Annotated in this window: 46 protein-coding genes (2 of these 46 only partly in view); 32 read left to right on the forward strand and 14 right to left on the reverse strand. The window is 71.8% G+C overall.

What is annotated here, in order from left to right; genetic code table 11:
• Both ACZ56V_RS31100 and hflX read left to right on the forward strand, forming a co-directional pair.
• Positions 1-324 carry the 3' portion of a M1 family metallopeptidase gene (locus ACZ56V_RS31100; RefSeq protein WP_468946918.1) on the forward strand. 1,203 nt of this gene lie to the left of the window's left edge, so only the last 324 of its 1,527 coding nucleotides appear in the window; the start codon falls outside the window, past its left edge; its stop codon occupies positions 322-324.
• Between the two features lie 146 nt (positions 325-470).
• Complete coding sequence (gene hflX / locus ACZ56V_RS31105) at positions 471-1,964, forward strand: GTPase HflX (RefSeq protein ID WP_356362689.1); 1,494 nt, start codon at positions 471-473, stop codon at positions 1,962-1,964.
• Positions 1,965-2,054: 90 nt separating this feature from the next.
• Here hflX and ACZ56V_RS31110 read toward each other — a convergent pair whose 3' ends face one another.
• Both ACZ56V_RS31110 and ACZ56V_RS31115 read right to left on the reverse strand, forming a co-directional pair.
• Complete coding sequence (locus ACZ56V_RS31110; RefSeq protein ID WP_468946921.1) at positions 2,055-3,266, reverse strand: trypsin-like serine peptidase; 1,212 nt, start codon at positions 3,264-3,266, stop codon at positions 2,055-2,057.
• A 112-nt stretch (positions 3,267-3,378) separates the two neighbouring features.
• Positions 3,379-4,608, reverse strand: coding sequence for a trypsin-like serine peptidase (locus ACZ56V_RS31115; RefSeq protein ID WP_398915209.1), 1,230 nt, complete (start codon positions 4,606-4,608; stop codon positions 3,379-3,381).
• A gap of 413 nt (positions 4,609-5,021) precedes the next feature.
• On the opposite strand from ACZ56V_RS31115, the gene ACZ56V_RS31120 reads away from it, so the two are divergent.
• The 4 genes from ACZ56V_RS31120 (at position 5,022) to ACZ56V_RS31135 (ending at position 11,353) form a co-directional block, all read left to right on the forward strand.
• Positions 5,022-6,335: an aminotransferase class III-fold pyridoxal phosphate-dependent enzyme gene (locus ACZ56V_RS31120; RefSeq protein ID WP_398915207.1), complete on the forward strand. Its 1,314-nt coding sequence runs from the start codon at positions 5,022-5,024 to the stop codon at positions 6,333-6,335.
• Positions 6,332-8,377 (forward strand): IucA/IucC family protein, encoded by a 2,046-nt coding sequence (locus tag ACZ56V_RS31125; protein WP_468946925.1) that lies wholly within the window; start codon positions 6,332-6,334, stop codon positions 8,375-8,377. The genes ACZ56V_RS31120 and ACZ56V_RS31125 overlap by 4 nt, the downstream gene beginning before the upstream one ends.
• A gap of 29 nt (positions 8,378-8,406) precedes the next feature.
• Entirely contained in the window at positions 8,407-9,111 is a 705-nt protein-coding gene (locus tag ACZ56V_RS31130; protein WP_468946927.1) for a GNAT family N-acetyltransferase, read from the forward strand.
• A gap of 229 nt (positions 9,112-9,340) precedes the next feature.
• Complete coding sequence (locus ACZ56V_RS31135; protein ID WP_467383426.1) at positions 9,341-11,353, forward strand: ATP-dependent DNA helicase; 2,013 nt, start codon at positions 9,341-9,343, stop codon at positions 11,351-11,353.
• A 139-nt stretch (positions 11,354-11,492) separates the two neighbouring features.
• Here ACZ56V_RS31135 and lexA read toward each other — a convergent pair whose 3' ends face one another.
• Positions 11,493-12,272, reverse strand: coding sequence for a transcriptional repressor LexA (gene lexA, locus ACZ56V_RS31140; protein ID WP_127895100.1), 780 nt, complete (start codon positions 12,270-12,272; stop codon positions 11,493-11,495).
• A 561-nt stretch (positions 12,273-12,833) separates the two neighbouring features.
• Here lexA and nrdR point away from each other — a divergent pair.
• From nrdR to ACZ56V_RS31155, 3 genes are all read left to right on the forward strand, one after another.
• Positions 12,834-13,382: a transcriptional regulator NrdR gene (gene nrdR / locus ACZ56V_RS31145; RefSeq protein ID WP_125628514.1), complete on the forward strand. Its 549-nt coding sequence runs from the start codon at positions 12,834-12,836 to the stop codon at positions 13,380-13,382.
• 168 nt (positions 13,383-13,550) lie between these two features.
• A complete protein-coding gene (locus tag ACZ56V_RS31150; protein ID WP_398915199.1) occupies positions 13,551-16,454 on the forward strand; it encodes a vitamin B12-dependent ribonucleotide reductase in 2,904 nt (967 codons plus the stop codon).
• Positions 16,455-16,671: 217 nt separating this feature from the next.
• A complete protein-coding gene (locus ACZ56V_RS31155; RefSeq protein ID WP_467383422.1) occupies positions 16,672-17,568 on the forward strand; it encodes an alpha/beta fold hydrolase in 897 nt (298 codons plus the stop codon).
• A gap of 60 nt (positions 17,569-17,628) precedes the next feature.
• Here the strand turns inward: ACZ56V_RS31155 and ACZ56V_RS31160 are convergent, their stop codons facing one another.
• Entirely contained in the window at positions 17,629-18,162 is a 534-nt protein-coding gene (locus tag ACZ56V_RS31160) for a TerD family protein (RefSeq protein ID WP_468946933.1), read from the reverse strand.
• Positions 18,163-18,320: 158 nt separating this feature from the next.
• Between ACZ56V_RS31160 and ACZ56V_RS31165 the strand changes: the two genes are divergently transcribed.
• From ACZ56V_RS31165 to ACZ56V_RS31175, 3 genes are all read left to right on the forward strand, one after another.
• Positions 18,321-18,935 carry a YdbC family protein gene (locus tag ACZ56V_RS31165; protein ID WP_104631078.1) on the forward strand — a complete coding sequence of 205 codons (615 nt, stop codon included), beginning with the start codon at positions 18,321-18,323 and terminating at the stop codon, positions 18,933-18,935.
• 106 nt (positions 18,936-19,041) lie between these two features.
• Positions 19,042-19,701, forward strand: coding sequence for a histidine phosphatase family protein (locus ACZ56V_RS31170; RefSeq protein WP_398915192.1), 660 nt, complete (start codon positions 19,042-19,044; stop codon positions 19,699-19,701).
• Between the two features lie 12 nt (positions 19,702-19,713).
• Positions 19,714-20,619, forward strand: coding sequence for an ADP-ribosylglycohydrolase family protein (locus ACZ56V_RS31175; protein WP_398915190.1), 906 nt, complete (start codon positions 19,714-19,716; stop codon positions 20,617-20,619).
• A 289-nt stretch (positions 20,620-20,908) separates the two neighbouring features.
• Here the strand turns inward: ACZ56V_RS31175 and ACZ56V_RS31180 are convergent, their stop codons facing one another.
• The gene (locus tag ACZ56V_RS31180) at positions 20,909-22,456 is read right to left on the reverse strand and encodes an MFS transporter (RefSeq protein WP_398915188.1); all 1,548 of its coding nucleotides are present in this window, start codon (positions 22,454-22,456) and stop codon (positions 20,909-20,911) included.
• Positions 22,457-22,642: 186 nt separating this feature from the next.
• Here ACZ56V_RS31180 and ACZ56V_RS31185 point away from each other — a divergent pair, with 186 nt between their 5' ends.
• The 3 genes from ACZ56V_RS31185 to ACZ56V_RS31195 all read left to right on the forward strand — a co-directional run bounded on the left by ACZ56V_RS31185 (position 22,643) and on the right by ACZ56V_RS31195 (position 24,735).
• A complete protein-coding gene (locus ACZ56V_RS31185) occupies positions 22,643-23,263 on the forward strand; it encodes a TetR/AcrR family transcriptional regulator (protein WP_356362720.1) in 621 nt (206 codons plus the stop codon).
• Positions 23,264-23,344: 81 nt separating this feature from the next.
• Positions 23,345-24,046, forward strand: a complete 702-nt coding sequence (locus ACZ56V_RS31190; protein ID WP_356362722.1) for a ribonuclease HII — start codon at positions 23,345-23,347, stop codon at positions 24,044-24,046.
• A 68-nt stretch (positions 24,047-24,114) separates the two neighbouring features.
• A complete protein-coding gene (locus ACZ56V_RS31195; RefSeq protein ID WP_398915186.1) occupies positions 24,115-24,735 on the forward strand; it encodes a hypothetical protein in 621 nt (206 codons plus the stop codon).
• A gap of 326 nt (positions 24,736-25,061) precedes the next feature.
• On the opposite strand, the gene ACZ56V_RS31200 is transcribed toward ACZ56V_RS31195, so the two are convergent.
• Positions 25,062-25,676 (reverse strand): hypothetical protein, encoded by a 615-nt coding sequence (locus tag ACZ56V_RS31200; protein ID WP_398915184.1) that lies wholly within the window; start codon positions 25,674-25,676, stop codon positions 25,062-25,064.
• 288 nt (positions 25,677-25,964) lie between these two features.
• On the opposite strand from ACZ56V_RS31200, the gene ACZ56V_RS31205 reads away from it, so the two are divergent.
• From ACZ56V_RS31205 to ACZ56V_RS31235, 7 genes are all read left to right on the forward strand, one after another.
• The gene (locus ACZ56V_RS31205; protein WP_468946941.1) at positions 25,965-28,124 is read left to right on the forward strand and encodes a DEAD/DEAH box helicase; all 2,160 of its coding nucleotides are present in this window, start codon (positions 25,965-25,967) and stop codon (positions 28,122-28,124) included.
• 117 nt (positions 28,125-28,241) lie between these two features.
• Complete coding sequence (locus tag ACZ56V_RS31210; RefSeq protein WP_468946944.1) at positions 28,242-29,795, forward strand: DUF4192 domain-containing protein; 1,554 nt, start codon at positions 28,242-28,244, stop codon at positions 29,793-29,795.
• A gap of 204 nt (positions 29,796-29,999) precedes the next feature.
• Entirely contained in the window at positions 30,000-30,758 is a 759-nt protein-coding gene (locus ACZ56V_RS31215; RefSeq protein WP_104631088.1) for an NUDIX hydrolase, read from the forward strand.
• Between the two features lie 55 nt (positions 30,759-30,813).
• Positions 30,814-32,796, forward strand: a complete 1,983-nt coding sequence (locus ACZ56V_RS31220; protein WP_398915178.1) for an ABC transporter ATP-binding protein — start codon at positions 30,814-30,816, stop codon at positions 32,794-32,796.
• A gap of 163 nt (positions 32,797-32,959) precedes the next feature.
• Complete coding sequence (gene whiH, locus ACZ56V_RS31225; protein WP_356362736.1) at positions 32,960-33,847, forward strand: sporulation transcriptional regulator WhiH; 888 nt, start codon at positions 32,960-32,962, stop codon at positions 33,845-33,847.
• A gap of 424 nt (positions 33,848-34,271) precedes the next feature.
• Positions 34,272-35,804, forward strand: coding sequence for an RNA polymerase sigma factor (locus tag ACZ56V_RS31230; protein WP_398915176.1), 1,533 nt, complete (start codon positions 34,272-34,274; stop codon positions 35,802-35,804).
• Positions 35,805-35,970: 166 nt separating this feature from the next.
• Positions 35,971-36,828: a S1 family peptidase gene (locus tag ACZ56V_RS31235; RefSeq protein WP_398915174.1), complete on the forward strand. Its 858-nt coding sequence runs from the start codon at positions 35,971-35,973 to the stop codon at positions 36,826-36,828.
• 111 nt (positions 36,829-36,939) lie between these two features.
• On the opposite strand, the gene ACZ56V_RS31240 is transcribed toward ACZ56V_RS31235, so the two are convergent.
• Entirely contained in the window at positions 36,940-37,170 is a 231-nt protein-coding gene (locus ACZ56V_RS31240; RefSeq protein WP_007445070.1) for a DUF7455 domain-containing protein, read from the reverse strand.
• 440 nt (positions 37,171-37,610) lie between these two features.
• On the opposite strand from ACZ56V_RS31240, the gene ACZ56V_RS31245 reads away from it, so the two are divergent.
• From ACZ56V_RS31245 to ACZ56V_RS31270, 6 genes are all read left to right on the forward strand, one after another.
• Entirely contained in the window at positions 37,611-39,734 is a 2,124-nt protein-coding gene (locus tag ACZ56V_RS31245) for a DNA gyrase/topoisomerase IV subunit B (protein WP_104631092.1), read from the forward strand.
• Positions 39,735-39,990: 256 nt separating this feature from the next.
• Positions 39,991-40,515 carry a DUF1453 domain-containing protein gene (locus ACZ56V_RS31250; protein ID WP_467383476.1) on the forward strand — a complete coding sequence of 175 codons (525 nt, stop codon included), beginning with the start codon at positions 39,991-39,993 and terminating at the stop codon, positions 40,513-40,515.
• Positions 40,512-41,666, forward strand: a complete 1,155-nt coding sequence (locus ACZ56V_RS31255) for a sensor histidine kinase (RefSeq protein ID WP_468946950.1) — start codon at positions 40,512-40,514, stop codon at positions 41,664-41,666. Before ACZ56V_RS31250 ends, ACZ56V_RS31255 begins: the two co-directional genes overlap by 4 nt.
• A complete protein-coding gene (locus tag ACZ56V_RS31260; RefSeq protein WP_468946953.1) occupies positions 41,663-42,346 on the forward strand; it encodes a response regulator transcription factor in 684 nt (227 codons plus the stop codon). Before ACZ56V_RS31255 ends, ACZ56V_RS31260 begins: the two co-directional genes overlap by 4 nt.
• 69 nt (positions 42,347-42,415) lie before the next feature.
• Positions 42,416-42,994, forward strand: coding sequence for a DUF485 domain-containing protein (locus ACZ56V_RS31265; protein WP_468946955.1), 579 nt, complete (start codon positions 42,416-42,418; stop codon positions 42,992-42,994).
• Positions 42,991-44,583: a solute symporter family protein gene (locus ACZ56V_RS31270; RefSeq protein WP_356362750.1), complete on the forward strand. Its 1,593-nt coding sequence runs from the start codon at positions 42,991-42,993 to the stop codon at positions 44,581-44,583. The genes ACZ56V_RS31265 and ACZ56V_RS31270 overlap by 4 nt, the downstream gene beginning before the upstream one ends.
• A gap of 53 nt (positions 44,584-44,636) precedes the next feature.
• Here ACZ56V_RS31270 and ACZ56V_RS31275 read toward each other — a convergent pair whose 3' ends face one another.
• From ACZ56V_RS31275 to ACZ56V_RS31290, 4 genes are all read right to left on the reverse strand, one after another.
• A complete protein-coding gene (locus ACZ56V_RS31275; RefSeq protein WP_467383404.1) occupies positions 44,637-45,317 on the reverse strand; it encodes a response regulator in 681 nt (226 codons plus the stop codon).
• A complete protein-coding gene (locus ACZ56V_RS31280) occupies positions 45,314-46,984 on the reverse strand; it encodes an ATP-binding protein (RefSeq protein WP_467383402.1) in 1,671 nt (556 codons plus the stop codon). The genes ACZ56V_RS31275 and ACZ56V_RS31280 overlap by 4 nt, the downstream gene beginning before the upstream one ends.
• Before the next feature lie 105 nt (positions 46,985-47,089).
• Positions 47,090-48,034 (reverse strand): sucrase ferredoxin, encoded by a 945-nt coding sequence (locus ACZ56V_RS31285; protein ID WP_468946963.1) that lies wholly within the window; start codon positions 48,032-48,034, stop codon positions 47,090-47,092.
• A 54-nt stretch (positions 48,035-48,088) separates the two neighbouring features.
• A complete protein-coding gene (locus tag ACZ56V_RS31290) occupies positions 48,089-49,354 on the reverse strand; it encodes a citrate synthase (RefSeq protein ID WP_468946965.1) in 1,266 nt (421 codons plus the stop codon).
• A 124-nt stretch (positions 49,355-49,478) separates the two neighbouring features.
• Here ACZ56V_RS31290 and ACZ56V_RS31295 point away from each other — a divergent pair, with 124 nt between their 5' ends.
• Positions 49,479-50,651, forward strand: a complete 1,173-nt coding sequence (locus ACZ56V_RS31295; RefSeq protein WP_468946968.1) for a citrate synthase/methylcitrate synthase — start codon at positions 49,479-49,481, stop codon at positions 50,649-50,651.
• Between the two features lie 140 nt (positions 50,652-50,791).
• Here ACZ56V_RS31295 and ACZ56V_RS31300 read toward each other — a convergent pair whose 3' ends face one another.
• Both ACZ56V_RS31300 and ACZ56V_RS31305 read right to left on the reverse strand, forming a co-directional pair.
• Positions 50,792-51,028 carry a hypothetical protein gene (locus ACZ56V_RS31300; RefSeq protein ID WP_076976678.1) on the reverse strand — a complete coding sequence of 79 codons (237 nt, stop codon included), beginning with the start codon at positions 51,026-51,028 and terminating at the stop codon, positions 50,792-50,794.
• A 117-nt stretch (positions 51,029-51,145) separates the two neighbouring features.
• Positions 51,146-51,676, reverse strand: coding sequence for a DUF6082 family protein (locus ACZ56V_RS31305; protein ID WP_398915156.1), 531 nt, complete (start codon positions 51,674-51,676; stop codon positions 51,146-51,148).
• Positions 51,677-51,963: 287 nt separating this feature from the next.
• On the opposite strand from ACZ56V_RS31305, the gene ACZ56V_RS31310 reads away from it, so the two are divergent.
• On the forward strand, positions 51,964-53,070 hold the full coding sequence (locus ACZ56V_RS31310; RefSeq protein WP_468946972.1) for a CobW family GTP-binding protein: 1,107 nt from the start codon (positions 51,964-51,966) through the stop codon (positions 53,068-53,070).
• Positions 53,071-53,076: 6 nt separating this feature from the next.
• Here the strand turns inward: ACZ56V_RS31310 and ACZ56V_RS31315 are convergent, their stop codons facing one another.
• Positions 53,077-55,533, reverse strand: a complete 2,457-nt coding sequence (locus ACZ56V_RS31315) for a DNA topoisomerase (ATP-hydrolyzing) subunit A (protein ID WP_398915153.1) — start codon at positions 55,531-55,533, stop codon at positions 53,077-53,079.
• Between the two features lie 335 nt (positions 55,534-55,868).
• Here ACZ56V_RS31315 and ACZ56V_RS31320 point away from each other — a divergent pair, with 335 nt between their 5' ends.
• Together ACZ56V_RS31320 and ACZ56V_RS31325 are read left to right on the forward strand one after the other, a co-directional pair.
• Positions 55,869-57,236 carry a M16 family metallopeptidase gene (locus ACZ56V_RS31320; RefSeq protein ID WP_398915151.1) on the forward strand — a complete coding sequence of 456 codons (1,368 nt, stop codon included), beginning with the start codon at positions 55,869-55,871 and terminating at the stop codon, positions 57,234-57,236.
• Positions 57,233-57,671, forward strand: the 5' end (the start) of a protein-coding gene (locus ACZ56V_RS31325; RefSeq protein WP_467383398.1) for a M16 family metallopeptidase. Its footprint extends 950 nt past the window's final position; the window shows 439 of its 1,389 coding nt (coding positions 1-439); the start codon lies at positions 57,233-57,235; the stop codon falls past the right edge of the window. The genes ACZ56V_RS31320 and ACZ56V_RS31325 overlap by 4 nt, the downstream gene beginning before the upstream one ends.

Below are 57,671 nucleotides of genomic sequence, written 5' to 3' on the forward strand. Positions count from 1 at the left end.
AAGAACGGCAGCAAGACCGGGATCTTCCGCTCCAACGTGTACGACGGCGCCGCGCTCGTGCTCTACGCCCTGCGCCAGGAGATCGGCCGCACCGCCTTCGAAGGGCTCGAGCGCGCCTGGGTCGCCCGCAACCAGGACGGCACGGCGACGACCGCCGACTTCGTCCGGCTCGCCTCCGAGAGCTCCGGACGCGACCTGGGCGGCTTCTTCCAGGCCTGGCTGTACGGCGAGAAGACCCCGCCGATGCCCGGCCACCCGGACTGGAAGCAGACTCCGGCCGGGAAGGCGCCCGCCAAGGCTTCCGGGAAGGCACACGGGGAATAAGCCGGTGACGAGACGGCCCGTGCCGTGCGACCATCTTCGGGACGGCGCGGTACGGGCCCCGGGAATCTCCCCGGCGGCTCGCACGTTGTACACAGTGTCGCGGCGCATGTGCCGCGCCCACCGTTTCCCAGCTACGTAAGGATCCAATGACCTCCTCTTCTTCCCCCTCCCAGGACACCAAGCGTCTCGAGCAGACCTATCCCGAGGGCCTCCGGGCCGATGCCCTGATGGAAGAGGACGTCGCCTGGAACCACGGAAGCGACTCGCAGTGGGACGGTGAGCAGTTCGACCGCTCCGACCGCGCGGCCCTGCGCCGCGTGGCGGGCCTCTCCACCGAGCTCGAGGACGTCACCGAGGTCGAGTACCGCCAGCTCCGGCTGGAGCGGGTCGTCCTCGTCGGCGTCTGGACGTCGGGCACCGTGCAGGACGCGGAGAACTCGCTGGCCGAACTGGCCGCCCTCGCGGAGACGGCGGGCGCCCTCGTGCTCGACGGCGTCGTCCAGCGCCGCGACAAGCCCGACGCCGCCACCTACATCGGCTCCGGCAAGGCCGAGGAGCTGCGGGACGTCGTCCTCGACACCGGCGCGGACACCGTCATCTGCGACGGTGAGCTGAGCCCGGGGCAGCTGATCCACCTCGAGGACGTCGTCAAGGTCAAGGTCATCGACCGCACGGCGCTGATCCTGGACATCTTCGCCCAGCACGCCAAGTCCCGAGAGGGCAAGGCACAGGTCGCGCTCGCGCAGATGCAGTACATGCTGCCGAGGCTGCGCGGCTGGGGCCAGTCGCTGTCCCGGCAGATGGGCGGCGGCAAGGGCGGCGGCCTCGCCACCCGTGGTCCCGGTGAGACCAAGATCGAGACGGACCGGCGCCGGATCCGCGAGAAGATGGCGAAGATGCGCCGGGAGATCGCGGAGATGAAGACCGGCCGCGAGATCAAGCGCCAGGAGCGCAAGCGCCACAAGGTGCCCTCCGTCGCCATCGCGGGCTACACCAACGCGGGCAAGTCCTCGCTGCTCAACCGCCTCACCGGTGCGGGCGTGCTGGTGGAGAACGCGCTGTTCGCCACCCTCGATCCGACGGTGCGCCGCGCGGAGACGCCCAGCGGCCGTCTGTACACGCTGGCCGACACCGTCGGCTTCGTCCGGCACCTGCCGCACCACCTGGTCGAGGCGTTCCGCTCCACGATGGAGGAGGTCGGCGACTCCGACCTGATCCTGCACGTGGTCGACGGTTCGCACCCCGTCCCGGAGGAGCAGCTGGCCGCCGTGCGCGAGGTGATCAGGGACGTCGGCGCCACCGGCGTGCCCGAGATCGTCGTGATCAACAAGGCGGACATGGCCGACCCGCTGGTGCTCCAGCGGCTGCTGCGGGTCGAGAAGCGGTCCATCGCGGTCTCGGCGCGCACCGGCCGGAACATCGACCAGCTGCTCGCGCTGATCGACAACGAGCTGCCGCGTCCCTCGGTCGAGATCGAGGCGCTCGTGCCGTACACCCACGGCAAGCTGGTGGCCCGCGCGCACGACGAGGGCGAGGTGATCTCCGAGGAGCACACCCCGGAGGGCACCCTGCTCAAGGTGCGGGTCCACGAGGAACTGGCGGCGGAGTTCGCGCCGTACGTTCCGGCGCCGCTCGCCTGAGAACCGCGCGGCCGTACGAAAGGCCGACGACCGAGGGCCCGTCCCCTGCCGAGGCAGGAGGCGGGCCCTCGTCACGTGGTCACCTGCGGTTCACTGACCGCCGTACGTCTCGCTCATGTCCTGGTACATCGCCTCGGCCGACCGGCCCAGCTGCGGACCCGCCAGCCAGGTGTTCTCCAGCGGGCCGATCGAGGTGTTCGAGACCAGCTTGGTCTCCCCGTCCACCACCCGGAACCAGCCGCCGCCCGACGAACCGCCGGTCATGGTGCAGCCGATGCGGTACATGGTCGGCAGCGACGGGCTCAGCGAAAGACGGCCGGGCCGGTCGACGCACTTGAACATCTCCAGGCCGTTGTACGGCGGCGCCGCCGGGTAGCCCCAGGCACCCATGCTGGGCACCTCCGTCGCCGACGGGGCCGAGAAGTCCACCTCCAGCGCGGCGCCGACGGTCTCCTCCAGGGACTTGCCGCCCTGCTCCGGCTTCACGTGCAGCACCGAGTAGTCGTACGCGGCCCCGTCGCCGCCGCTCTCCGAGCCGCCCTTGATCCACTGGTCCGAGGTCGACGCCCAGTCGGCCCACCAGGTGCCGTACGGCGCCATCTCGGTGGTCGTCGCGTTCGCCAGCTCCGCCTCGGACTTGCCGTAGTCGTTGTACGACGGGACGAAGGCGATGTTGCGGTACCAGCCGCCGTTGCCGCCGGCGTGCACGCAGTGGCCCGCCGTCCACACCAGGTTGGACTTGCCCGGGTGGTTCACGTCCTTGACGACCGTGCCGGAGCAGACCATCGAGCCTTCGGGGGAGTCGAAGAAGACCTTGCCGACCGGGGCCGCGTTCTCGTGGTACGGCTTCTTCTCGGCCACGGCCTCGACGGGCGCCGGCTCCGGGTCGGTGGCGCCCTGGTCGGCGGCCGCGTCCTTGGTGACGGTCTTGTCGGCCTCCTTCGCGGACTTCATCCGGTCCGGCTTCCACAGGCCCTCGATCACCGGGTTGACGAAGTCCTTGGCCTCACTGAGCCACTTGTCCCTGTCCCAGTTCTTCCAGCCGCCGTCCTTCCACTGGTCGACGTCGATGCCGTGCTTCTTGAGCCGGTCCGCGAGGCCGGCGGGCAGACCGCCCTCGCCACCACCGGGGTCACCCGCGTCGGCGGCCTGGGAGGTGCCGCCGCCGGGCTTGGCGTCGGCCTCGTCCTCCTCCGAACCGCAGGCGGTAGCGGTGAGCGCGAGCGCGGCGACCAGACCGGCTGCGGCGAGTGCGGTGCGCCGTCCGCGCCGTGGCGCGGCGGACACAGGTGTGGAACGCATGGTGGGACAACCCCCGTTGAAACGTATGAATGTCAGATGAAGCGCAGGAACGGTTGAATGCCTGGATGCCTGGATGTCCGCCGCCGGGATCGGCGTGGTGCTCGACGCCCGATCACTGGCCGGTGAACTTCCCGCTCACCGCGTCGAACACGCCCTTGGCCTCCTTGCCCAGGCGCGGACCGGCCAGCCAGCCGGCCGTCACCGGACCGATCGAGGTGTTGGAGACCAGCGCGGGCTTGCCGTCGGAACCGGTCGCGACCCAGCCGCCGCCGGACGAGCCGCCGGTCATGGTGCAGCCGATGCGGTACATCGTCGGGTCGGAGGCGTTGATCGACAGCCGTCCGGGCTTGTCCTGGCACTGGTACAGCTTCTGGCCGTCGTACGGCGGCGCGGCCGGGTAGCCGATCGCCTTCATGCTCTCGACCTCCGGCACGGCGGGCGCGTCGAAGTCCACCGGCAGCGCGGAGCCGACCGTCTCCTCCAGCGACTTGCCGCCGCTGCCCTTCTCCGGCGTCACATGGATCACGGCGAAGTCGTACGAGGCGCCGTCACCGCCGGTCGCACCGCCCTGCTCGATCCACTGGTCCGAGGTCTGCGCCCAGTCGCCCCACCAGACACCGTAGGGAGCGATCTCCTCCTTGGTGGCGGTCTGCAGTTCCTCGACCGACATGTCCGCGTCGTTGTACGACGGGACGAAGGCGATGTTGCGGTACCAGCCGCCGCTCTTGCCGGCGTGCACGCAGTGACCGGCCGTCCACACCATGTTGGACTTGCCCGGGTGGGCCGGGTCCTTCACGACCGTCGCCGAGCACACCATCGAACCCTTGGGGGAGTCGAAGAGGAGCTTGCCGGCCGTGGCGGCGTTGTCGTGGTACTTGGCCGGTACGGCCTCCGCCTCGACGGGCGCGGGCTCCGGGTCGGTGACACCCTGGTCACCGGAGATGTCGTTCTCGTCGACCTCCTGGTCCGGCTCCTCCGCGTCCCGCATCCGGTCCGGATCCCACAGGCCCTCGATGATCGGGTTGACGAAGTCCTGCGCCTCGCGCAGCCAGTCGTCCTTGTTCCAGTTCTTCCAGGCGCCGTTCTTCCAGTCGTCGACGTCGATCCCGTGTTCTTTGAGCTTGTCCTTGACGTGCTCCGGGATCCGGATCCCGCCGTTGCCGTCGTCCGCGGCGGACGCGGAGGCCGAGGCGTCGCCGGCCGCCTCGGGGTCGCCGTCCTCGCACGCCGTGGCGGTGAGCGCGAGCGCCGAGACGAGCGCCACGGCGGCGGCCGCGGAGGAGGTTCCGCGCCGCCCGCGCCTGTTCCCGCGCGTGCTGAACGACGGCCGTATGGATCGCATGGTGTTGACTCCCCCTGCTGTGAACGAACGTGGTGCCGCGGTCGAACCGCCGAGCGACGGCGACCGGGAACGGCACCACACACTATGCGGTGGCTGTGGGGGAGTTCCGACGGAACGGCAACGGTTCGGATACAGCCGCCTGACCAGGCACGCGCCGCCCGCCGGTGCGGAGGGCCGGGCCGCGGAGCCGGAGCGGACCGTCGAATCCCCGCCCCGGCAACGATCTTCGGACAGACCGTAACCCCGTGCACGGTCCTCGGTTGTAGCGGCGGGGGCCTGCTGTCCGGACGCGGTCCCCCCTGCCGGGAGCGCCCGGCACGTCGCCGCGCGTCCGGACGGCGGGAGGTCGACAAGCCGTGGTGGGATCCCCGTACGGGAACTGCGCGTCCGGAGGCGGGAACGCCGGGCCGGTCGTGACGTGGAAACCCGCGGGCGGGACGCCCGCGCGGGCGCACGCCGGGCACGAGGGGACTGCGCGGGAGCGCGCCGAGCGGAGCGGCGCTTCGAGGCGTCAATCGGCGCGTGAACCGGCCGCGCGCACCTACGCGCGCGCCCTCCCGGTCGTACCCGTCCGGGCCCGGGGACTCACCATCGAGGCCGCCGACGGCCGCCGTTACCTGGACTGCGTCTCCGGTGCGGGCGCCCTGGCCCTCGGCCACAACCACCCCGTCGTCCTGGAGGCGATCCGCACGGTCCTCGACTCGGGCGCCCCCTTGCACGTCATGGACCTCACCACTCCGGTCGAGGACGCCTTCGTCGGCGAACTGCTGCGCACCCTGCCGCCGGGACTCGCCGGCCGCGCGCGTGTGCGGTTCTGCGGCCCGACCGGCACGGACCCGGTCGCCACCGCCGTCGCGCTGGTCCGCGCCGCCACCGGACGGACCCGGGTGATCACACTCGCCGACGCCCACGAGCCGGATTTCGACGACGGCGAGCCGGGACAGGCGCCGCCCGCCGGGCTCCTCCTGGAGCCGGTCCGGAGCGACGCCGGGGTGCTTCCGGCGCCGGACGCCCTGGTACGACGCCTGCGCGCCCGCGCGACGGAACGCGCCGTCCCGCTCATCCTCGACGAGACCGAGACGGGTGTCGGGCGGACCGGTGCCTACTGGGCGTTCGAGCACAGCGGAGTCACGCCCGACGTGCTGATCCTCGCCAAGGCGATCGGCGGCAGCCTGCCGCTGGCCGTGGTGGTCCACCGCGACGACCTGGACGACCCGAACCGGCCCGGTGGGCCCGCGGCCGGCGCCTTCCGCGGCAACCAGCTCGCCCTGGCCGCGGGCGCCGCCACCCTCGCCCACGTCCGCGAACACCGGCTCGCCGAGCACGCCGCCGCGCTGGGCGGCCGGATGCTGACCGGACTGCGCGACCTGGCCGAGGAGTTCGCGTGCGTGGGCGACGTGCGCGGGCGGGGCCTGATGGCCGGTCTCGAACTGGTGGCGCCGGACGGCGCGCCCGACAGCCCCGCGCGCGGCCCCCGCTCCGGTGCCGCCCGCTTCGGTGCGGCCGCCGAACTCGCCGCCGCCGTCCGCCGGGAGTGCCTGCGCCGCGGGCTGATCGTGGACGTCACGGGGCCGCACGCGAACGTCGTCCGGCTGTTGCCGCCGCTCATCGTCACCCAGGGGCAGATGTCGGCCGTCCTGGACCGACTCGCCGACGCCGTACGCGCGGTGGACCGCGACCGCCCCGGCGGCGCTGCTCCGTTACGCGGGGAGCGCGCCCCGAGATGAGACCCGCCCCAGGACACGGCCCGCCAGGAGGACCCGCGTTGCACTCCGACTCCGCCCCCGAACCGCCCCCCGCGTCCGCCTCCGCACCCGGGGCCCCGGCCGCTCCGGGGCCTGTCGCCTCCGGGCACGGAGCCCTCCCCGGGCCGCGGTCCGCACCGCTCGCTTCTTGTCCCGCCGCCGACCCCTTGGACCACCTCGATCCTCACGCCGCCGCCCAGGCCGCGGGCACCGAGAACCTGATCCGCTGCTGGGCCCGCGAGGCCGACGTGTCCGCCCCCGACGACGGCGTCCTCCACGTGCCGCTCCCGGCCTCCGGCACGGCCCTCGTCGTTCCCGTGCACTACTGGTCCCCGACCGGTCGGCACCGCTTCGGCCCTCCGCGGCTGACGGGCGCCCCCGACGCGGCGCCGCCCGTGGACGCGGTCACGCTCGCCGCGCTGCTCGTGCGCGAGACGGCCGGTGCCCCGGGGGCCGACGGTCCCGACCTCGTCGCGCGCGTCGCCGACTCCGTCCGCCGCACCGCCGTATTCCTCCGGCATCGTGCGGAACGGCCCGTGGACGCTCCCGGCGTCCGCCGCGACACTCCGGGAGCGCGGAGCGACGGATCCTCCCCTGACCGTGGTGACTCCGACCTCTTCCTCGCGGCCGAGCAGGCGCTCCTCCTCGGGCACCCGCTGCATCCCACCCCGAAGAGCCGTGAGGGCCTCACCGAGGCCGAGGCACACCGGTACTCACCGGAACTGCGCGGTTCCTTCCCCCTGCACTGGCTGGCCGTCGCCCCCTCCGTGCTCGCCACCGACTCGGCCTGGACCGAGCGCGGCCGGCCGGTCACCGCTCCCGCGCTCACCGCACGCCTCGCCGCGGACGGTCCCACACCGGCGGACGGCCCGGCATCGCCGGACGGGTTCGCCCTCCTGCCGCTGCACCCCTGGCAGTTCCGCGCGGTGCTGCACCGGCCGGACGTCGCCACACTCATGGACACCGGACTGGTCAGGGACCTCGGCGTCCGGGGCCCGGCATGGCACCCCACGTCCTCCGTGCGCACCGTCCACCGCAGCGGTGCCCCCGCCATGCTCAAGCTCTCGCTGGCCCTGCACATCACCAACTCCCGGCGGGAGAACCTCCGCAAGGAGCTGCACCGCGGCGTCGAGGTCCACCGACTGCTGCGCCGCGGCCTGTCGCGCGAGTGGCGCGCGGCCCACCCGGACTTCGACATCGTCCGCGACCCGGCCTGGCTCGCGGTCGACGGACCGGACGGCACGCCCGTGCGGGGCCTCGACGTCGTCGTCCGGCACAACCCCTTCCGGCCCTCGGACGACGTCTGCTGCGTGGCCTCCCTGGTCGCGCCGCAGCCGCGCACCCGCGCGGAGGACGAGTCCCCGGGGCACCACGGGTTCGGGAACGGAGTGTCCGGCACCGCCGCGCGCACCCGGCTGGCCGAGGTCGTCACCCGGCTCGCCGGACGGACCGGCCGCCCGCGCGGAGCCGTCGCCGTCGAGTGGTTCCTGCGCTACCTCCACCAGGTCGTACGTCCCGTCCTGTGGCTGGACGCCCGCGCGGGCATCGCCCTGGAGGCCCACCAGCAGAACACGCTCGTCCTGCTGGACGCCGACGGCTGGCCCGCGGGCGGCCGCTACCGCGACAACCAGGGCTACTACTTCCGCGAGTCCCGGCGCGCGGAACTCGACGCCCGGCTGCCCGGGATCGGAGCACACAGCGACACCTTCGTGGCCGACGCCGTCACCGACGAGCGCTTCGCCTACTACCTCGCCGTCAACAACGTGTTCGGTCTGATCGGCGCCTTCGGTTCCGAGCGTCTCGCCGGGGAGGGAACACTGCTGGCCGCCTTCCGCCGCTTCCTCGGCGAACTGGCCTCGGGCCCCTCCGCACCGGGCGGTCCGCTCCCCGCACACCTCCTCGACTCGCCGGTGCTGCGCTGCAAGGCGAACCTGCTGACCCGGCTGCACGGCCTCGACGAACTCGTCGGCCCGGTGGACACCCAGTCCCTCTACGTCACCATCGCCAACCCCCTGCACGCCTGAACGGGCCGCCGTCCCGAAGGAGCGACACTGTGAATCCCACCGACGCGAGCGCCGACGACACCCTGGACCTGCACCTGCCCGAGGAGTTCCTCGCCCTGTTCCGCACCGCGGGGGACGACGCCACCGGGGGCCGGCTCGCGGAGGCGACGGCACGCGCGCGTGAGGACCTCCTCGACGGCCTCGCCGACTGGGGGCCGCGCGACACCTCCGCGGGCGTCTTCCACCTGGTGCCCGTCGACGTCGAACGGGATGTCGCGCTCGTCGCCCGCTGGATGAACGACCCCGCCGTCGCCGCGTACTGGGAGCTGGCCGGCCCGCAGAGCGTTACCGCCGACCACCTGCGGGCCCAGCTGGCCGGAGACGGACGCAGCGTCCCGTGCCTCGGGACGCTGGACGGCGTGCCGATGAGCTACTGGGAGATCTACCGGGCCGACCTCGATCCGCTGGCCCGGTACTGCCCGGTCCGGCCGCACGACACCGGCGTCCATCTGCTGATCGGCGAGGACGCCGACCGCGGGCAGGGCCTCGGGACCGAGCTGATCAGGACCGTCGCCGACCTCGTCCTCGCGGGGCGCCCGGCCTGTACGCGGGTGCTCGCCGAACCCGACCTCCGCAACCGGTCGTCCGTCGCGGCGTTCCTCGGCGCCGGGTTCCGGCTGGTGGCCGAGGTGGACCTGCCCGCCAAGCGCGCCGCCCTGATGATCCGGGAGCGGGCGGCGCGGGAGGCTCCGTGACCCGCCGCGCCCGCTGCCTGCACCGTCCCAACCGCCTCCGCCGTCCCGCTGACTCCGCTGTCCCAACCGCCTCCGCCGCGCCCGCCGTCCCGGTCGCCCCTCCCGTCCCCTCTCGCCGGTCAGCCGCCCAGGAGCCACCCTTGCCCCGCCTGTCCTCGCGATCACTCACGCCCCTCGCACCCGCCTTGCCGACCCGTTTGTCAGTCCCGGGCCGTAGGGTGGTCGCGCTATGACGAAGCCCTCACTCCCCGAACTCCTGCACGCCGCCGTCACCGCCGTCGGCGGCACGGAGCGTCCCGGCCAGGTGGCCATGGCCGAAGCCGTCGAGGAAGCCATCGACGGCGGCTCCCATCTGCTGGTCCAGGCCGGCACCGGCACCGGAAAGTCGCTGGGCTACCTGGTGCCCGCCCTGGCGCACGGGGAGAGGGTGGTCGTGGCCACGGCCACCCTGGCCCTGCAGCGCCAACTGGTCGAGCGGGACCTGCCCCGCACGGTCGACGCGCTCCACCCGCAGCTGCGCCGCCGCCCGGAGTTCGCGATGCTCAAGGGCCGGTCGAACTACCTGTGCCTGCACCGGCTGCACGAGGGGGTGCCGCAGGACGAGGAGGACGGCCTCTTCGACCAGTTCGAGGCCGCCGCCCCCACCAGCAAACTGGGCCAGGACCTGCTGCGGATGCGCGACTGGGCGGACGAGACCGAGACCGGCGACCGCGACGACCTGACGCCCGGCGTCTCCGACCGCGCCTGGGCGCAGGTGTCGGTGTCCTCCCGGGAGTGCCTGGGCGCCTCGAAGTGCGCCTACGGCGCCGAGTGCTTCGCCGAGACGGCCCGTGAGCGTGCCAAGCTCTCCGACGTCGTCGTCACCAACCACGCGCTGCTCGCGATCGACGCCATCGAGGGCGCGCCCGTCCTGCCGCAGCACGAGGTGCTGATCGTCGACGAGGCGCACGAGCTGGTCTCCCGGGTCACCGGCGTCGCCACCGGCGAGCTGACCCCCGGCCAGGTCAACCGTGCGGTGCGCCGTGCCGCGAAGCTGGTCAACGAGAAGGCCGCCGACCAGCTCCAGACCGCCGCCGAGGGCTTCGAGCGGCTGATGGAGCTGGCACTGCCGGGCCGCATCGAGGAGATCCCGGAGGACCTGGGCTACGCCCTCATGGCGCTGCGCGACGCCTGCCGTACGGTCATCTCGGCCATCGGGACCACCCGGGACAAGTCCGTGCAGGACGAGGACGCGGTCCGCAAGCAGGCGCTGGCCTCCGTGGAGTCCGTGCACGACGTCGCGGAGCGGATCACCAACGGCTCCGAGTGGGACGTCGTCTGGTACGAGCGGCACGACCGGTTCGGTGCCTCGCTGCGGGTGGCTCCGATGTCCGTCTCGGGGCTGCTGCGGGAGAAGCTCTTCACCGACCGCTCGGTCGTCCTGACCTCCGCGACCCTGAAGCTGGGCGGCGATTTCAACGGCGTCGGGGCGTCCCTGGGCCTCGCCCCCGAGGGCACCGAGGGTGATGACGTGCCCCAGTGGAAGGGCGTCGACGTGGGTTCGCCCTTCGACTACCGCAAGCAGGGCATCCTCTACGTCGCCAAGCATCTGGCCCGCCCCGCCCGGGACGGCGACCGCGGCGACATGCTCGACGAGCTGACCGAGCTGATCCAGGCGGCGGGCGGCCGCACACTGGGCCTGTTCTCCTCGATGCGCGCGGCCCAGCTGGCCGCCGAGGAGCTGCGCTCGCGGATTCCCGAGTACCCGATCCTTCTCCAGGGCGAGGAGACCCTCGGCGAGCTGATCAAGAACTTCGCCGCCGACCCGCGGACCTGCCTCTTCGGCACCCTGTCACTGTGGCAGGGCGTCGACGTGCCCGGTCCGAGCTGCCAGTTGGTCGTCATGGACAAGATCCCGTTCCCGCGTCCGGACGACCCCCTGATGAGCGCCCGCCAGAAGGCGGTGGAGGAGGCCGGGGGCAACGGCTTCATGGCGGTCGCCGCCACTCACGCCGCGCTGCTGATGGCCCAGGGCGCGGGTCGGCTGGTCCGTGCGACGGGCGACCGCGGAGTGGTCGCCGTACTGGACCAGCGGCTGGCGACGGCCCGGTACGGCAGCTATCTGAAGGCGTCCCTGCCCGACTTCTGGTTCACCACGGACCGCAACCAGGTCCGCAAGTCACTCGCCGCGATCGACGCGAAGGCCAGGCAGACCGAGGGCGCGGAGCCGACCGAGGGCGCCGAGCAGGTCGAGGGCGACTGAGCGCGGCCCGCGCACCGGGCCGCGGTCTCCCCGGCACCGCCCGTCCCCGGACAGCGCTGGGCCCCGGAACCGGCGCAGAGGTCCCGGGGCCCGGTCGGGTCGGCGGGGCGCTGTCGCGCGTACCCGCCCGCCGTGGCGCTCAGACGCGGCGCAGTACGGCCACCACCTTGCCGAGGATGGTCGCGTCGTCACCGGGGATCGGCTCGTACGCCGAGTTGTGCGGGAGGAGCCAGACGTGGCCGTCCTCGCGCTTGAAGCGCTTCACGGTGGCCTCGCCGTCCAGCATGGCCGCCACGATGTCGCCGTTCTCGGCGACCGGCTGGCGGCGGACCGTGACCCAGTCGCCGTCGCAGATCGCGGCCTCGATCATCGAGTCGCCGACGACCTTCAGGACGAACAGCTCACCGTCGCCGACCAGCTGCCGGGGGAGCGGGAAGACGTCCTCGACGGACTCCTCGGCCAGGATCGGACCACCGGCGGCGATACGGCCCACCAGCGGGACGTACGAGGCGGCCGGCTTGCCGGCGGTGTCCGTGGGCTGCACCGAGGCGGCCTGGTCGGAGCCGCGCACCTCGTAGGCGCGCGGACGGTGCGGGTCCCGGCGCAGGAAGCCCTTGCGCTCCAGTGCCATCAGCTGGTGCGCCACCGACGAGGTGCTGGAAAGGCCGACGGCCTGGCCGATCTCCCGCATCGACGGCGGGTACCCGCGTCGCTGCACGGAGTCGCGGATGACCTCGATCACCCTGCGTTGGCGGTCGGTGAGTCCCGAGCTGTCCGCCCGGATGCCGGGAGGTCGCCCCGGCAGGGAGCGCTTGTGCCCCTCGGGATTCGCGGCGTCGCTCATCGCGTGCACCGGCTCAGGTCGGCCCTGGGGGCGGTCCTGGGCAGTGATGGTGGCACTGTCGGCGGTGGTGGTCACGTCGGCCCCTCTCGATGGTCTCCCTGCTGCACAACGGTAGTAGCTTTCGAAAGGTTGCGCCAAACACACGTTCGAGTGAAAAAACGCGAATCGCTCGCCCGTATTGCAAGTCTGGGTGTATGGCTACCGTGGCGCCTGACGGACAAAAGGGCTCATTGCTGTACTCTTCACCGCCGTGGTGACAACCTCGGGGATGTCGCTCCAGTCTGCCATCCGGCATCCCGTTCGACGGGGCGGGTCTCCCATCTGTTGCGGTAGTCCCACGTCCCCTCCCCGCGGCGCCCACGGTATCTCCGCATGCCTCCGAGCGGTACGGCCGCGGCAAGGCCCTGCGAGGCGCGGTGCGGCCCGGGGGTCGCGCACGCAGAGGCGCGACACGCGTGCAGGGCGTGTATGTATGGGCCAATCCCCACATCTAGTGGTTGGATAGCGCGAGCAGCCCACAAGTTGTGGTCCCCCGGGTCTTCGAGCCCGCCGCGATCGCCTATGCTGGGGGCTGCTTCGAGGGGCTGAAGGGTCCTTCGAGGCCGTTGAGTCTGCTGTGAGGAGGGTTCGGAGTCCATGCACTGCCCCTTCTGCAGGCACCCCGACAGCCGTGTCGTCGACAGTCGTACGACCGACGACGGCACGTCGATCCGCAGGCGCCGCCAGTGCCCTGACTGCTCCCGTCGGTTCACGACCGTGGAGACGTGCTCGCTCATGGTGGTGAAGCGGTCCGGGGTCACCGAACCGTTCAGCCGCACCAAGGTGATCAACGGTGTGCGCAAGGCCTGTCAGGGCCGGCCCGTCACCGAGGACGCGCTCGCCCAGCTCGGCCAGCGGGTCGAGGAGGCGGTGCGGGCCACCGGAAGCGCCGAGCTGACCACCCACGACGTGGGGCTGGCCATCCTCGGACCGTTGCAGGAGCTCGACCTCGTCGCCTATCTGCGATTCGCCTCCGTCTATCGGGCGTTCGACTCGCTCGAGGACTTCGAGGCCGCGATCGCGGAACTGAGGGAGACGACGGGGCACCCCGGCGAGGACGACGACACCGGCGCGGGGAGCCAGGAGAACGACCGCGGGCCCACGGGGGCAGGACAGGTCCCCGAGCCCGCAGGCGCCGCCGACTGATCGGCGGGCCGGACCCGGACTTCGGCGCCCGGGACCGGCCGGACGGCGGCGAGTGAACAAGACCTGTTGCGGGCGGAGCCAGCGATGTCCGCAACACCAGACAGAACACCGTGCCCACGGGAACAATCGGGGCACTTCAGGGCGTTTTCGCCCGTACAGGGAGGCGGCATGACAGAGACGGCGAGCGGTCCGGCACGGAGTTCCCGCGCCAAGGCCACCAAGGCGGGCAAGGGACTCCGCGTCGAGCGCGTCCACACCACTCCCGGCGTCCACCCCTACGACGAGGTGGCGTGGGAGCGTCGTGACGTCGTCATGACCAACTGGCGCGACGGCTCGGTCAACTTCGAGCAGCGGGGCGTCGAGTTCCCCGAGTTCTGGTCGGTGAACGCGGTCAACATCGTCACCAGCAAGTACTTCCGGGGCGCCGTGGGCACCCCGCAGCGCGAGGTGAGCCTGAAGCAGCTCATCGACCGCATCGTGAAGACGTACCGGAAGGCCGGTGAGGACAACAAGTACTTCGCCTCGCCCGCCGACGCCGAGATCTTCGAGCACGAGCTGGCCTACGCCCTCCTGCACCAGATCTTCAGCTTCAACAGCCCGGTGTGGTTCAACGTCGGCACGCCCCAGCCGCAGCAGGTCTCCGCCTGCTTCATCCTGTCCGTCGACGACTCCATGGAGTCGATCCTCGACTGGTACAAGGAAGAGGGCATGATCTTCAAGGGCGGCTCCGGCGCCGGCCTGAACCTCTCCCGGATCCGCTCCTCCAAGGAACTGCTCTCCTCCGGCGGCAACGCCTCGGGACCGGTCTCCTTCATGCGCGGTGCCGACGCCTCCGCCGGCACCATCAAGTCCGGCGGCGCCACCCGCCGCGCGGCCAAGATGGTCATCCTCGACGTCGACCACCCCGACATCGAGGACTTCATCCAGACCAAGGTGAAGGAAGAGGAGAAGATCCGCGCCCTGCGCGACGCGGGCTTCGACATGGACCTGGGCGGCGACGACATCACGTCCGTCCAGTACCAGAACGCCAACAACTCGGTCCGGGTGAACGACACGTTCATGAAGGCCGTGCAGGACGGCGGCAAGTTCGGCCTGACGTCCCGCATGACCGGCGAGGTCATCGAGGAGGTCGACGCCAAGGCGCTCTTCCGCAAGATGGCCGAGGCCGCCTGGGCCTGCGCCGACCCCGGCATCCAGTACGACGACACCATCAACGCCTGGCACACCTGCCCGGAGTCCGGCCGTATCAACGGCTCGAACCCGTGCAGCGAGTACATGCACCTGGACAACACGTCCTGCAACCTCGCCTCGCTGAACCTGATGAAGTTCCTGAAGGACGACGGCAAGGGCAACCAGTCCTTCGACGCCGAGCGCTTCTCCAAGGTCGTCGAGCTCGTCATCACGGCGATGGACATCTCCATCTGCTTCGCGGACTTCCCGACCCAGAAGATCGGCGAGAACACCCGCGCCTTCCGCCAGCTCGGCATCGGCTACGCCAACCTCGGCGCCCTGCTGATGGCGACCGGCCACGCCTACGACTCCGACGGCGGCCGCGCCCTGGCCGGCGCCATCACCTCGCTGATGACCGGCACGTCGTACCGGCGCTCCGCCGAGCTCGCCGCGATCGTCGGCCCGTACGACGGCTACGCCCGCAACGCGAAGCCGCACCTCAGGGTCATGAAGCAGCACTCCGACGAGAACGCCAAGGCCGTCCGCATGGACGACCTCGACACGCCTATCTGGGCCGCCGCCACCGAGGCCTGGCAGGACGTGCTGCGCCTCGGCGAGAAGAACGGCTTCCGCAACTCCCAGGCCTCCGTCATCGCCCCGACCGGCACCATCGGTCTCGCGATGTCCTGCGACACCACCGGCCTTGAGCCCGACCTCGCGCTGGTCAAGTTCAAGAAGCTGGTCGGCGGCGGCTCGATGCAGATCGTCAACGGCACCGTCCCGCAGGCCCTGCGCCGCCTGGGCTACCAGGAGGAGCAGATCGAGGCGATCGTCGCCCACATCGCCGAGAACGGCAACGTGATCGACGCGCCCGGTCTCGCGCACGAGCACTACGAGGTGTTCGACTGCGCGATGGGCGAGCGCTCCATCTCCGCGATGGGCCACGTCCGCATGATGGCCGCCATCCAGCCCTGGATCTCCGGCGCCCTCTCCAAGACGGTCAACCTGCCGGAGTCGGCGACCGTCGAGGACGTCGAGGAGGTCTACTTCGAGGCCTGGAAGATGGGCGTCAAGGCGCTCGCCATCTACCGCGACAACTGCAAGGTCGGCCAGCCCCTCTCCGCCAAGACCAAGTCGGTCAAGGACACGGAGAAGGCGGAGATCACGGAGAAGACCGAGGCGGCCATCCGCGAGACGGTCGAGAAGGTCGTCGAGTACCGCCCGGTCCGCAAGCGCCTCCCGAAGGGACGTCCCGGCATCACCACGTCCTTCACCGTCGGTGGCGCCGAGGGCTACATGACCGCCAACTCCTACCCGGACGACGGTCTCGGCGAGGTCTTCCTCAAGATGTCCAAGCAGGGTTCGACCCTCGCGGGCATGATGGACGCCTTCTCCATCGCGGTCTCCGTCGGCCTCCAGTACGGCGTGCCGCTGGAGACGTACGTCTCGAAGTTCACCAACATGCGCTTCGAGCCGGCCGGCATGACGGACGACCCGGACGTGCGGATGGCGCAGTCGATCGTCGACTACATCTTCCGCCGCCTGGCGCTGGACTTCCTGCCCTTCGAGACGCGCTCCGCGCTCGGCATCCACTCCGCCGAGGAGCGTCAGCGCCACCTGGAGACCGGTTCGTACGAGCCGTCCGACGACGAGGTGGACGTCGAGGGCCTGGCCCAGTCGGCGCCGCGCGCCCAGGAACTGAAGGCCGTCGCCACGCCGAAGGCCGAGGCCGAGGCCGCCAAGCCCGCTCCGCAGCAGGCGCACACCAGCGCCGAACTGGTGGAGATGCAGCTGGGCATCCAGGCCGACGCCCCGCTGTGCTTCTCCTGCGGCACGAAGATGCAGCGCGCCGGATCCTGCTACATCTGCGAGGGGTGCGGCTCGACCAGCGGTTGCAGCTGATTCGAGGGATGACCGACCCGAGGGGTTACTGACCTGAGGGGTCACTGACCTGCACGTTCAGGAGGGGACCGGCCACCGGCCGGTCCCCTTCGGCGTCTGCCTGCGAGGTGCCTGCGCCCGCCTCCGGCACACGATCCACGCGTGAGCGATGACTTCGGGCGCCGGCTCGGGTCTGCCCCTGCGACACACCCGACCTACGACATCTTCCGGGGCTGCGATGACAACCGTCAGCGTCAATGGGATCACCTTGGGCGTCGAGTCGTTCGGTGCCGACGAGGCGCCACTCGTCCTGCTCGTCGGCGGGACGACGATGCTCTCGTGGCCCGACGCACTCTGCGAGCGCCTCGCCGCCGGCGGGCGCCGGGTCGTGCGCTACGACCTGCGCGACAGCGGAGAGTCGACCACGGCGGACCCGGAGGCGCCCGCCTACACCCTGCGCGACCTCGCCGCCGACGCGGCGGCCCTTCCCGACGCGCTCGGCGCCGGGCCCGCGCACCTCGCCGGGATCGGCGTCGGGGGGATGGTCGCCCAGGTGGCCGTGCTCGACCACCCGGGTGCGTTCTCGGCGCTCACCCTGGCCGGCACCCGCGCGGTCGCGCCCGGCCCGCCCGACGACGACCTCCCCGACCACGACCGGGCGACGATGAACCGACTGTTCGCCACGCCGATGCCCGACTGGACCCACCGCGAGGCGGTGGCCGACTTCGCCGCCACCGGCGCGAAGATCCTCGGCGACGACCCCGTCACCGCGCGCGCGACCGCCGCCCGCATCTGGGACCGCACGCCCGGCACCGCTGTCCCGGTCCAGCTGGCCAACCAGATGGGCACGGTGTTCTCCCGGCTCGACTGCGCACCCCGTTGGCGTGAGCGCCTGCCGGAGATCGAGATCCCCACGCTCGTCGTCCACGGTCGCCGCGACCCGTTCTTCCCCGTCGGCAACGGCGAGGCCATCGCGCGCGAGATTCCCGGGGCGCGGCTGCTCGTCCTCGAGGAGGCCGCCACCGCCCTTCCGGAGGCGGCGGTCGGCGAGGTCGCCGAGGCGATGCTTGCGCTCGGACGCGGGACCGGATGGGCCGCGCCAGGACGGAATCCGAGCGGACGAGGGGACGCGTGAGGGCATGTGCAAGGGGCGCTCGCCAAGGCGAATGCCCCTTACTCGTGCCCCGGGCCGCCGTCAGGGCCGCCGTGCCACGCCCATCACCCGGGTGAACGTCGCGGGGTCTCCCTCGAAGCCGTGCACACCGGGTCGGAACTCCCAGGCCCCCGTCCCGTCCCGGACGAACTCGGCGACCGTCGCCGCGGTGGCGCCCGGAACGGCGGCGAAGTCCTCCGCGGCCAGGTCCGTGTAACCCTCACGGATGCGCAGGCCCGGGTTGGTCACGTGGCCGAAGGTCCGGTCCTCGGTGTGCTGCTGTATGGCGACGCCCACCACCACGCGCGCGTACCGGGCGTCCAGCCGCTCCAGCTCCAGCGTCATGACCTCGTCGAAACCGAAGCCCTTGCCGTCCTTGCTGTCCCGGTTGAGATAGATCGTGCCGTCCGGTGAGCGACTGTCGAAGTGCACGACGTAGGCGGGGGCGCCGTACGGATCGTCCACCGGATAGGTCCCGGCGACGAGATCCAGGTCGGTGGCCGGCTCGCCCGCCGGACTCGGGTCCCACCGCAGCGCGACCTCGACCTTGCCCAAGCCTTTGCTGAGGCCGTTCACAGACTTCCCCTTCCCAGGTCCCCCGCCCTGCCCGGCCCCTCTGAACTGCCGGACGATGACGGCCGCTTGTCCATCCTGCCACGCACCGGGACGAGCGCGCGGGCAAGCGCTCCTCCTCGGAGCGACCGGTGCAGTGTTCCTGGCCTTACCATGGCGCGGTGCTGGTCAAGTGGATTCGCTGCACCGTGGTGGACCGCCGCGGTTTCGAGCGGGGGCAGCGGAAGTGGGCGGGGCTTCCGGGGGAGCCGGGTTTTCGGGGGCAGGGGGGTGGCTGGAGCCGGGGGCGGCCGGACGTGGCGCACGTCTTCGCCTTCTGGGAGAGCCGTGCCTTCTACGACTCCTTCATGGCCCGTTCCCACGACAGGCTGGCCTCCGCGCAGGTGGGCACCTTCAAGGACGCCCAGGTCAGGCTCTTCGACTACCGGTTCGACGTGAAGACCGGGTTCGAACCGCGCTTCACCGACGCCGATCTGCTGCGGGTGGCGCTGTGCCGGGTCCACGAGGAACGGGCCGAGCACTACGTCCTCATGCAGGAGAAGGTCTGGAATCCGGCGATGGCCGGCTCGCCCGGCATGATCCGCGGCCTGTTCGGCGAGGCCCCGGGGGACGGGTACAACGAGTACCTCGTGCTGTCCATGTGGCTGTCGGCCGCCGAACACGGAAAGTACCGCACCGAGCGAGTCGAGCGGCTGGCCCTGCGCGCCCAGACGGAGGCCGACATCGCGGCGCTGACGGGCGACATCGTGCAACTGGAACCCTCCTGGACCGTTTGAGATCCGGACCCACGCCGACTCGACCAGGTGTGGAAACTGTGTGACGTACGCCGTACGGGGCCCGTACGAGTGCCTGGTTCCGGCCGTCTCGATCTAGGGTTCTGGCATGGCACGACCACGGCGCATCGTTCTTGTCCGGCACGGCGAGTCGATCGGCAACGTCGATGACACCGTGTACGAGCGCGAACCGGACCACGCGCTCGCCCTCACCGATCGGGGCCGGGCGCAGGCCGAGGAGACCGGCAAGGGGCTGCGCGAGGTGTTCGGCCGCGAGCGGATCAGCGTGTACGTCTCCCCGTACCGCCGCACCCATGAGACCCTCCGCGCCTTCCACCTCGACCCGGAGCTCATACGGATACGTGAGGAGCCCCGGCTGCGCGAGCAGGACTGGGGCAACTGGCAGGACCGCGACGACGTGCGCCTGCAGAAGGCCTACCGCGACGCCTACGGGCACTTCTTCTACCGCTTCGCCCAGGGCGAGTCCGGTGCCGACGTGTACGACCGGGTCGGCGGCTTCCTGGAGAGCCTGTTCCGCAGCTTCGAGGACCCCGACCACCCGCCGAACGTGCTGCTGGTGACGCACGGGCTCGCCATGCGGCTGTTCTGCATGAGGTGGTTCCACTGGACGGTCGCGGAGTTCGAGTCGCTGTCCAACCCGGGGAACGCCGAGATGCGGATGCTCGTTCTCGGTCAGGACGGCAAGTACCGCCTTGACCGGCCCTTCGAACGCTGGCGAGATCCGGAACCGTACGGGATCACCGGATAGAGTGGCAGGGCGATGACCGCTCATTCTTCTCCTGACGGGCGCCTGGACCGGGCCCTGTCCAGCCTGCGCGGACTGTCGGTGGGGGACGCGCTGGGCTCACAGTTCTTCGTTCCCGCGAACTATCCGCTGCTGGGGCGCCGCGAGCTGCCGCCCGGCACCTGGCAGTGGACGGACGACACGGAGATGGCGTGTTCCGTGGTCTCCGTCCTGGCCGCCCACCACCGCATCGACCAGGACGCGCTGGCCCTCTCCTTCGCCCGGCACCACGACTTCGACCGGGGGTACGGTCCCGCGGTCAACCGCCTGCTGCGGCTGGTCCGGGAAGGCGGCGACTGGCGCGAACTCGCCGCGGCGCTGTTCAACGGGCAGGGCTCCTGGGGCAACGGCGCCGCCATGCGCATCGCGCCGCTCGGTGCCTGGTACGCGGACGACCCGGAACAGGCGACCCACCAGGCGGAGATCTCGGCCTATCCGACGCACCAGCACCGTGAGGCGGTGGTCGGCGCCATGGCCGTCGCGGCGGCCGCGGCGCTGGCCGCCGATCCGGCCGGCCCGCCCTCCGCGCACGCGCTCCTCGACGGTGTGGTCGCGCTGGTGCCGAAGAGCGCGGTGGGCGCCGGACTGCGACGCGCCCGGGACATGCTCGACTACGGCGACGCGACCACCGTGGCGGCGGTCCTGGGCTGTGGCCGGCGTACGACCGCGCATGACACGGTCCCCTTCGCCCTCTGGTCAGCGGCCCGCGCCCTCGGTGAGTACGAGACCGGGTTCTGGACGACCGCCCAGGTCGGCGGAGACGTGGACACGACCTGCGCCATCGTGGGCGGAGTGATCGCGGCCGGGACGGCCGGGGCGCCCCCGGCCGCGTGGGCGGGGCGGGTAGAGGCGCTGCCCGCCTGGCTGGCGACCACCGCCTGACCGGCCCGCCGTGGAAACTCTCCGTGCGCGAGGGGAACTCTGTGTAACCGTCGGCACGTTGTCATGACAACCGCTGCCCGAGGTGTGGCCCGGGCGGGTCCGGAAGGTCATGGGGGTGTGGGTCGTGGAGGCGCTGCCGGTGTTTGTCGCGCTGTTCGTCGCACTGTCCTTCGTGCTGCCGGCCGCCCTGCCGAGATGTGTTCGGGCGACCGCGAGCCGGCGGGGCGGGCCCGGGCGGACGTGCGGGACGCCCACCGGTGGACCCCGCCCGGGGCGGGGCCCCACGGGGTCAGCCCATACCCGGCCCGGCCGTGCCGGACAGGGCCTCCAGGTCGCTCTTGCGCACCCGGATCACCAGCCAGGCCGTGGCCAGCGCGAGCACGGCCATGGCTGCGGCCGGGACGAAGGCGGCCGAGATGCCCTGTGCGAGCACGTCGTGCGACCAGGGCGCGGGCAGCTGGTGGGTCTGGGCGAACTCCGCCTTCTGCTCCGGCGAACCGTTGGTGAGGAAGTCCGGCACCTGTTTCTCCGCCTCGTCCCTGCTGGCCGTGCCGAAGACCGTCGTCAGGATGGCGAGACCGATCGATCCGCCCACCTGCTGCATCGCGTTGAGCAGACCCGACGCCGCACCCGCCTCGTGCTGGGCGACCCCGGAGACCGCCGTCAGCGTCAGCGTCACGAAGTTCAGCCCCATGCCGAAGCCGAAGATCAGCATCGGTCCCAGGATCCCGCCGACATACGAGCTGTCGGAGCTGATGAGGGCCTGCCAGCCGAGCCCGAGCGCGGCGAGCGCCGAACCCGCGATCATGAACGGCTTGGGGCCGAAGACGGGCAGGAAGCGCTGCGACAGACCCGCGCCGAGCGCGATCACGACCGTGACCGGCAGGAAGGCCAGACCGGCCTCGATGGGGGTGTAGCCGAGCACGTTCTGCACGAACAGCACGATGTAGAAGAACATGCCGAACATCGCCGCGGCCAGGCTCAGCATGATCAGGTACGTGCCGGAGCGGTTGCGGTCGGCGAACATCTTCAGCGGCGTGATCGGTTCCTTGGCCCGCTGCTCGATGAGGACGAAGGCCAGCAGCAGGACCGCGGCGGCCGCGAAGGAGCCGATGGTCAGGTTGTCCCGCCAGCCCTCGTCGGCAGCCCGGATGAAGCCGTAGACGAGAGACGCCATACCCGCCGTCGAGGTCACCGCCCCGGCTATGTCGAAGCGGCCGGAGTGCCGTTCGGACTCGCTGATGTAGAGCGGCGCCAGCACGGCGATCAGCACACCGATCGGCACGTTGACGAAGAGCACCCAGCGCCAGTCGAGCCACTCGGTGAGCATGCCGCCCGCCAGCAGGCCGATGGCGCCGCCGCCTGCGGAGACGGCGGCGAAGACGCCGAAGGCCCGGTTGCGTTCCGGCCCCTCTGGGAAGGTGGTGGTGATAAGGGCCAGCGACGTGGGCGACGCGATCGCGCCTCCCATGCCCTGCAGGACGCGCGCCGCGAGAAGCTGCCAGGGTTCCTGGGCGAAGCCGCCGAGCAGCGAGGCGAAGGTGAAGAGCAGGATGCCGGTCATGAAGACCCGGCGCCTGCCGAGGATGTCACCGGCTCGGCCGCCGAGCAGGAGCAGGCCGCCGAAGGTGAGCGTGTAGGCGCTGACGACCCAGGTGAGGTCGGTGGTGCTGAAATCGAGCGCGTTCTGGATGTGCGGGAGCGCGATGTTCACAATCGTCGCGTCGAGTACGACCATGAGTTGGCAGGCCGCGATGACGGCGAGTGCGATGCCGGGATGCCCCTCCCGGCGGGCCGCTCCCGGCTTCTGGTCTTTGATCAGAGAAGAGGTTGTCACTATGTGTCCCCCACGATGACTTAGTGAACGCTCGCGTTCACTGTTGCTTCAACGTTAGTGACCCGGAGACAGTGAACGCAACCGTTCACTTGCCGTGTCGTCGCGCGTCCGGTCCCCCGTCGCGGCCGCGCGAGGCGTGCTTCATCCCCGAATACCCGTTTTCACCGCTTTCTGGAGACCTCCGACATGGTTCCTTCGCACTGGGCGGCCGCCTCCGCCCAGACGCCCTCCCGTCGGCGTGGCGCGGTCCTGGAGCGCGCGATCCTCGAGGCCGCGCTGGATCAACTCGGCACCGTCGGCTGGAACGGCCTGACGATGGAGGGGGTGGCCGCCGGCGCACAGACCGGCAAGGCGGCCGTCTACCGGCGCTGGCCGTCCAAGGAGGACCTCGTCGCGGATGCGCTGCTGTCCGGGCTGCCGGACTTCGACACCGTGCCCGACCTCGGAAGCGTGCGCGAGGATCTGCTGGAGCTCTGCCGCAGGGCGCGCGACGCGATGTACAGCCGCCCCGGATTCGCTCTGCGTTCTGTGATTCACGAATGCGACACCATGCAGGCGGAGCGCTTCCACGCCGTGATCATCAAGGGGGTGGTCGAGCCGACCCTCAAGATGCTCCGTGAGGTCATCAACCGCGGAATGGAGCGGGGAGAGGTCCGGCGTGACGCGGCCAACGGATACGTCTTCGACGCCATCCCGGCGATGATGATGTATCGCTCGAAAATTTGTGCAAGTGAATGGACGGACCGCGAGCTGGAGGAAATGATCGACCAGTTGATGGTCCCGCTGTTGCGGCCCGACGGCCCCTGACCCCGGTCGGCGAGGAGGCCGGTCCCGATCGGGCAACCGGGGTGTCGCCCGGCGATCGCAGCGGCGTACGCTAGGTGCGCCATGCCGTACGAACCACCTACTCACACCGTCGAGCGCTCTCTTCGCGCCACGACCGGAGCGAAGATCATTGCCGGCGTCGACGAGGTGGGGCGCGGCGCGTGGGCCGGCCCGGTCACCGTCTGTGCGGCGATCACCGGACTGCGCCGACCCCCGGTCGGCCTGACCGACTCCAAACTGCTCACCATCAAGCGACGCACCGCACTCGCCGTGGAGTTGCGGACCTGGGTCACGTCCTACGCCCTGGGGCACGCCTCTCCGGAGGAGATCGACGCGCTGGGCATGACCGCAGCGCTGCGCCTGGCGGCGGTGCGTGCCCTGGAGACCCTGCCGGTCCGTCCCGACGCCGTCATCCTCGACGGCAAGCACGACTACCTCGGCGCCCCGTGGCGGGTTCGTACGGTGATCAAGGGCGATCAGTCCTGCGTCGCCGTCGCGGCGGCCTCGGTGCTCGCCAAGGTCCAGCGCGACAAAATGATGGCCGAACTGGGTGTCGACCATGCAGACTTCGGTTTTGCGGACAACGCCGGGTATCCGTCGCCCGTGCACAAGGCCGCACTGGCGGAGCGGGGCCCCACCCCGCACCACCGGTTGTCGTGGGCGTATCTTGATGCGCTGCCCCAGTGGCGGCACCTCAAGAAGGTCCGCAGTTGGGTGGACGGAAGCGTTCCGGAAATCGAGGGTCAGCTCGGATTCGATTTCTGACGGTTCCGCTCGCAGGCATGTGCCACCCGCCGACGCGAGCCGCACCAACGTTTGATAGATATCAGCTCATGCCTCTCATTCCCGAGGAGCCTCAGATTCCCGAGATGGCCCAGGGTCCCCGCGCCACTCCGGCCAGTGGCCGCACCGCGCAGACCCCCCGCCCCGTACCCGGCCCCCGTCCCGCGGCTCCGCCGCGCCCCGGCCGTCCCGGCCCGGTGCGGCCGGCACCGCCGGCGCAACGCGCGTCGCGCGACACGGCCGTGGCCCAACCCGGACCCTCGGGTCCGGCCAGCCCGGCGGCCCCGCAGATCCAGTTGATCCCGGCCACGCCGGACGGCGCGCTCGACGCCGCCGAAGAGGCCGTGGACCTGCTGCTGGACTCGGGCCGTACCCCCGGCGACGTGCTGGTGATCACCACGGGCGAAGCCCACCCGTGGGCCGCCCACGAACTGTCCTTCGGCGATGCCGCCTACTGGGCGCAGCACGACGCGGGCGACGACGTCTTCTACGCCGACGCCGCCGTCGCGGACCGTGCCGCGTCGCGGGCCGTGGTCGTGGTCGCGCTCAACGGCGGCCCCGAGGCCGCCGCTGTCACCGCCCTGACCGTGGCCCACTCGCGGGCCGGCGCCCTGCTGATCGTCTGCGGTGACCCGCAGCGGATCAACTCGGTGCTGGGCGCGGGCGTCTGACTCCGTTCCGCCGAGTGCGGCGGACGCCGGTGTGTCCCCGAGGCGTGTCCGGAGCCCCCCCCCGCACGGAGGCGGTTTCGGTGTGCCCGGGTACGCCGGCGACATCCGGCGCCGTAGCGGACCGGGCCCGACGCGGGAGACGGTGCGTGCGCCCGCCGTAAGGACTCGGGCGAGGTGCGGCGGTACGGGCGCTGCCGGGCCCGGCAGGCGGGGCCGATGGGCCGCCATGCCACGGGCGAGCCGGGCCGCCGCTCGGGACGCGGGCGAGTCGGGTCACCCCTCGGGCAGGTCCGCGGTGGCCCCCCGAGCCCGGACTTCCGGGGTACTCAGCGGGCCGCGGCCCGGCGCAGCACGTCCGAGGCGACGCCGCCGGTGCGTGGTGGCGGGGGCGGCGCTTCCGCCGTGGCGAAGGGCTCCGGCGCCGACGCCGCGTTGGGCCGACGCCCGCCGCGGCCCTCGCCGAGGACCTGCCAGCCGTCCCGGGTCAGCGTGATGTACGCGCCGCAGCGCAGCCCGTGCAGTGTGCAGGCGTCCCGCAGCCCCCACATCCACGCGCCGTCCTCCTGCGTCCAACGCGCGTCGCCCTCACGGCAGTAGAGCAGCACGGCGGTGCGCACGGGAGTGCGGCGCCGCAGGTCGTGCGGGATGACCCGGCGCAGCTGGGAGAGCAGTGCGTTGCGGAACATCCAGCCGTCGGCGGGGGAGCGGCGGCTGGTGAACGAGGCGCTGGCGCGCAGTCGTTCGTCCGGGTCGAGTACGGCCACGACCGCCGTCGCCGGTTCGGGGCGGTGCCGCGAGTGCAGTCCGGAGACGACCTCGCGAGGATTGCGCAGCAGCGGGATCCCGGCGGCGGCCCACTCCGCCGGTTCGAGCATGCGAGTGGCGGAAGCGGCGGACGACGAAAGCGAGGCCGCCGAGGACGGAGCGAATCCGAAGGTCACGTTCCTCCCTTCGGCTACGCGCCCATACTGCGGGCAGGGTCGGATTCGGGGAGCGCGCACCGCAGCGAAGCCCTGCCGGGTCACGGAGGGGCCGTGCGGGGAGCGGACTTCAATTCTTCCTGTCGAACTGGGATGCGGCAACGAGCAATTGAGCCCGAGGACCCATATCGGCTGATGTGCGTCCTATATCCCTACCCGGAGTGTCTCCGGACGACGCATGGGGCACGGCACGCGTCGCGGTCCGTTCCGGATTCGCGGATTGTCAGTGCCATCGGGTTGCATGGGGGCATGGACCACGTGGAACTCCGTACCGAAGCCGATGCCGTCCTCGCCGAGCTCCTCGGCGATCGTGCGGGCGCGGCACGGCTGCGGGAGGATCAGTGGCAGGCGGTGGCGGCCCTGGTGGAGGAGCACCGGCGCGCTCTGGTGGTGCAGCGCACCGGCTGGGGCAAGTCGGCCGTGTACTTCGTCGCCACGGCCCTGCTGCGCCGGCGTGGCGCGGGGCCCACGGTGATCATCTCCCCGCTGCTGGCGCTGATGCGCAACCAGGTCGAGGCGGCCGCGCGGGCGGGGATCCGGGCGCGCACGATCAACTCGGCCAACCCGGAGGACTGGGAGACGATCCACGGGGAGGTCGAGCGGGGTGAGACCGACGTCCTCCTGGTGAGCCCGGAGCGCCTCAATTCCGTGGACTTCCGCGATCAGGTGCTGCCGAGGCTCGCCTCCACCACCGGTCTGCTCGTGGTGGACGAGGCGCACTGCATCTCCGACTGGGGCCACGACTTCCGCCCCGACTACCGCCGACTGCGCACGATGCTGGCCGAGCTGTCGGCCGGGGTGCCCGTGCTGGCCACCACCGCGACCGCCAACGCGCGGGTCACGGCCGACGTGGCGGAGCAGTTGGGCACGGGAGGCGGGGACGCCTTGGTGCTGCGGGGGCCGCTCGACCGGGAGAGCCTCCGGTTGGGCGTGCTCGAGCTGCCGGACGCGGCGCACCGGCTGGCGTGGCTGGGAGAGCGGCTGGGAGATCTGCCCGGGTCCGGGATCATCTACACGCTGACGGTGGCGGCGGCGGAGGAGGTCGCGGCGTTCCTGCGCCAGCGGGGCTACCCGGTGGCCTCCTACACGGGCAAGACGGAGAACGCCGACCGGTTGCAGGCGGAGGAGGACCTGCTGGCGAACCGGGTGAAGGCGCTCGTGGCGACCTCGGCGCTGGGCATGGGCTTCGACAAGCCCGACCTGGGGTTCGTCGTGCACCTGGGGTCGCCCTCGTCCCCCATCGCCTACTACCAGCAGGTGGGACGTGCGGGGCGTGGGGTGGACCACGCGGACGTCCTGTTGCTGCCGGGGCGGGAGGACGAGGCGATCTGGGCGTACTTCGCCTCGGTGGGCTTCCCGCCGGAGGAGCAGGTCCGGCGCACGCTGGCGGTGCTGGAGGAGGCCGGGCGGCCGATGTCGCTCCCGGCGCTCGAGCCGCTGGTGGACCTCCGCCGTTCGCGGCTGGAGACGATGCTCAAGGTCCTGGACGTGGACGGCGCGGTCAAGCGGGTCAAGGGCGGCTGGACCGCCACGGGGCAGACGTGGACCTACGACGCGGAGCGGTACGCGTGGGTGGCCCGACAGCGGCAGGCGGAGCAGCAGGCCATGCGGGACTACGTGGCGACCACGGGGTGCCGGATGGAGTTCCTGCAGCGGCAGCTCGACGACGAGAAGGCGGCCCCCTGCGGTCGGTGCGACACCTGCGCCGGTCCCTGGCTCGACCCGGCCGTCTCCTCCGCGGCCCTCGCGGCGGCGGCGGGCGAGCTGGACCGTCCGGGCATGGAGGTCGAGCCGCGCAAGATGTGGCCGACCGGGCTCGCCGCGGTGGGGATGGACCTCAAGGGCCGCATTCCCGCGGGTCAGCAGGCGCTCACCGGACGGGCACTGGGGAGGCTGTCGGACATCGGCTGGGGCAACCGTCTGCGGCCGCTCCTGTCGGCGCAGGCGGCGGACGCCCCGGTCCCGGACGACGTGCTGCGCGCCGTCGTGACGGTGCTGGCCGACTGGGCCCGCTCGCCGGGCGGCTGGGCCACCGGCTCCCGCGACGCGGTGGCGCGGCCCGTGGGCGTCGTCGCCATGCCCTCCCGCACTCGCCCCCAGCTGGTCGCCTCACTGGCCGAGGGAGTGGCGCGGGTCGGCAGGCTCCCGCTGCTGGGCAGCCTCGCCCACACCCCGCACGCCGACGAGTACGCCGCCCACCGCAGCAACTCCGCCCAGCGGCTGCGCGCCCTCGCCGAGTCGTTCACCGTGCCCGGCGAACTCGCCACCGCCCTGGCCGGTACTACCGGCCCGGTCCTGCTCGTCGACGACTACAGCGACACCGGCTGGACCCTGGCCGTGGGCGCACGCCTCCTGCGCCAGGCCGGTGCCGACGAGGTACTCCCGCTCGTCCTGGCCCTGGCCGGTTAGGGGTTCCGGTCGGTTCCGGTCCTCGGAGCCGGTCCGGGAACGCACAAGGTGACGTGTTCCTGCGGACAGTTGTCCACAGGCAAAGCGGAGCCTCCCGATCCGCGAGATCGTCGAGCCATGACGAACCACAGCGAAACGACTGGATCCTCCGAGAACGGTGACATCTCGCAGGTCGCACAGCCGGGTCGGACGCACGGCGCACCGCACGAGGGCCCCGCCGACGAACACCAGGTCACCCTGCGCACCCCCGCCGAACTCGCCGACGCCCTGCCGTACCTGCTCGGCTACCGCCCCGAGGACAGCATCGTCCTGGCCGCCCTGCGCGACAGGGACGGGCGGGGCCGGTTCGGCGGCCGCGCACGGCTCGGCATCCCGGCGAGCCCGGACGACTGGGCGGGCGCGGCCGGGCAACTGGTCCACGGTCTGGTGACCGGAAGCGAGCGGCGCGGGGTGCGGCCCGAGCAGATGGTCGCCTACCTCTGCCGGGAACCGGGCCGGGGCGAGACCGGCAGGGACGTGATGGAGCGACTGCGGCCGCTGGCCCAGAAGCTGCGCGTCGAGTGCGGCGCCCTGGACATTCCCGTCGTCGAGGCACTGTGCATCTCGGACGGACGCTTCTGGTCGTACTGCTGCGACGAAGATGCCTGCTGCCCGGCCGATGGCCTCCCGATGGGACTGCCGGGCACGTCGGTGCTGGCCGCCGCGGCCACCTACGCCGGTATCCAGGTGCGCGGCTCGCTCAGTGAGCTGCGGGCCAGGATGCTGCCCAGGGAGGACGCGGCGGCGGTCGAGCAGGCGGCGGCCCTGGACGCGGCCGCCGCGGTGCTGGTCTCCCGGATCCTCGACGCCGACGGCCGCGCGGAGGTGGCCGAGGAGACGCTGGAGGCGGCGGAGCGGCTCATGCGACGTCTCGCCGAGGCCCCGCCCGTGTCCGGCGTGCCGGCCGAGGACCTGCGTGACGACCAGCTGCTGGGGCACGACGAGGCGGCGGCGTTGATCCTGGGACTCCAGGACCGTACGACACGCGACCGCGCGGCCGCATGGATGGAGGGCGACGAGGCGGCCCCCGCGATGCGCCTCTGGCGGGCCCTGGCCCGGCGCTGCGTCGGGCCGTACGGCGAGCACGCGGCCGCGCCCCTCACCCTCGCGGGCTGGGTCGCCTGGTCCACCGGTGACGAACTGGAGGCGCGGGAGGCACTGGCCATGGCCCTCGGCGCGGACCCCGACTACCTCTTCGCCCGGCTCCTGCACCAGGCGTGCAACGAGGGTCTCGACCCCGAGTCGATCCGCCGCTGCCTGCGCGAGGGCAGGGAAGGCGGCGCGGGCGCGGAAGCCGCCACCGCGGACGACGACGCACACGGCGGTCCGTCCGGGGGAGGTGAGACGGCCCGGTCCTCGGCGGCCTCATCTCCCGGCGGTCGGCGTCGCACCCGCTCCCTCTCCATGCCGTCCCCTGGCGTCCGACGCCGCCCGAGGGCACAGGACCGCGAGCCCGGCACCGTGACCCCGCGTCCCCGCACTGGCTCGGGGGCCGGGCACCCCGGGACCGCGCGGACGGACCGGACCCGCCCGCCCGCCTCGGGAACGCCGGTCACAGGCCGGAAGGCGGCCCGCCCGGACGGGGCGGGTACGGCGAGGGGCGGAAGCCAAGGGGACGCCGAGTGCCCCTGAGACGTGTGGCCGCGGACTCGGGGATGTGCGCGGGTGCCACGGGTCGCCCTGCCCGCCGACGTCGTGGTCCTGACCTGGTGCGACGCGTCCTCGCACGGCGCGCGGGAACGGGCGGTGAGGCACAGGCCGGAAGGAAGTGGATCAGTACCCGAAGCGGTTGGCGAAGGGAGTGTTTATCGTCAGGCAGACGACTATGATCGCCGCATGCCCTACGACCCGTCAGCCTTTCCGCCCTTCGCCGTCACTGTGGACCTGGTCGTGCTGACCGTGCGTCGTCACTCCCTGTGCGCGCTGGCGGTGCGCCGGGGAGAGCCTCCGTTCCAGGGCCGGTGGGCCCTGCCCGGCGGGTTCGTACGGGCGGACGAGGACCTGGCGCAGGCGGCGGCGCGGGAGCTGGCCGAGGAGACCGGGCTGTGCGTCCACGACCCGGCCGCGCCCAACCAGGACCACGGCGCCCACCTGGAGCAGCTCGCGACCTACGGTGACCCCGAGCGCGACCCCCGCATGCGGGTGGTCAGCGTCGCCCACCTCGCACTCGCCCCCGACCTGCCCGCACCGCGAGCGGGCGGCGACGCCAGCAACGCCCGCTGGGCACCGGTCGAGGAACTGCTGGAACAGAGCGGCTACGGCCGGGCCGGCGAGGCGGTGGCGCCGCTCGCCTTCGACCACGCCCGGATCCTGGCGGACGGGGTGGAGCGAGCCCGCTCCAAGATCGAGTACTCGTCCCTGGCCACCGCCTTCTGCCCGCCCGAGTTCACGGTGGGCGAGTTGCGCCGTGTCTACGAGGCGGTGTGGAGCGTGGCGCTCGACCCTCGCAACTTCCACCGCAAGGTGACGGGCACTCCGGGCTTCCTCGTCCCCACCGGCGGGACGACCACCCGCCAGGGCGGCCGTCCCGCCCAGCTCTTCCGCGCGGGCGGCGCGACCCTCCTCAACCCCCCGATGCTCCGTCCCGAGGTGTGACGCCGGGCCCACATGATGCCCGAAAAACCGGATATCACACGCTATTCTGCTACAGGTGATCCAGGCCTTCGGACTGACCAGCAACCCCCGCAAGGAGCTTCCGCCCGCCGTCGACGACGTCTCGTTCGAGGCGCGCGCGGGCCGCGTCACCGCACTGCTCGGAGCATCGGGCGCCGGCAAGACGACGGCACTCAGACTCATGCTCGAGCTCCAACAGGGCCGTGGTCTCACCTACTTCAGAGGCCGCCCCCTGCACCGCATCGCCCACCCCTCGCGCGAGGTGGGCGTGCTGCTGGGGGACGTTCCGGGCCACCCCGCCCGTACGGTGCGCGGCCATCTCCGCATGCTGTGCGCGGCGGCGGGCGTTCCCGTCAGCCGGGCGGATGAGGTCCTGGAGTCGGCCGGTCTCCAGAACCTGCGCGACGAACGCCTCGGCACCCTCTCCCGCGGCATGGACCGACGCCTCGGACTGGCCTGCGCGCTGGTCCCCGACCCGCACACCCTGGTCCTCGACGACCCCGCCGGCGCACTCTCCGTCCAGGATGCCCGACGGTTGCACGACGCACTGCGTGCCCATGCCGCCCAGGGCGGCACGGTCCTGTTCAGCACGGCGGACCCCAAGGAGGCCGCGCGCGGCGCCGACCACGTCGTCACGCTGGAGCGGGGCAGAGTCGTCGCCGACCAGGAGGCGGCGGAGTTCTCCCGTACCCGGCTGCGGCCCCGCGTCGCCGTACGCAGTCCGCACGCCGCCCGTCTCGCCGCCCTGGTGACGAAGGAGGCCCGCACGGCACGCCGTTCCGTCGAGGTGGTCCGCGAGGGCGGCAACCGGCTCGCGGTCTACGGCAGTACGTGCGCCGACATCGGTGAGACGGCTTTCCGGCACGGGATCCTCGTACACCAACTGGCCGACGAGGTAGGCGACATGGGCCCCGGAGCCGGTGGGATTCCGGCAGCCCGGCAGCAGGAGCGACGGCAGGCGGACGCCGATCGCGCGCAGGACGCCGAGAGGTCCGGCACGCCGCCCCCGGCACCCGCCACGGAGGAAGAGGCGGCCGCGGACACGGCCGGAGACCCTGACGGCTCCGCACCCGGTGCCGTCCTGCACAGAACCCCCGGGCCCCGCCAAGCCCTCGTCCCCGGCCACTGTCCAGGACCCCCCGGGCCGCCCGCACCCCACGCCACCCCGCACCACTCCAGCAGCCTGATCCCCGGCAGCGCGACGGCCCGGGAAACGGCCGCCACGCTTCCGCCCCCCATCTCCGTCCGCTCCGCCCCCAGCCCCCTCCGTCCGCTGCGCTACGAACTCCGTCGTGCGGCGGGGGTCCGTACCGGGTTCGTCACCGGTGCGGTCGTGCTCCTCGTGTCCGCCGTCACCGCCGTGATCCTGGCCCGTGTCGGACACACCCCGCAGCCGCGGCTCCTGGCCGCGTGGCCGCGGGAGCTCCCGCTGCCGCCCGCCGCACTCGGCGCGGGGCTGCTCGGCGCCCTCGCCTTCGGTGACGAGTTCCGCCACCCCGCCCTGGCGGCGGACCGCGGCACCGTGCCCCGCCGCATGGGCCTGCTGACCGCCAAACTTCTCGTCTCCGCCGCGACCGCACTGCTGCTGGCCGCCCTGACGGTGGGGTGCGACGCCGAGCTGCTCCGTCTCTTCTACGGCCCGGAGCTCGCGGAGGTCCCCGCCGACTGGCCCGCGCTGAGTGCCGGTTGGGCCGGACTCGTCGTCGGGTGCGCCTGGTCCGGAGTGCTCGCCGCAGGTGTCTTCCGCTCCACCACCGCCGGGCTGGCGGCAGTGGTCGCCGTCCCGGTCGTCGTCGTACCGCTCGTACAGAAGGTCTGGGCGGGCCCGTCCGTGCGGACGGCTGCCGGGTTCCCGATGCGGGTGCGCGAAGTCCTCCTGACTCAGTGGCCGTTCGGCGGTGAGCGGTATGTGGCCGAGATCCTGCGTGTGATCGCCCAACCGGTGAGCGGCGCAATGACGTTGTCGCTGACCGCTCTGCTCTGCGCCTATCTGCTCACGACCCTGCGCAGCAGGGTTTGACGCCCTTGTCTCACCCTTCCGTTCCGACCGTGTGCGCAACTCCCCGGGGAAAGCCCATTTCTTTCCGATAAGGCGTCAATTGCGACGGGGTGAGCGATCACCCTTTCGTGTGCTTTTCACCAAAGACCTCAAGGGAGTTGGGATCAGCGCCGACAAAGGATGCGTGAGTACCCTTGCGCACACCATGATGACCGCCGCCCGTTCCGCCGACTCCGGCCTCGCGAACCCGGGCGAACTCGACCGCTACCCGTACGCGGAGACGCCCTCCGTCGACCGCGTCGGGGCGCCCTCCTGGGAAGGGGTGGAGCCCGAGCTGGGCCGCGTGGGCCGGCGCACCGCGGGCAACCGTGGCCGCGGACTGCACGGGCAACTCGTCCAGCAGCTTGGCCAGATGATCGTTTCGGGCGACCTGGGTGCCGACCGCCCGCTGGTGCCCGAGGAGATCGGGCAGCGTTTCGAGGTCTCCCGCACCGTGGTGCGGGAGTCCCTTCGCGTGCTGGAGGCGAAGGGGCTGGTCAGCGCCCGTCCCAACGTCGGCACCCGGGTGCGCCCCGTCAGTGACTGGAACCTCCTGGATCCGGACATCATCGAATGGCGTGCCTTCGGCCCGCAGCGCGACGACCAGCGTCGCGAGCTGAGTGAGCTGCGCTGGACGATCGAGCCGCTGGCCGCGCGCCTGGCCGCCGGGCACGGACGTGAGGACGTCCAGCAGCGGCTCTCCGACATGGTCGGGATCATGGGCCACGCCATGGGGCAGGGCGACGCGCTCACCTTCTCGCGCGCCGACGCCGAGTTCCACAGCCTGCTGATCCAGATCGCGGGCAACCGGATGCTGGACCACCTCTCCGGGATCGTCTCCGCCGCCCTCCATGTCTCCGGTGGCCCGGTCACGGGCTGTGACCGGCCGAACGACGTGTCGCTCGCGCAGCACGGCAGGATCGTCGACGCCCTCGCCACCGGCGACGGCGCGGCGGCCGAGGCGGCCATGCGTCAGGTTCTGACCGTCCACCCCGAGGTGGAACGCGTGGTGCCCGCCCCTCGCGAGCACTGAGCGCTTCCGCCGGAACGGCGCGGTCCGGGCACGCCAAACCCCTCCTGTGGCAGTGGCCGGCCGCCGCCGTCACCGTCGGACCCCGCGGAGCCGCTGATGGTTCCGCGGGGTCCGACGGTCTGATGAGAGGCTGAGCCTTCCCGATGTGGCCGGAACGCATGAGTCGATGACCTTGTTCATCCGCATTTGACTGGTTTTGATCGCTTACGGGGTGTGACTCGGGCCACGCGGATTGGGCGTAACGCTCTTGGGAACAACACGATGACCTAAGAGGTGACAGCCGCGGAGGAATACGGACGCCGTTCACGGCGCTGTGCATCTCCCCGGCCCGCCCGCACCGTCGGCCCATCCCAAGCCGGTGGTCGGCCCCTGTCCGCCGTGGACGGGGCCGGAAGCCGTTTTTCAACGTTCCGAGAGGTTGTTCGTGTCGGCCAGCACATCCCGTACGCTCCCGCCGGAGATCGCCGAGTCCGTCTCTGTCATGGCGCTCATCGAGCGGGGAAAGGCTGAGGGGCAGATCGCCGGCGATGACGTGCGTCGGGCCTTCGAAGCTGACCAGATTCCGGCCACTCAGTGGAAGAACGTACTGCGCAGCCTCAACCAGATCCTCGAGGAAGAGGGTGTGACGCTGATGGTCAGTGCCGCAGAGCCCAAGCGCACCCGAAAGAGCGTCGCAGCAAAGAGTCCCGCCAAGCGCACCGCCACGAAGGCGGTCGCGGCCAAGGCGGTGACCAGCAGGAAGGCGACCGCTCCCGCCGCGCCGGCGGCGCCCGCCGCCGAGCCCGCCGTCGACGAAGAGGCGCCCGCCAAGAAGGCGGCGGCGAAGAAGACGACCGCCAAGAAGGCGACGGCGAAGAAGACCACCGCCAAGAAGACGGCGGCCAAGAAGACCACCGCCAAGAAGGAAGACGGCGAGCTTCTCGAGGACGAGACGACCGAGGAGCCGAAGGCCGCGACGGAGGAGCCCGAGGGCACCGAGAACGCGGGCTTCGTGCTGTCCGACGAGGACGAGGACGACGCTCCGGCCCAGCAGGTCGCCGCGGCCGGCGCCACCGCCGACCCGGTCAAGGACTACCTCAAGCAGATCGGCAAGGTCCCGCTGCTCAACGCCGAGCAGGAGGTCGAACTCGCCAAGCGCATCGAGGCCGGTCTGTTCGCCGAGGACAAGCTGGCGAACTCCGACAAGCTCGCGCCCAAGCTCAAGCGCGAACTGGAGATCATCGCCGAGGACGGCCGCCGCGCCAAGAACCACCTGCTGGAGGCCAACCTCCGCCTGGTGGTCTCCCTGGCCAAGCGCTACACCGGCCGCGGCATGCTCTTCCTGGACCTCATCCAGGAGGGCAACCTCGGTCTGATCCGCGCCGTGGAGAAGTTCGACTACACCAAGGGCTACAAGTTCTCCACGTACGCCACCTGGTGGATCCGTCAGGCGATCACCCGCGCGATGGCCGACCAGGCCCGCACCATCCGTATCCCGGTGCACATGGTCGAGGTCATCAACAAGCTCGCGCGCGTGCAGCGGCAGATGCTCCAGGACCTGGGCCGCGAGCCCACCCCGGAGGAGCTGGCCAAGGAACTCGACATGACCCCGGAGAAGGTCATCGAGGTCCAGAAGTACGGCCGCGAGCCCATCTCGCTGCACACCCCGCTGGGCGAGGACGGCGACAGCGAGTTCGGTGACCTCATCGAGGACTCCGAGGCGGTCGTCCCGGCCGACGCGGTCAGCTTCACCCTCCTGCAGGAGCAGCTGCACTCCGTGCTCGACACCCTGTCCGAGCGCGAGGCGGGCGTCGTCTCCATGCGCTTCGGTCTCACCGACGGTCAGCCGAAGACCCTCGACGAGATCGGCAAGGTGTACGGCGTCACGCGTGAGCGCATCCGCCAGATCGAGTCGAAGACCATGTCGAAGCTGCGCCACCCGTCGCGCTCCCAGGTGCTGCGCGACTACCTCGACTAGGTCGCGGCAGGCAGTACGAGCGGACGGTACGAGAAGACGGTACGAGTGACGGAGGCCCGGTCCCGCCCAGTGCGGAACCGGGCCTTCGCACTGGGCAGCGGGTGCGCGACACGGCGTGCTGGATCACTCTGGGTGTCTCATGACCACCTAGGAGTGAGGAGCCCGCATGCGTCGTCTCTTTGCCCGGACACTGGCCCGGCCGCTGGTGCTGGCGGCCGCGGCGACCGCGATACCGCTGGGGTCCGCCGCCCCCGCGGCCGCCGACAGCATCGTCGTCGGAGGATTCCCGGTCGAAGTGTCCGACAGCCCGTGGACTGTCGCCCTGTCCAGTCGTGACCGGTTCGGGGGTACGCGGGCGGGGCAGTTCTGCGGGGGAGTGGCCGTCGGCCGGACCACCGTGCTCACGGCCGCCCACTGCCTGGGGGAGGGGGTGCTCGGGTCGCCGCCGGAGCAGGTGGACGACCTGAAGGTCATCGCCGGCCGGACCGACCTGCTGTCGGACCAGGGACAGGAGATCCGCGTCCGCTCCGTGTGGGTGAATCCGGAGCACGACGACGGCAGCAACGCCGGCGACTTCGCGGTGCTCACACTCTCCGAAGCGCTTCCCGCCGGCTCGGTCATAGGGATGGCGGCGGAGGGCGACCCCGCCTACACACCGGACACGGGGGCCCTCGTCTACGGCTGGGGGGACACCTCCGGCGCCGGCGACTACGCGAACGGCCTGCACGCGGCCCGGGTGCGCGTGCTCCCCGACGCGTCCTGCGAGCGGGCGTATCCGGGGAGCGACGACGGGCGGTACCTCCCGAGCACCATGCTCTGCGCCGGGGAGGAGACCGGTGGCCGCGACGCCTGTCAGGGGGACAGCGGAGGACCACTGGTGGGCCGGGGGAGGCTCATCGGCCTGGTGTCCTGGGGGAGCGGCTGCGGGCGCCCGGGCAGTCCCGGGGTGTACACGCGGGTCTCCTCGGTGCTGCGGACGCTGGGCTGGGACGGCGCGGCCGTGCGGCAGCGCGGGGGCGTCTGACAGCCGCTGAGAGCCTTCAGGGCACGAGCACGGGCGGCCGCCTCCGGAATCCGGGGGCGGCCGCCCGTTCATCGGCCTGTGCCGATTCGGCTCGTCGTCGGGCGCGTTGAGTCAGCGCTCTTCCTCGGCGGAAGATGCCGGAACGGCCGTCAGCCGCTCCGTCTCGTCCTGTATCTCAGCGGCGATCTTCTTGAGTTCCGGCTCGAACTTGCGACCGTGGTGGGCGCAGAAGAGCAGTTCTCCGCCGCTCAGCAGGACGACGCGCAGATATGCCTGGGCGCCGCAGCGGTCGCAGCGATCGGCGGCCGTCAGCGGGCTTGCGGAAGTCAGAACAGTAGTCACGTCGCCTCTTCTCTAGCTCGACGAGCTGTCGTACCAGGGTCAACATCCAACCAGCCCCAAAACGTTCCCGCTCGTGGCTTTTCCTCGAAAAAACTTTCCGAGGGGCCGGCTGTTGCCGATTGGCGGCGAATGTGCCGTATTGCGTGTCTCTGTGTCGTACGGGTTCGCGCGGTCGGTCAGGGTCGGTCCCGCCGGCTGGGTTGCCGGTTTGTTCATGAGGACGTGCCCGGAGCCTAAATGGTTCATGCCTCGAAGGGAACGTGATGTGTACTTCACCCCATCGAGGGATCGAACAGACATGCGACCCTGGACTAGGGTGAGTGCGTGACGAGGGTGGCGTTACAGCGGCTCTACCAGGGCTCGGTACCCTCTGACCGGTGAACCGAGCCACGCCCTTACCCAGCGGGGCCCCATCTGAAATTCAGCGAGGAGCGAACCGCGTGACCGCCGAGACATCCGTGCCGTCCACTGCGCTGCTGGCAGGAGCAGACCGGGACGGGTCCAACTACACCGCGCGGCACCTGCTCGTCCTCGAGGGGCTCGAGGCCGTGCGCAAGCGTCCGGGCATGTACATCGGATCCACCGACAGTCGCGGTCTGATGCACTGCCTGTGGGAGATCATCGACAACTCCGTCGACGAGGCCCTGGGTGGTTACTGCGACCACATCGAGGTGATCCTCCACGACGACGCCTCGGTGGAGGTCCGGGACAACGGCCGGGGCATCCCGGTCGACGTCGAGCCCAAGACCGGCCTGTCCGGCGTCGAGGTCGTCATGACCAAGCTGCACGCCGGCGGCAAGTTCGGCGGTGGCGCCTACGCCGCCTCCGGTGGTCTGCACGGTGTCGGCGCCTCCGTGGTGAACGCCCTGTCCGCCCGCCTGGACATCGAGGTCGACCTCGGCGGGCACACCCACGCCATCAGTTTCCGCCGCGGAGTCCCGGGCGCCTTCGCGGGAGCGGGCCCGGACGCCAAGTTCGACGCCGGGAGCGGGCTGCGCAAGACCAAGAAGATCCCCAAGAGCCGCCGCGGTACACGCGTGCGGTACTGGGCGGACCGGCAGATCTTCCTCAGGGACGCGAAGCTCTCCCTGGACACCCTGCACCAGCGGGCCCGCCAGACCGCGTTCCTGGTGCCCGGACTGACCATCGTCGTCCGGGACGAGTTCGGTCTCGGCGACGGCGGCAGCAAGGGTGAAGAGTCGTTCCGCTTCGACGGCGGCATCAGTGAGTTCTGTGAGTACCTGGCCAGCGACCGGCCCGTCTGCGACACCCTCCGCTTCAGCGGGCAGGGCAGCTTCAAGGAGACGGTCCCCGTGCTGGACGACGACGGTCAGATGACCCCGACGGAGGTCACGCGCGACCTGGGTGTCGACGTCGCGATGCGCTGGGGCACCGGGTACGACACCACGATCAGGTCGTTCGTCAACATCATCGCCACGCCCAAGGGCGGCACCCACGTCGCCGGCTTCGAGCAGGCGGTGGCGAAGACGATGAACGAGGTGCTGCGCACCAAGAAGATGCTGCGCGTCGCCGAGGACGACATCGTCAAGGACGACGCCCTGGAGGGCCTGACGGCGGTCGTCACCGTCCGGCTCGCCGAGCCGCAGTTCGAGGGCCAGACCAAGGAGGTCCTCGGCACCTCGGCGGCCCGCCGGATCGTGAACAACGTGATCACCAAGGAACTGAAGGCGTTCCTGACCTCGACCAAGCGCGACGCGGCCCAGCAGGCGCGCGTGGTCATGGAGAAGGCCGTCGCCGCGGCGCGTACCCGTATCGCGGCGCGCCAGCACAAGGACGCCCAGCGTCGCAAGACGGCCCTGGAGTCGTCGTCGCTGCCCGCGAAGCTCGCTGACTGCCGCAGCGACGACGTCGACCGCAGCGAGCTGTTCATCGTCGAGGGCGACTCCGCGCTGGGCACGGCCAAGCTCGCCCGCAACTCCGAGTTCCAGGCGCTGCTGCCGATCCGGGGCAAGATCCTCAACGTCCAGAAGTCGTCCGTCACGGACATGCTGAAGAACGCCGAGTGCGGGGCGATCATCCAGGTCATAGGGGCGGGCTCGGGCCGCACCTTCGACATCGACGCGGCCCGCTACGGCAAGATCATCATGATGACCGACGCCGATGTGGACGGCTCCCACATCCGCACCCTGCTGCTGACCCTCTTCCACCGCTACATGCGGCCGATGGTCGAGGCCGGCCGGGTGTTCGCCGCGGTGCCGCCGCTGCACCGCATCGAGCTGGTCCAGCCGAAGAAGGGCCAGGACAAGTACGTCTACACGTACTCGGACCGGGAGCTGCGCGACAAGCTCATGGAGTTCCAGAGCAAGAACATCCGGTACAAGGACTCCATCCAGCGCTACAAGGGCCTCGGTGAGATGGACGCCGACCAGCTCGCGGAGACCACCATGGACCCGCGCCGCCGCACCCTGCGCCGGATCAACCTGACCGACCTGGACTCCGCCGAGCAGGTCTTCGACCTGCTGATGGGCAACGACGTCGCACCCCGCAAGGAGTTCATCTCCAGCTCGGCGGCGACACTGGACCGGTCGCGCATCGACGCGTGACCACGCTCAGTCGTCGGACCGGGCCCGGGAGCGAGAACCGGGTCCGGTCCGGCGTATGCGCGGCACGCCTCCCGCGCCTTCCACACCGCCGTCCCGGACCGTCGCCGTCTCCACCCCCGGGTGGAGCGCCGGAGCGGGAGCGGCTCCACCCATGATCCACCCGGGCTCCGATCCCGTGACCTCGTACTTTCCGTAACGTCGAAGGCGTCGGCGGGGCCCCCGTCGGCATCACCCTTCTTCCGCTCACGGAGGCATGATGTCCGGGCTCCTCGACGCGTTGGCCGTCACGGCGGTGGTCGGCCTGGTGATCACCCGGCAGTTCCGCGCCAGTCGGATCGACACCGGCCGACGCTGGTGGGTGCTGCCCCTGGTGCTGGGCATCGTCGCGCTGCGTGAACCGGGCATGATCGACGCCCATCACCAGACGGCCGCCGTGCTGCTGCTCGCCGCCGAGATGATCGTCGGCCTGGTCACCGGTCTCGGCTGGGCCTGGACCACCCGGATATGGGTCGAGGCCGACGGCGGCGTCTGGAGCCGGGGCACCCGGGCGAGCGTCGCGGTGTGGGGCGTCGGCATCGCGCTGCGCGCCGGCCTCTACGGGGTCGGTGCGGCCCTGGGGGTGCGGCAGGACAGTTCCGCCCTGCTGCTCGCCCTCGCGGCGACCCTGCTGGTCCGGTCCGGCGTCCTGGCCTGGCGCGTTCAGGCCGCCCGTCCTTCCGGAGCCCCCGGCGCCGCGTACCGTGACGCCGTGGCCCGTCCCGCCTGGAAGGAGCCCGCGTGACGGAGAACGTCTGGACGAGGTGGCCTTCCAAGGAGGCCCTCCTGCCCGAGAGCGTCTCGCGGCCCCGCAGGCTGCTCGCCCTGGCGGTACGGCTGCTGGTCTTCGGGATGCTGCTGTGGGGAGCGTTCACCAGCAGCCGTCTGCACGGGTGGGGCTCGCTCGCGGCGGCTGTCGGCCTGGTGGGCGCCGTGTGCGCGGCGTGGGCCTTCTTCCGGACCACCCTCGCGCACCGGTTGTGGCCGTCCCTGGCACTCGTCACCGTGCTGCTCGCCCTCGCGGTCGCCGCCCAGTCCTTCGGCTTCGGAGTCCCCGCACTGGTCATCTGGTGCGGCTGCGCCGTGGTGGCCCTGGAGCGGATGCCCATCGCCGCCGCGCTGCCCGTGTCCTCGGTCGCGCTGGCCTCCTACGCCGTCGTCAGCGACGACGCATGGCTGACCACGGTGGCGACGGCGGGCGGACTGGCCCTGGCCGGATACGTCCTGCGCCTCGACGCCGAGGCACGGGGGAGCGCGCAGCGGCTGCTGGCCCAGGAGCGAGCCGCCCGGGCGGCCGAGGCGGAGTCCGCGGCACTCGCGGAGCGGGCCCGCATCGCCCGGGAGATCCACGACGTACTGGCGCACAGCCTCTCGGCTCAGATGGTGCACCTGGAGGCGGCCCGGTTGCTGATCGAGCGGGACGCGGACCGGCAGCAGATCCTGGACCGGGTGGTGGCGGCGAGGGGGATGGCCCGCGACGGACTCGCCGAGACCCGGCAGGCGCTGTCCGCGCTGCGCGGCGACCTGACGCCGCTGGAGGACTTCCTGTCTCAGCTCGTCGAAATGGCTGAGGGCTCCGCGGAGGTCACCATTACGGGGGAACGCAGACCGCTGCCGGCCGAGGCGTCACAGGCGGTGCGCAGAGTGGCCCAGGAGGCCCTGACGAACGCCCGCAGGCACGCTCCCGGCGCCGGCGTGCGGGTGCGGCTGGACTACGGCGCCCACGAAGTGACGCTGGACGTGCGGGACTCGGGAGGCCCGCCCGGCGAAGTCACCGGCGGCGGAGGTGGGTACGGTCTGCTGGGCATGCGGGAGCGTGCCGAGTTGCTGGGCGGCTCGTTGCGGGCAGGTCCGGGCGAGGAAGGGTTCGTGGTGACGTTGAAGGTGCCCGTATGACGCGGGAGTCCGGGGAGATGCCCGCGCGGGTGGTGGTCGCGGACGATCAGACCGTGGTGCGGGAGGGGATCGTGATGCTGCTCGGGCTCCTGCCCGGCGTCGAAGTCGTGGGCGCCGCCGGTGACGGCGAGGAGGCGGTCCGGCTCGTCGCCGAACTCGCACCGGATGTGGTGCTGATGGACCTGCGCATGCCCAGATGCGACGGGGTGGAGGCCACCCGCCGGATCCGGTCCGAACACCCGGGGACGCAGGTCGTCGTGCTCACGACGTACGCGGACGACGAGTCGGTGTTCCCCGCGTTGCGGGCGGGGGCTCGCGGCTACCTCACCAAGGACGCGGGCGGGGACGAGATCGTCCGGGCGGTGCACGGCGTCCTGTCCGGAGACGCGGGACTGGCGCCGAGCATCCAGCGGCGGCTGCTGGAGCGCCTGTCCGAGTCCGAGCCGCGGCGCGCGGGACCGCCCGAGCCACCGGACGGGCTCACCGCCCGGGAGACCGAGGTGCTGGTTCTCATCGCCGAAGGGCTCAACAACCACCAGATCGCGAGCCGGCTGCAGGTCTCCACGGCGACGGTGAAGACCCACATCAACAACCTGTTCGCCAAGGCGGGCATCAAGGACCGTGCTCAGGCGGTGCGTTACGCCTATGGCAAGGGGCTGGTGCGGCCACCTGGGGGATGAATCACCTGATGGGGTGAAGTGCCTGGGGAAGAAGAGTCGGGGATCTTCCCGTTCTGTCCATCCTTGGGCATGCAGTCAAGCAACGATCGGTCCCGCGGCGCCGGGGGCGGTCCCGAGAGCGCGGCCGACCACCGCGCGGTGCCGGGCAGGGCCTACGTCGAGACGGCCCCCGGCGCGCCGTACGACGGCCCGCCGTACGACGACCCGTGGTACGACGCCCTGGCCTCCGGCTGGGGCGAGTCGGCCGGCCCCTCAGCCCCCGAGCCGGCGGTGCCGCCGATGCGTCAGGACGCCCCGGCGCAGCAGCTCCGGGCCGCGGCCGACGTGTACCTGGAGGTCCAGCGCAGCGCGGCCTTCCAGGAGGTCCGCAGCCGGTACCGGAGGTTCGTGGTACCGGCCGTCGCCGGCTTCTTCCTCTGGTACGTCGCCTACGTGGTGACCGCCACGTCGGCGCCCTCCCTGATGGCCCGGCCGGTGGCCGGCGCGGTGAACGTGGCGATGGTCGCCGGCCTCGGGCAGTTCCTCACCACGTTCCTGCTCACCTGGGCCTACGCCCGGCACGCCCGGCTGCGCAGGGACCGAGCCGCGCTCGAACTGCGCTGGGACACCCAGGAGCTGACCCGCGGGACACGGGGCGGTGCGTCGTGACGGGAGACCATCAGACGCTGGCCCTGCTGCTGTTCAGCACGTTCGTCGCCGTCACGCTCGGGATCACCACCTGGGTGGGCCGCCACCGGCAGGGGTCCGCGGAGGAGTTCTACGCGGGAGGCCGCCTCTTCTCACCGATGGAGAATGGTTTTGCCATCTCCGGCGACTACATGTCGGCCGCGTCCTTCCTCGGCATCTCGGGACTCATCGCGCTCTACGGCTACGACGGCATGCTCTACTCGGTGGGCTTCCTGGTGGCGTGGCTCGTGGTTCTGTTCCTCGTCGCCGAACTGGTCCGCAACTGCGGACGGTTCACCCTCGCCGACGTCGTCGCCGCCCGGATGAGGGAGCGGCCGGTGAGGATCGCGGCGGGGACCTCCTCGGTCACCGTCTCCGTCCTGTACCTGGTGGCGCAGATGGTGGGTGCGGGCAGCCTGGTCGCGCTGCTGCTGGGCGGGACGAGCGAGGCGGCGCGGACGTGGACCGTCATCGGCGTCGGCGCCCTCATGGTGATCTACGTGTCGCTGGGCGGGATGCGCGCCACCACCTGGATCCAGATCGTGAAGGCGGTGCTGCTGCTCGGTGGCACCGTGGCGCTGACCACGCTCGTCCTGGTGCGCTTCCACGGCGACGTCGACCGGCTGCTGCGCACGGCGGCCGAGCGCAGCGGCCACGGTGAGGCATTCCTCGCGCCCGGCCTGGCGTACGGCGGGGACTGGGTCTCCCGCTTCGACTTCATCAGCCTGGGGCTCGCCCTGGTGCTGGGCACGGCCGGGCTGCCGCACATCCTGTCCCGCTTCTACACCGTGCCCACCGCCCGGGCGGCTAGGCGGTCCGTGGTCTGGTCGATCGGCCTCATCGGCGGCTTCTACCTGATGACGATCGTGCTCGGGTTCGGTGCCGCCGCCCTGGTCGGGCCGGACGCCGTACGCGCGTCCAACGCCGCCGGGAACACGGCGGTGCCGCTGCTCGCCCTCGACCTGGGCGGCGGCGCGCAGTCCACCGGCGGGACGGTCCTGTTCGCGGTGGTCGCCGCCGTCGCGTTCGCCACCATCCTCGCGGTGGTGGCCGGCATCACCCTGGCGTCCTCGGCGTCCGTGGCTCACGACCTGTACGCGTCTTTGCGGCGCCGCCGCTCCGAGCCGCGCAGCGAGGTCGCCGTGGCGCGGGTCGCCGCCGTCGGCATCGGCGCGGTCGCGATCGGGCTCGGACTGCTCGCCCGAGACCTCAACGTCGCCTTCCTGGTGGGCCTCGCCTTCGCCGTGGCCGCCTCCGCCAACCTGCCGGTGCTGCTCTACTCGCTGTTCTGGCGCGGCTTCACCACGCGCGGCGCGGTGTGGGCCGTCTACGGCGGTCTGGTGCCGTCGGTGGTGCTCGTGCTGCTGTCCCCGGTGGTCTCCGGCAGCCCGCAGTCGCTCTTCCCGGGCCTCGACTTCCAGTACTTCCCGTTGCAGAACCCTGGGCTCGTCTCCATCCCGCTGGGCTTCGTCGCCGGCTGGCTGGGCACGGTCACCTCGCCGGAGGAACCCGACGAGGCCAGGCACGCCGAGACCGAGGTGCGGGCGCTGACCGGGGCGGGGGCCGTGTAGGAACGGCCGAGCGGCGCCGTAGGTCCCCGCGTCCCAGGTGTCCAGCGGTCGTCTCAGGTGCGGGTCGCCCACGCGTAACGGTGCTCGGGGCGGCCCGCCTCGCCGTACTTGAGGGTCAGCACGGCCCGTCCGGTGCGTTCCAGCAGCTTCAGATAGCGCTGCGCGGTCTGGCGGCTCACGCCGGTCCGTTCGGCGATCTCCTGGGCGGAGAGCGGCCCGTCGGCCTTCAGCAGGCACTGGCGTACCAGCTCGGCGGTGGTGGGGGAGTGGCCCTTGGGCAGCCCGGGTTCGGAGGGTGCCGACAGGGCGCCGAAGATCCGGTCGACCTCGGCCTGTTCCGCCTCGCCGCCCCCGTCGAGGGTGCGGCGCAGCTCGGCGTAGGCCTCCAGTTTGGCGCGCAGGCCGGCGAAGGCGAACGGTTTCACCAGGTACTGGAGCGCCCCCTGACGCATCGCCGCCTGGACGGTCGACACGTCCCGGGCGGCCGTCACCATGATCACGTCGGTCTGGCGCCCCCGCCGCCGCATCTCCCGGACGACCTCCAGACCTGTCCGGTCGGGCAGGTAGTGGTCCAGCAGGATCAGGTCGAGGCGGGGCAGCCGCTCCACCGCGGACAGCGCCTCCAGCGCGCTGTGCGCCTCACCGGCGACGTGGAAGCCCGGCACCTTCTCGACGTACGCGGCGTTGACGCGCGAGACCCGCGTGTCGTCGTCCACGACCAGGACCTCGATCATCGGGCCTCCTCCTCGGCGGCGGTGGGCACAGGGGCGGTGAGGGCGGGTTGCGGGGACGGTTCGGTCAGTGCCTCCGGGAGGACGACGACGAACTCCGCGCCGCCGCCGTACGCCTCCCCGACGGTCGCGCTGCCACCTTGCCGTTCGGCCAGGCGGCGCACCAGCGACAGCCCGATGCCGCGCCCGCGGTGTGCCGGTGACTCCTTGGTGGACCAGCCCGCGGTGAACACCAGCTCCCGGTGGTCCGCCGGAATCCCGGGACCCGTGTCGCGCACCGTGAGCGTGGCGGCGCGCCCCTCGGCACGGAGTTCGACCTCCACGCGCGCGTGCGGTGTCCCCGCGGCGGCGTCGAGGGCGTTGTCGACCAGGTTGCCGACGATCGTCACGAGCCCCCGGGGATCGACCAGCAGGTCCGGCAGCCGCGTCCGGTCCGAGACCCACAGGGCGACTCCGCGTTCGGCCGCGACGGTGGCCTTGCCGACCAGCAGGGCGGCGAGAAGCGGGTCCTGGATCCGCTCCGTGATCTGTTCCGCGGTGACCCGGTGGTCGCCGACCACCTCGCCGACGAACTCCACGGCGTCGTCGTACATCTCCAGTTCGAGCAGGCCCAGCAGGGTGTGCATGCGGTTGGCGTGCTCGTGGTCCTGCGCGCGCAGCGCGTCGATCAGGCCGCGTGTGGAGTCCAGCTCCCGGCCGAGCTGCTCCAGCTCGGTGCGGTCGCGCAGCGTGGCGACGGCCCCGCCGTCGTCGGTGGGCATCCGGTTGGCGACCAGGACCCGCTGGCCGCGCACGGTCAGCAGGTCGGTGCCGGTCACCCGGCCGGCCAGGACGTCGGCCGTGCGCCCCGCCCCGAGGGCCTCGTCGGGCAAGCGGCCGACGGCCTCGCCGCCGATGCCCAGCAGGCGCTGCGCCTCGTCGTTGAGCAGACGCACCCGGCCGCCGCGGTCGAGCGCGACGACGCCCTCCCGGATGCCGTGCAGCATGGCCTCGCGCTCCGCCAGCAGCCCCGCGATGTCCGAGAAGGCGAGGTCACGGGTCTGCCGCTGCACCCGGCGCGAGATGATCCAGGACGCCAGGGCGCCGACGGCCAGCGCGCCACCGGCGTAAGCGAACAGGCCGGGGATGGCGTGGATCAGCCGCGCCCGGACGCTGTCGTAGGCGATGCCCACCGAGACCGCTCCGACGATCTCGCCGTCGCCGTCGCGCAGCGGCACCTTGCCGCGGGCGGAGCGGCCCAGGGTGCCGTTGTCGATCTCCATGACCTCCCGGCCGGACAGGGCCTGGCCGGGGTCGGTGGAGACGACCTCGCCGATCCGCTGGGGGTCGGTGTGCGACCAGCGCACGCCCTTGCGGTCCATCACGACGACGTACTCCGCCTTGGTGGCCTCGCGGACCCGTTCCGCCTCCTGCTGCACGGGGCCGTTCGCCGTCGGCCGGGTGGTGCGCAGGTCCCGTACGACCTGCGGCTGCTGTGCGGTGGTCTGCGCGATCGCCAGTGCCCGGCGCATCGCCTGGTCGTCCAGCTGGTCGCCGAGCGGCGCCAGGAACAGCCCGGTCGCGAGCACGGCGACGCCCGCGGCGATCGCCAGCTGCATCAGCAGCACCTGTGAGAACACCCGCCGCGGCAGGCCCAGGCGCAGTCGGCGTACGGGGGGAGTGGAGCTCATGGCCATGACGGTACGTGGGGCCGGTGGCCGGCCGTAGCGGGGTGTGGCGTGTATCTCCCGTGGGCGCGCGTATCTTCCGTGGGCGCGCGTATCTTCCGTGGGGAGTCAGCTCGCCAGTGCCGCCGTCATCGGCAGGGCGCGCACCGCGGTGACCTCCATCCGCGCCGGCGAGCCCAGCACCGACGCCCCGCAGCTCTCCGGCCGCGGTGGCGCCGACGCCCCCTGTACGACGGTGACCCGCCAGTGCCGGCCGTCCCGGTGCGCCAGGGTCACCTCCCAGCGCGGTGCGGCGCCGTCCGTGCGTACGACGGTCAGGGCCTGGGCCGTGTCCTCGCCGACGGCCGACCGCAGGGCCAGCTCGGCCGCCTGGCCCGGGCGCTCCCACGCGGAGTTCCCGCGGCAGCCCTCGACGACGATCCGGTCCTCCCGCGCGCTGTGCAGGATCTCCTTGACGGCGTGGGCCTGGACCCGGCCGTAGACGTATCCGTGGGGCAGGACGAGCACGGTCGGTGAGAAGCGGTGACCGCCCAGGTGGGTGACCTCCCAGACGCCGTCGGCCCCGGAGGCCGCGAGTTCGGCCGCGAGGGGCCTGCCGAGCAGGGCGCAGCACCGGTCGCGCTTGCCGTTGGTGCAGACGAGGGCGAGCGGGTCGCCCGTGTGGGGGCGGCCGTCCAGCACCGAGTCGAAGGTGTGGTGGTCGCCCCGGCCGAGCGCGGCGAAGTCGAGGCCGAGCAGCCGGCCGGGGTCCTTGATCGTGGTGCCGTGCAGCCACACGTTCCCCGGCACGGTGTGGGCCGCGTACACCGTGCGTTCGGTGGGCGTGCCCTGGTCCGCGTGACGGCCTGGGCGGCGTACGAGCGCGACGCGTACGCCCGTCCCCTTCACCGCCGCGTCGAGGGCGCGCCCCAGCGCGGTGTCCAGGTGGCTCGAGGTGAGCGCCTTGGCGCCCCACGGGCCGGGCTGTTCGAGCAGCAACCAGGTCCTCGCGACGGGTGCGGTGCCCGAAACGGGCTCGTCGAGGTCCCGGGAGACGGCTGAGCACGTACTCACAGAGGTGAGCCTAACCTGACTTGCCCCGTGACGACTTCCAGCCGCGCCTGAGCACTACTCCGGCAGTGGTCGCGGCGGCTTCGGACCCGAGTACAGCCCACTCGGCCGCATCCGCAGCGGGCGCTCCCCGTACTCCTCCAGCGCGTGCGCGATCCAGCCCGCCGTACGGGCCACCGCGAAGATCGTCTCGGCCGCGGTGGAGGCCATGCCGGAGGACACGGTGAGCACGGCGAGCGCCAGGTCGACGTTGGCGTGCAGCGGGGCGTGGCGGGCGGCGGTGGCCTGTACGTCCCGGGCCGCCGCGAGTGCGGGCGCCGCCCGGGGGATGTCCTCCAGGAGCGCGAACAGGGCACGCGCGCGTGGGTCCTCGCCGGGGTAGAGCCGGTGGCCGAGCCCCGGGATGCGCCGGCCGGCCCGCAACTCCTCCGCGACCACCGGCGCCGCGCTGCCCAGATCGAGTACCTCCAGCAGCATCCGGTGCGCGAGTCCTCCGGCGGCGCCGTGCAGCGGTCCCTCGATCACGCCGAGTCCGGCGGACACGGCCGCGTAGGCGTGCGCCCGTGCCGACGCGGCGACGCGCACGGCGAGCGTGGAGGCCGCCAGGTCGTGGTCGACGAGGAGGCAGAGCGCCGTGTCGAGGGCGCGCAGGGTCGGCTCGTCGGCGTCCTGCCCGCTGAGCCGGGTCCACAGCCGACGGGCGATCGGGTCCTGGTCGTGTCCGTCGCGCAGTACGGGGGGCAGCGCGGCGACGAGGGTGGGGATGAGGGCGCGCGCCGTGCCCAGGACCGCGTCCTCGGACAGGTCGAAGCGGAGCGGGTCCGTGACCGCCGCGGCGATCGCCGCGACGCAGAGCCGGTCGGCGGGGCCGGCGTGTCCGGGCAGGGCGTCGACGGCACGGCGGGCCACGGCCACGGAGGACTCGGGTACCGGGAAGGCGGCGCCGGGACGCAGTTGCCCGGTCCAGAGCCACTCGGCCACCTCCTCGTAGGTGTGGCGAGCGGCGAGTTCGACCGCGTCGACGCCCCGGTAGTAGAACCGGTCGCTCTCGATGAGCGTGAGGCGGGTGCGCACCGTCAGCTCCTGCCCGGCGGCCGAGGCCGCGCTCGTGCCGCCGTCGCGCCGGTTGCGCCGGGCGAGGGCCCGCACCTCGTCGGCGTCGAAGGTGCTGCCCCGGGAGCCGGGCGCGCGGCGGCTGCCGAGCTGGCCGCGGCTGACGTACGCGTAGACGGTCTCGGGCTTCACCCCGAGCAGGTCGGCCGCCTCCCTGGTGGTCAGGCGCCGCTCGCCGTCGGCGGTGTGGTCGGGCTCTTGATCGCGCATGAGGTCACCGTATCGATCGGAGGCGATTCGTGTTGAGTCCTTGGACGACTACATATTGACTCAATCAATATTGACAGACTTACAGTCAAGTATGGACAGTGGAGTCACGTCCGAGGAGGTAATCATGTCTGTCAACAGAACCGCAGCGGCCGCAACGCTTGTCGAGGTGCCGCGAGGGCTCGCCGGTGTCGTGGTGGCCGACACCGAGGTCGGCGATGTGCGAGGGCTGGAGGGCTTCTACCACTACCGCCAGTACTCGGCCGTCGAACTCGCGCAGAGCCGCGGCTTCGAGGACGTCTGGCATCTCCTGGTCCACGGGGAACTCCCCGACGCACGGCGCGGGGCCGCCTTCGCCGCCGAGACCGCGGCACTGCGGCGACTCCCCGAAGCGGTGCGCGCCGCCCTGCCCGCCATCGCCGAGGCCGGTGGACGCTCCGGCCCGCTCGCCGGAATGCGCACGGGCCTGTCCCTGCTGGGCGCGGCCCTGGGCTTCGGGCCGGTGTACGACCTCTCGGACGACCGGCGCCGCCGGGACACCCTGGTGGCCGCCGCGGCCGTGCCGACGCTGCTGACCGCGCTGCACCGGCTGGGGCGGGGCCTGGAGCCGGTGGAGCCCCGCGAGGACCTGTCGTACGCCGCGAACTACCTCTACATGGTGACCGGCGAGGAGCCGGACCCGGCGCGCACACGGGCGATCGAGCAGTACCTGATCTCCACCATCGACCACGGGTTCAACGCGTCGACCTTCACCGCGCGGGTCATCGCGTCGACGGGTGCGGATGTCGCGGCCTGCCTGACCGGTGCGGTGTCGGCGCTGTCCGGCCCGCTGCACGGCGGCGCGCCCAGCCGGGCGCTGGACACCCTGGACGCGATCGGCACCCCCGACCGCATCGACGCGTGGATCCGCGAACGGGTGCTCGCCGGTGACCGCATCATGGGCTTCGGTCACGCGGTCTACCGCACGGAGGACCCGCGCTCACGGATGCTGCGTGAGGTGGCGCAGCGCTTCGGCGGCCCGCGCGTGGAGTTCGCGGTCGAGGTGGAGCGGCAGGTCGAGGCGATCCTCGCGGAGCTGAAGCCGGGGCGCGAACTGCACACCAACGTCGAGTTCTACGCGGGCGTGGTCATGGAACTGTGCGGCCTGCCCCGCGAGATGTTCACGCCCACGTTCGCGGCGGCACGGGTGGTGGGCTGGAGCGCGAACGTCCTGGAACAGGCGCGCGACTCGAAGATCATCCGGCCGGCGGCCCGGTACGTGGGGCCGGGGGCCCCGGTGGGCGTGCCGGCGGTGGCCTGAGAAGCGCGAGCGGCCTGGTGCCGTTCGGGCGCCAGGCCTGGTCGGGGGAGCGTCGAGCAAGGACGGGGTGCCGGGTTGCTCGCCGGTGGTGGGTCCGTGCGCGCCGTCGTCGGTGGGTACGGCCGGAGACACGGTTGACGTCAGGCGTCGGGGATGTCCGCCTTGGCCCGGATGAGGGTCTCCCGGCTGACGACCACGATGCGTTCGTAGTCGGCGCGGGAAGCATCGGCGGGGAGTTCGCGCTCCAGGGTCTCGGTGGCCTCGGTGCCGATGACGGCGAAGTTGCCGTCACTCAGCTCGAAGAGGTCCGGACAGCTGGCTCCCGAGGTACTGCCGCGCGAGCTTGGAGGCACACCGATGCGGCGCACGATTTTCAAGGGATACCGGTCCTTCTGGATTGGCCATTGTGCTGGGAGCACGTTACTGGGATCCGCGGGCCCGGTGTGCCCCACAGGGCGAAGACACTCCCGGGAAGCGTGAGCCGTTCGGGAGCCTCAGTCGGACGGAGGGGTTCCCACCACCCACCACTCGTCCGTGTCCGCTTCGTCCAGGTCCTTGAGGAGTCCGTCCACCATGGTGCCGACACGTGACTCGACGGACGTGACCTTGAACGACGCCCGTTGATCCCTCGATGCCTCCCAGTACTCGCGCATCAGGGGGGTCTGGAAGAGTTCGCGCAGGTGCCCGAACAACTCCTCCTGGTCCAGGATTCCCGCATGGTGGAGGTGGTAGAGGTTGACGTACCAGGCGTTGGCGTAGAAGAACTGACGTCGTTTCTGTGCCGGGATGCTCTTGTCGTAGGTGTCGATGACCTCCGCCAGTGAAGGGTCGTCGAGCGCCCTGTTCAGCAACTCCCAGTGCATGCGCTGCTGGTGCCGCAGTGCCTCGCGCCGGAGCGCCAGCTCCTCCAGCCGCAGCTGGCGTTCGTGCAGCCGGGCCCTGTCCAGCCGCCGCTGCCGCGCGGCCAGCAGCATGCCGGCCGCGACGGCGCCGAACCTCCCCGTGATGTTCTTCCGTGTGACCATGTCAACCCCCGAATCAGGCGGCCGCCCGCCGGTCGTCGAGTGCGGGTCGGCTGACGGGGACCGGCGAGCGATGGGCGGCGCTTGCCGCCTCCAGAGTGCCGAGCGGCGCTGATCGACGGGGAGGCGGAGAGGAGGCGCACGGAGGGAAGCGAGGGTCGCACAGTCCGGCGCCTTGGAAAACGTCTGCCCCGCGCACGCTGCTAACAATCGTTCACTCCGTACCGACCGCGGCGGACCGTATCCTGAGCAGGCAATTCCGCACGCGTGGGTGAGAGAGAGGTCGCACGGTGGGGCAGCGCCCGACTCCGCAGCAGATCCCGGTCGTCGTACTCGCCGGGTTCCTCGGCTCCGGGAAGACCACCCTGCTCAACCACCTCCTGCACCGCAGCGGAGGCAGCCGTATCGGCGCCGTCGTCAACGACTTCGGATCGATCGAGATCGACGCGATGGCCGTCGCGGGCGCCCTCGGCGACTCCACCGTGTCCCTCGGCAACGGCTGCCTGTGCTGTGCCGTCGACGCGAGCGAACTCGACGGGTACCTGGAGCGGCTCGCCCGCCCCGAGGCCGGCATCGACGTGATCGTCATCGAGGCCAGCGGCCTGGCCGAACCGCAGGAACTGGTGCGCATGCTGCTGGCCAGCGAGCGACCGGAGGTGGTGTACGGCGGGCTCGTCGAGGTCGTCGACGCCGCCGAGTTCGACGACACCCGCGCCAAGCACCCCGAGGTCGACCGGCACCTGGCCCTCGCCGACCTGGTCGTGGTCAACAAGACCGACCGTGCCCCGGACGCCGAGCGCGTGCTCGCCCTCGTGCACTCGCTCGCCGACGGCGCCGCCGTCGTGCCCGCGACCTACGGCCGCATCGACCCCGAGTTCCTCTACGACTGCCGACCCGCCGAGGAGCGGGTGGGGCAGCTGTCCTTCGACGACCTGCACGAGCACTCCGAGGACGGCGCACACCCCGGGCACCTGCACGCCGCCTACGACACGCTGTCGTTCGTCTCCGACGTCCCGCTCGACCCGCGCCGGCTCATGCGCTTCCTCGACAGCCGGCCCGAGGGCCTCTACCGGATCAAGGGGTACGTCGACTTCGGACCGTACGACACGCGGAACCGGTACGCCGTCCACGCCGTCGGGCGCTTCCTGCGCTTCTACCCGGAGCCCTGGACGTCCGTCGCCGCCGACACCGCCGGCGCCCGCCGTACCCAGCTCGTCCTCATCGGCTCCGGCATCGACGCGGCGGCCCTCGGCGAGGAACTCGAGGCGTGCCGCCGGGACGCCGACGCCCCGCACGCCGACGAGCACGGCATGTGGGGCGTCCTGCGCTACGTACCCGACGGCGAGGACCCCGAGGGCGAAGGCCCCGACGGCGAGGAGCCGCCGGACGCCCCCTAGGCCTCCCTACGCCGGTCCGGCCACCACCGACACCGTCTTCGGCAGCGACACGCCCGAGCCGTCGCGGCGCGGGTCGACGTCCGGGAGCTGCGCCGGCGCGCCGTTCCGCTGCGCGGCGAGCGCCGGAGTGGCGCCCGCCCAGGCGAAGGCCAGGCAGTCCTCGCCCTTCAGGAACCGCTGGCAGCGCACACCGCCCGTGGCGCGGCCCTTGCGCGGGTACTGGTCGAACGGCGTGAGCTTCGCCGTGGTCTGCACCGAGTCGTCCAGCGTGCCGCGCGATCCGGCCACCGTGAAGACCACCGCGTCCGCCGCCGGGTCCACCGCCGTGAAGGAGATGACCTTCGCGCCGTCGGCGAGCTTGATGCCCGCCACCCCGCCCGCGGGACGGCCCTGCGGGCGGACCTGCGAGGCCTGGTAGCGCAGGAGCTGGGCGTCGTCCGTGATGAAGACCAGGTCCTCGTCACCGGTGCGCAACTCGACCCCGCCGACGATGCGGTCGCCCTCCTTGAGGGTGATGACCTCCAACTCGTCCTTGTTGGAGGGGTAGTCGGGCACCACCCGCTTGACGACGCCCTGTTCCGTGCCGATCGCGAGCCCCGGCGAGGACTCGTCCAGCGTGGTCAGGCAGACCACGTCCTCGTCGTCCTCCAGGGACACGAACTCCGCCAGCGGCGCACCGCCCGCGAGGTTCGGCGTCGGCATGGACTCCGGGAGCTGGGGCAGGTCCACCACGTTCACCCGCAGCAGCCGCCCCGCGGACGTCACCACGCCCACCTCGCCACGCGCCGTGGCCGGCACCGCGGAGACGATCAGGTCGTGCTTGACCCGCTTGGCGCCCGCCTCCGTGACGAGGGGCTCGTCGTTGGCGGTGCGGGCCAGCAGGCCCGTCGACGACAGCAGCACCCGGCACGGGTCGTCCGCCACCTGGAGCGGCACGGCCGCGACCGGCGCACCGCCCGACTCCAGCAGCGTCGTACGGCGGTCGGTGCCGAACTTCTTCGCCACCGCCGCCAGTTCGGCCGAGACCAGCTTGCGCAGCTCCGCGTCCGAGTCGAGGATCCGGGTCAGCTCCTCGATCTCCGCGTTCAGCCGGTCCTTCTCGGACTCCAGCTCGATGCGGTCGTACTTGGTGAGCCGGCGCAGCGGCGTGTCCAGGATGTACTGCGTCTGGACGTCGCTCAGCGAGAAGCGGTCCATCAGGCGCTGCTTGGCCTGCGCCGAGTTCTCGCTGGAGCGGATGAGACGGATGACCTCGTCGATGTCGACCAGCGCGGTGAGCAGGCCCTCCACCAGGTGCAGCCGGTCGCGCTTCTTGCTGCGGCGGAACTCGCTGCGGCGCCGGACGACGGTGAAGCGGTGGTCGAGATAGACCTCCAGCAGCTCCTTGAGGCCCAGGGTGAGGGGCTGGCCGTCCACCAGGGCGACGTTGTTGATGCCGAAGGACTCCTCCATGGCCGTCAGCTTGTAGAGCTGCTCCAGGACCGCCTCCGGCACGAAGCCGTTCTTGATCTCGATGACCAGGCGCAGTCCGTGCGCGCGGTCGGTCAGGTCCTTGACGTCCGCGATGCCCTGGATCTTCTTCGAGCCGACCAGGTCCTTGATCTTCGAGATGACCTTCTCCGGGCCCACCGCGAAGGGCAGCTCGGTGACGACGAGACCCTTGCGGCGGGCCGTCACCGTCTCCACGGACACCGTCGCGCGGATCTTGAACGTGCCGCGGCCCGTCTCGTACGCGTCCCTGATACCCGGCAGGCCGACGATCCGGCCGCCGGTGGGCAGGTCGGGGCCCGGTACGTGCTTCATCAGCGCGTCCAGGTCGGCGTTCGGGTGCCGGATCAGGTGCCGGGCCGCCGCGATCACCTCGCGCAGGTTGTGCGGCGGCATGTTCGTGGCCATGCCGACCGCGATGCCCGAGGCGCCGTTGACCAGCAGGTTCGGGAAGGCGGCGGGCAGCGCCACCGGTTCCTGCTCCTGGCCGTCGTAGTTGGGGGCGAAGTCGACGGTGTCCTCGTCGATGGACTCCGTCATCAGGCCGGCGGCCTCGGCCATCCGGCACTCCGTGTACCGCATGGCGGCCGGCGGGTCGTCGTTGCCCAGCGAGCCGAAGTTGCCGTGGCCGTCCACCAGGGGCACGCGCATCGAGAACGGCTGGGCCATGCGCACCAGCGCGTCGTAGATCGACGCGTCGCCGTGCGGGTGCAGCTTGCCCATCACCTCGCCGACGACACGGGCGCACTTCACGTAGCCGCGCTCGGGCCGCAGGCCCATCTCGTTCATCTGGTAGACGATGCGGCGGTGCACCGGCTTGAGGCCGTCGCGGGCGTCCGGCAGTGCACGGGAGTAGATGACCGAGTACGCGTACTCGAGGAAGGAGCCCTGCATCTCGTCGACGACGTCGATGTCGAGGATCTTCTCCTCGTACGAGTCGTCGGGCGGCGGGGTCTTCGTACTACGGCGGGCCATCGCTGCCGGCTCCTTGCTGAAGCGTGAACGGTGATCTGACGCCGTCCATTGTGGACTGCGGCACTGACAGCGACCGACCAGGACCCGTCACGGGCTGCCGGCCCGGCGCTGCCCGCAGGGTACGCCCTCGTCCCGGGGCGCCGTCCGCGCAGCCGTCTCCGGCGGCCCGCCAACCGCGTTCTCGCTCTCGGCGTACGAGGTCCGGGAACTCCACCGGCGGCCCGCACGCTTGCATACAGTGGCAGGATCGGCGGAATTCCGCAGTTCCGCCCACTGATTCCACCAGGTGGTTCACCCAGTGACTCCACCAGGATCTCGCGATCGAAGGGACGTACATGCCCATGGGTCACACGGCCACAGCCCAGGCAGGCTCCGGCGGCCTGACAGCGACCGAACACCGCCTGGCCAACGGCCTGCGCGTGGTGCTCTCCGAGGACCACCTGACCCCGGTCGCGGCGGTGTGCCTCTGGTACGACGTTGGCTCGCGCCACGAGGTCAAGGGGCGCACCGGCCTGGCTCACCTTTTCGAGCACCTCATGTTCCAGGGCTCCGCCCAGGTCAAGGGCAACGGTCACTTCGAGCTGGTGCAGGGCGCCGGCGGTTCTCTCAACGGCACCACCAGCTTCGAGCGGACCAACTACTTCGAGACCATGCCCGCCCACCAGCTGGAGCTCGCCCTCTGGCTGGAGGCCGACCGCATGGGCTCCCTGCTGGCCGCCCTGGACGAGGAGTCGATGGAGAACCAGCGGGACGTCGTCAAGAACGAACGGCGCCAGCGCTACGACAACGTCCCCTACGGCACGGCCTTCGAGAAGCTGACCGCCCTCGCCTACCCGGAGGGGCACCCCTACCACCACACGCCGATCGGTTCGATGGCGGACCTGGACGCGGCGACCCTGGAGGACGCGCGCGCGTTCTTCCGCACCTACTACGCGCCGAACAACGCGGTGCTGTCGGTCGTCGGCGACATCGACCCGGAGCAGACGCTCGCCTGGATCGAGAAGTACTTCGGCTCCATCGCCTCGCACGACGGCAAGCAGCCTCCGCGGGACGGTGCGCTGCCCGACGTCATGGGCGGGCAAGTGCGCGAGATCGTCGAGGAGGAGGTTCCGGCCCGCGCCCTGATGGCGGCCTACCGCCTGCCGGAGGACGGCACGCGCGCGTGCGACGCGGCCGACCTGGCCCTGACCGTCCTGGGCGGCGGCGAGTCGTCCCGCCTGTACAACCGGCTCGTACGCCGCGACCGCACCGCCGTCGCCGCCGGGTTCGGCCTGCTGCGGCTCGCCGGGGCACCCTCCCTGGGTTGGCTGGACGTGAAGACGTCCGGCGACGTGGAGGTCCCGGTCATCGAGACGGCCATCGACGAGGAGCTGGCCCGGTTCGCCGAGGAGGGCCCCACGGCCGAGGAGATGGAGCGCGCCCAGGCCCAGCTGGAACGCGAGTGGCTGGACCGCCTGGGCACGGTAGCGGGCCGCGCGGACGAACTGTGCCGGTACGCCGTCCTGTTCGGCGACCCGCAGCTGGCCCTCACCGCCGTGCAGCGGGTCCTCGAGGTGACCGCGCAGGAGGTCCAGGAGGTCGCCAAGGCCCGCCTGCGCCCCGACAACCGCGCGGTGCTCGTCTACGAGCCCACCACTCCCGCCGACGAGACCGACGCCGACACGACCGACGCCACCGACGAGAACGAGGAGGCGGCCAAGTGACCGAGCTCGCCACCATGGAATTCCACGCCCAGCCGCAGGCCGGCGAGCCCAAGCCGTGGGCGTTCCCCGCCCCCGAGCGCGGCAGCCTCGACAACGGCCTCACCGTGCTGCGCTGCCACCGCCCCGGCCAGCAGGTCGTCGCCGTCGAGGTGCTCCTCGACGCCCCCCTGGACGCCGAGCCCGCCGGACTCGACGGCGTCGCCACGATCATGGCGCGGGCCTTCTCCGAGGGCACCGACAAGCACTCGGCCGAGGAGTTCGCCGCCGAGCTGGAGCGCTGCGGCGCCACCCTGGACGCGCACGCCGACCACCCCGGCGTCCGGCTGAGCCTGGAGGTGCCCGCCTCGCGCCTGGCCAAGGCCCTCGGCCTGGTCGCCGACGCCCTCAGGGCACCCGCCTTCGCGGACAGCGAGGTCGAACGGCTGGTGCGCAACC

This window comes from Streptomyces sp. NPDC034099 (assembly GCF_055575415.1).

Excerpts from the sequence above, each read along its gene's own strand:
- ACZ56V_RS31235 (WP_398915174.1), top strand. The coding sequence starts at position 35,971 with ATGCGTCGTCTCTTTGCCCGGACACTGGCCCGGCCGCTGGTGCTGGCG.
- ACZ56V_RS31305 (WP_398915156.1), bottom strand. The coding sequence starts at position 51,676 with ATGGTCACACGGAAGAACATCACGGGGAGGTTCGGCGCCGTCGCGGCC.
- ACZ56V_RS31185 (WP_356362720.1), top strand. The coding sequence starts at position 22,643 with ATGGTTCCTTCGCACTGGGCGGCCGCCTCCGCCCAGACGCCCTCCCGT.
- nrdR (WP_125628514.1), top strand. The coding sequence starts at position 12,834 with ATGCACTGCCCCTTCTGCAGGCACCCCGACAGCCGTGTCGTCGACAGT.
- ACZ56V_RS31295 (WP_468946968.1), top strand. The coding sequence starts at position 49,479 with ATGTCTGTCAACAGAACCGCAGCGGCCGCAACGCTTGTCGAGGTGCCG.
- ACZ56V_RS31190 (WP_356362722.1), top strand. The coding sequence starts at position 23,345 with ATGCCGTACGAACCACCTACTCACACCGTCGAGCGCTCTCTTCGCGCC.
- ACZ56V_RS31260 (WP_468946953.1), top strand. The coding sequence starts at position 41,663 with ATGACGCGGGAGTCCGGGGAGATGCCCGCGCGGGTGGTGGTCGCGGAC.
- ACZ56V_RS31195 (WP_398915186.1), top strand. The coding sequence starts at position 24,115 with ATGCCTCTCATTCCCGAGGAGCCTCAGATTCCCGAGATGGCCCAGGGT.
- ACZ56V_RS31205 (WP_468946941.1), top strand. The coding sequence starts at position 25,965 with ATGGACCACGTGGAACTCCGTACCGAAGCCGATGCCGTCCTCGCCGAG.
- ACZ56V_RS31315 (WP_398915153.1), bottom strand. The coding sequence starts at position 55,533 with ATGGCCCGCCGTAGTACGAAGACCCCGCCGCCCGACGACTCGTACGAG.
- ACZ56V_RS31155 (WP_467383422.1), top strand. The coding sequence starts at position 16,672 with ATGACAACCGTCAGCGTCAATGGGATCACCTTGGGCGTCGAGTCGTTC.
- ACZ56V_RS31135 (WP_467383426.1), top strand. The coding sequence starts at position 9,341 with ATGACGAAGCCCTCACTCCCCGAACTCCTGCACGCCGCCGTCACCGCC.
- ACZ56V_RS31110 (WP_468946921.1), bottom strand. The coding sequence starts at position 3,266 with ATGCGTTCCACACCTGTGTCCGCCGCGCCACGGCGCGGACGGCGCACC.
- ACZ56V_RS31250 (WP_467383476.1), top strand. The coding sequence starts at position 39,991 with ATGTCCGGGCTCCTCGACGCGTTGGCCGTCACGGCGGTGGTCGGCCTG.
- ACZ56V_RS31320 (WP_398915151.1), top strand. The coding sequence starts at position 55,869 with ATGCCCATGGGTCACACGGCCACAGCCCAGGCAGGCTCCGGCGGCCTG.
- ACZ56V_RS31290 (WP_468946965.1), bottom strand. The coding sequence starts at position 49,354 with ATGCGCGATCAAGAGCCCGACCACACCGCCGACGGCGAGCGGCGCCTG.
- ACZ56V_RS31275 (WP_467383404.1), bottom strand. The coding sequence starts at position 45,317 with ATGATCGAGGTCCTGGTCGTGGACGACGACACGCGGGTCTCGCGCGTC.
- ACZ56V_RS31150 (WP_398915199.1), top strand. The coding sequence starts at position 13,551 with ATGACAGAGACGGCGAGCGGTCCGGCACGGAGTTCCCGCGCCAAGGCC.
- ACZ56V_RS31280 (WP_467383402.1), bottom strand. The coding sequence starts at position 46,984 with ATGAGCTCCACTCCCCCCGTACGCCGACTGCGCCTGGGCCTGCCGCGG.
- ACZ56V_RS31115 (WP_398915209.1), bottom strand. The coding sequence starts at position 4,608 with ATGCGATCCATACGGCCGTCGTTCAGCACGCGCGGGAACAGGCGCGGG.
- ACZ56V_RS31170 (WP_398915192.1), top strand. The coding sequence starts at position 19,042 with ATGGCACGACCACGGCGCATCGTTCTTGTCCGGCACGGCGAGTCGATC.
- hflX (WP_356362689.1), top strand. The coding sequence starts at position 471 with ATGACCTCCTCTTCTTCCCCCTCCCAGGACACCAAGCGTCTCGAGCAG.
- ACZ56V_RS31125 (WP_468946925.1), top strand. The coding sequence starts at position 6,332 with ATGAGACCCGCCCCAGGACACGGCCCGCCAGGAGGACCCGCGTTGCAC.
- ACZ56V_RS31175 (WP_398915190.1), top strand. The coding sequence starts at position 19,714 with ATGACCGCTCATTCTTCTCCTGACGGGCGCCTGGACCGGGCCCTGTCC.
- ACZ56V_RS31210 (WP_468946944.1), top strand. The coding sequence starts at position 28,242 with ATGACGAACCACAGCGAAACGACTGGATCCTCCGAGAACGGTGACATC.
- ACZ56V_RS31215 (WP_104631088.1), top strand. The coding sequence starts at position 30,000 with ATGCCCTACGACCCGTCAGCCTTTCCGCCCTTCGCCGTCACTGTGGAC.
- ACZ56V_RS31265 (WP_468946955.1), top strand. The coding sequence starts at position 42,416 with ATGCAGTCAAGCAACGATCGGTCCCGCGGCGCCGGGGGCGGTCCCGAG.